The following is a 57671-nucleotide window of genomic DNA, read 5'->3' on the forward strand; positions in this document are numbered from 1 at the left end:
GTGTCATCTTCGCTTTGGCTGCAATGTTTGCAGCAGCTTCAAGAAGAGCTACCAGCAACAGAATTCAGCATGTGGGTTCGTCCGCTACAAGCGGAGCTCAATGACAATACGCTCACTCTATTCGCTCCAAACCGTTTTGTGTTGGATTGGGTGCGTGATAAGTATCTGAACAGTATTACCCGCTTACTACAGCACTATTGCGGTAACGACATCCCGAACTTACGTTTTGAAGTGGGTAGTCGTCCTGTATCTGCACCTAAGCCTGCACCGACGCGCACGCCTGCTGATGTTGCTGCTGAATCTTCAGCGCCTGCACAATTACAAGCTCGTAAACCGGTTCATAAAACCTGGGATGATGACGCACAAGCGATCGCAGACATCAATCACCGCTCTAACGTTAACCCTAAGCATAAGTTCAACAACTTTGTTGAAGGTAAATCGAACCAACTAGGTTTGGCTGCGGCACGTCAGGTATCGGATAACCCGGGTGCAGCGTACAACCCATTGTTCCTTTATGGTGGTACTGGCCTGGGTAAAACTCACTTGCTCCACGCGGTGGGTAATGCGATTGTGGATAACAACCCGAACGCGAAAGTGGTGTACATGCACTCAGAACGTTTCGTGCAAGACATGGTAAAAGCACTGCAAAATAACGCGATTGAAGAGTTCAAACGCTACTACCGCAGTGTCGACGCACTGCTTATCGATGATATCCAGTTCTTTGCCAATAAAGAGCGCTCGCAGGAAGAATTCTTCCATACCTTCAACGCGTTATTGGAAGGCAACCAACAGATCATCCTGACTTCTGATCGTTATCCAAAAGAGATCAGTGGGGTAGAAGATCGCTTGAAATCTCGTTTCGGCTGGGGTCTTACGGTTGCGATCGAGCCGCCTGAGCTGGAAACGCGCGTGGCGATTTTGATGAAGAAGGCCGAAGATCACCAAATTCACCTGGCCGACGAAGTGGCATTCTTTATTGCTAAGCGCCTGCGTTCCAACGTTCGTGAACTGGAAGGTGCGCTGAACCGTGTTATCGCCAATGCGAACTTTACTGGTCGCCCAATCACGATTGATTTTGTACGTGAAGCGCTGCGCGATCTACTGGCTCTGCAAGAAAAGCTGGTGACCATCGATAATATTCAAAAGACAGTCGCGGAATACTACAAAATTAAAGTGGCGGATCTGCTGTCTAAGCGTCGTTCTCGTTCAGTCGCGCGTCCTCGTCAGCTAGCGATGGCACTGGCAAAAGAGCTGACTAACCACAGCTTGCCAGAAATTGGCGATGCGTTTGGTGGTCGTGACCATACCACGGTACTGCATGCTTGTCGCAAGATTGAGCAGCTGCGTGAAGAGAGCCACGATATTAAAGAAGATTACTCTAACTTGATTCGCACCCTGTCCTCTTAATCGGTTAGAATAACGGTATTCTAAGCAAATCATTTATTGAGCTGACAGCGTAAAGAGCCAAGCATGAAATTTACTATTGAACGTAGTCATTTAATCAAACCGCTACAACAGGTTTCGGGTGCTTTAGGTGGCCGACCAACCCTGCCTATTCTGGGTAACTTACTACTTAAAGTAGAAGAGAACGTGCTTTCAATGACCGCGACCGATTTGGAAGTGGAATTGGTAAGCAAAGTGACTCTGGAAGGGGATTTTGAAGCGGGCAGCATTACCGTTCCTTCGCGTAAGTTTCTCGATATCTGCCGTGGTTTACCTGACGACGCGATCATCACTTTTGTTTTAGAAGGCGATCGCGTACAAGTTCGCTCTGGCCGTAGCCGTTTCTCACTGGCAACACTACCAGCGAACGACTTCCCAAATATTGAAGACTGGCAAAGTGAAGTAGAAGTCTCACTGAGCCAGGCAGATCTGCGCACACTGATCGACAAAACCCAATTCTCAATGGCGAATCAGGACGTTCGTTACTACCTCAACGGTATGTTGTTTGAAATTGATGGCACGATTTTGCGCAGTGTCGCGACCGATGGCCACCGTATGGCGGTATCACAAACAGAACTGGGCGCGGACTTTGCACAAAAGCAAATCATTGTGCCACGTAAGGGGGTCCAGGAACTCGTTAAGTTAATGGATGCACCAGAGCAACCGGTCGTATTGCAAATTGGTAACTCTAATGTACGTGCTGAAGTGAACAACTTTATCTTCACTTCTAAGCTGGTTGATGGTCGCTTCCCTGACTATCGCCGCGTGTTGCCGCAGAATACCAACAAGACTCTAATCGCAAGTTGTGACGAGTTGCGCCAGGCATTTTCACGTGCAGCGATTTTATCCAATGAAAAATTCCGTGGCGTGCGAGTGAACCTGGCAGATACGGAAATGCGCATTACTGCCAACAACCCAGAGCAAGAAGAAGCCGAAGAAATGCTGGATGTCAGCTTTGAAGGCGAACCGATCGAAATCGGATTCAACGTCAGCTACGTACTGGATGTGCTGAATACGCTACGTTGTGAAAATGTGCGTGTGTCGATGTCGGACGCGAATGCGAGTGCACTGATTGAAAATGCCGACGATGACAGTGCCATGTACGTGGTGATGCCAATCCGTCTATAAGCGAACAGAATGCCTCTTTCTCGCCTTATTATTCAGCAGTTTCGAAACATTAAAGCCTGTGATATTCAGTTATCAACAGGCTTTAACTTTCTTATCGGGCCTAATGGCAGCGGTAAAACCAGTGTCCTGGAAGCGGTCTATTTGCTTGGACATGGCCGATCATTCAAAAGCTCTCTGACTGGCCGTGTCATTCAAAATGAGTGTGCTGAACTGTTTGTTCATGGGCGTTTTTTGAACTCTGATCAATTTGAGTTACCAATCGGCATTAATAAGCAGCGCGACGGTTCAACAGAGGTTAAAATAGGCGGTCAAACCGGGCAAAAACTCGCGCAGTTGGCACAAGTATTACCACTGCAGTTGATACATACGGAAGGGTTTGATTTACTTACCGATGGCCCTAAACATCGGCGCGCATTTATCGATTGGGGTGTGTTCCATACTGAACCCGCTTTTTATGATGCGTGGGGTCGTTTTAAGCGTCTCAATAAGCAGAGAAACGCGTTATTAAAAACGGCCACGAGTTACCGAGAACTCAGTTACTGGGATCAGGAAATGGCACGTTTGGCGGAAAACATCAGCCAGTGGCGCGCGTTGTACATCGAACAAATGAAATCCGTTGCGGAGAGCATCTGCCAGACATTTTTGCCAGAATTTGAGATCCAATTAAAGTATTATCGAGGTTGGGATAAAGACACCCCGTACCAAGAGATACTGGAAAAGAATTTCGAGCGTGATCAGGCACTGGGTTACACCTTTAGTGGTCCGAATAAAGCTGATTTACGCATTAAAGTGAACGGAACGCCGGTTGAGGATGTTCTATCACGCGGTCAATTAAAACTCATGGTGTGTGCATTGCGAGTAGCGCAAGGTCAGCACCTGACAGAGATGACCGGTAAACAATGCATTTACCTAATTGACGACTTTGCGTCGGAATTAGATAGCCAACGTCGCAAGCGTCTTGCTGACTGCTTGAAAGAGACGGGCGCACAAGTATTTGTAAGCTCTATCACTGAAAATCAAATCGCCGACATGTTGGACGAACATGGTAAATTGTTTCATGTGGAACATGGCAGGATAGAGTCAAACTAGAAGAGAGAAACTCATGTCTGAAAATTACGATTCATCGAGTATTAAAGTACTGAAGGGTCTGGATGCGGTACGTAAGCGTCCAGGTATGTACATCGGCGATACGGACGACGGGACCGGCCTGCACCACATGGTTTTCGAGGTGGTGGATAACTCAATTGATGAAGCGTTGGCAGGTCACTGTAAAGACATCGTTGTGACAATTCATGAGGATAACTCTGTTTCCGTTAGCGATGATGGCCGTGGTATACCAACAGAAATCCACTCAGAAGAAAATGTCTCAGCAGCTGAAGTTATCATGACGGTTCTTCACGCTGGCGGTAAGTTCGACGATAACTCGTACAAAGTATCGGGTGGTCTGCACGGTGTAGGTGTTTCGGTAGTAAACGCGCTGTCTGAAAAAGTTGAACTGACCATTCACCGTGGTGGCCATATCCATACTCAAACCTACCGTCACGGCGAGCCTCAAGCTCCTCTGGCGATTGTTGGTGATACGGATAAAACCGGTACACAAATTCGCTTCTGGCCAAGTGGTGAGACTTTCACTAACACAGAATTCCATTACGACATTCTAGCTAAACGTCTGCGTGAACTATCGTTCCTGAACTCTGGCGTTTCTATCAAGCTGTCAGATGAACGTGAAGAAGATAAGCATGACCACTTCATGTACGAAGGTGGTATTCAGGCATTTGTTCAGCACTTAAATACCAACAAAACACCAATCATCGAGAAAATCTTCCACTTTAACTTTGAGCGTGAAGACGGCATTGCAGTCGAAGTGGCAATGCAATGGAACGATGGTTTCCAGGAAAACATCTTCTGTTTTACTAACAACATTCCACAGCGTGATGGTGGTACTCACCTCGCTGGTTTCCGTGCTGCGCTGACGCGTACGCTGAACACTTTCATGGATAAAGAAGGTTTCTCGAAGAAAGCGAAAACAGCAACCTCAGGCGATGACGCACGTGAAGGTCTGACTGCTGTGGTTTCGGTGAAAGTGCCTGATCCAAAATTCTCAAGCCAAACCAAAGACAAACTGGTTTCATCAGAAGTGAAATCAGCAGTTGAGTCGGCGATGGGTGAAAAACTTTCAGAATTCTTAGTTGAAAACCCGAGTGAAGCGAAGATGGTTTGTTCTAAAATCATCGATGCAGCCCGCGCACGTGAAGCCGCACGTAAAGCTCGTGAAATGACTCGTCGGAAAGGTGCGCTAGACCTAGCAGGCCTTCCGGGCAAACTTGCTGACTGTCAGGAAAAAGATCCGGCACTCTCTGAACTATATATTGTGGAGGGTGACTCTGCGGGCGGTAGTGCTAAGCAGGGTCGTAACCGTAAGAACCAGGCTATCCTGCCGCTGAAAGGTAAGATCCTGAACGTAGAGAAAGCACGTTTCGACAAGATGCTTTCTTCACAAGAAGTCGCGACGCTTATCACGGCACTAGGTTGTGGTATTGGTCGTGACGAATATAACCCGGACAAACTGCGTTACCACAACATCATCATCATGACCGATGCCGACGTCGATGGTTCGCACATCCGTACGCTACTGTTGACTTTCTTCTACCGCCAAATGCCAGAGCTTATTGAGCGTGGCTACGTGTACATCGCTCAGCCACCACTATACAAAGTGAAAAAAGGCAAACAAGAGCAGTACATCAAAGATGAAGAAGCGATGAACCAATACCAGGTATCACTGGCACTGGATAACGCATCACTGCACGTTAACGCAGAAGCGCCAGCTCTTGCGGGTGAATCGTTAGAGAAACTGGTTCAGCAATACAATGCGGGCATTAAGCTAGCTGAGCGTATGAGCCGTCGCTACCCAAGCGCATTGATGCACGAGCTGATTTACACGCCGCGTTTGACACCAGAACAATGTCACGATGCAGCAGCGGTTGAAGCTTGGACTAAGCAGCTTGTTGAGCAGCTGAACGCAAAAGAAGTGGGTGCGAGCCAATACAGCTTTGAGGTTGAACAACACGCAGAGCTTGGTCTGAGCTTACCTAAGATCATCGTACGTACTCATGGTGTGACACATGAACATGCACTAAGCATCGACTTCCTGAATTCGAAAGAATACAGCAAGTTGGCGGATCTGTCTGAAGCGTTGGATGGTCTGATAGAAGAAGGCGCTTACATCAAACGTGGCGAGCGTACTCTGGCAGTTTCAAGCTTTGCAGAAGCGCTAGCGTGGCTGGTTAAAGAGTCCATGCGTGGTCTAAGCCGTCAGCGCTATAAAGGTTTGGGTGAGATGAATCCAGATCAGCTTTGGGAAACCACAATGGACCCAGAGACGCGCCGTATGATGCAAGTAACCATTGAAGATGCTGTTGGTGCAGACCAGTTGTTCACAACGCTAATGGGCGACCAGGTTGAGCCGCGTCGTAACTTCATTGAAGAGAACGCACTGAAGGTTGCTAACCTAGACGTGTAGTCGATAACTCGGCTTTTAGTTATTAGTACAAGCGCCATCTCGTAAGAGGTGGCGTTTTTGTTTTTGGCAAAGGTCCTAGGTTGATAGGATCCTAGGACCTAGGTGTATCTGTGGTAAGTTCAGTTACAACTGTAAGCTCAGGTGCTTGTTGTCTTGGAATACAGAATACAGGGCGCTTCGCTTACAGAATACCGAAATGCTTGATATTCGGCTTGGGTGGTTGAAAATTAATCCGTAATCCGTAATCCGTAATCCGTAATCCGTAATCCGTAATCCGTAATCCGTAATCCGTAATCCGTAATCCGTATTTGTGTTTTTCCCCAGGACCTAGGATTCTAGAACCTAGGATCTTAATACAGGACCTCAAATCGATAAATTATTTTCGTTCCATCCCTTGAAAGCGTATTTTCAGACCTTATATCTAGAATTGAAGAGGTTAGCTGACTTGCTAGAGACTAGAAGAGCAGCCCTCTGCAACCGCTAAAGCAAGATCGCTCAAAAGAGGATGCTTTGTTTTGGCACCCAACTTAACTTAATGATCTCTGTCATGTCTTGGTGAAAAGCGTTTTCACTGGCGGAATGATTCGGATTCCTTAGCTCGGCGCTGGTTTTTGCATAAACACGCCAATTAGATGAGTGTCATCTGAGCTAAGACTATTGCTTAATTAAGAGGATAGATTTATGCGCAATGTAGATTTCTCACCACTATACCGTAATGCTATTGGCTTCGACCGTCTGCTAAATCTGATGGAAGCGGGCTCTGCGAAGAACTCTTCTGGCGGTTACCCTCCGTATAATATCGAACAAAAAGATGAGCATAACTTTCGTATTACGATGGCTGTAGCGGGTTTTGCTGAAGAGCAGCTTGATCTGACCCAAAACGAAAACATGCTGATTGTGAAGGGCGAGCGTAAAGCAGAAGAAGGTAAAAACTACGTTTACCAAGGTATTGCAGAGCGCGATTTTGAGCGTAAGTTCCAGCTTGCTGACTACGTGAAAGTGACTGGTGCCTCAATGGAAAACGGCCTGCTACACATTGATTTGGTTCGTGAAATTCCACAAGCGATGCAACCACGTAAAATTGTTATCGGCGGCAGTAACTTGCTAGAAAACAACTAATCAGCAAGTAGATTGCACATAGAGTGAGAAAGAGCGCCTTCCGTTACGGAAAAGGGCGCTCTTTTAGTTTGTTTTTCTATTTACCTTTTTGGTAAGCCTTTTCAACTTCTTCAGCGATAATTGTGATACCTTTCTGCATCATCTCGTCATCCTGAACGTAGTTCATACGCAGACATTGATGCGCATGATCCCATTCATCTTCCTGACCGATAAAGAAGTACTCACCCGGTACAATCAGCACTCCACGAGCTTTCAGACGTTGGTACAGTTCCATAGTGGTGATTGGCAGTTCGTCAAACCACAGCCACAAGAAGATTGCGCCTTCAGGTTTGTGAATACGAAAACGCTCGTCCGTAATCGCTTGCTGCAGCAGTTCTACCGCACGTAGAGATTTCTGCTGGTAGTAAGGCTTAATCACATCCGAACTCAATTTAAGCAGGTCGCCATTACCAATGATATGGTTGGCCAGTGCAGGGCCGACGCTCCCCGGCGCGAGGCTGATAATGCCATTCATATTGGTCAAAGCCTGGGTAATCGCTTCGTTGGCAATCACGATACCGCAGCGTACGCCCGGCAAACCAAGCTTGGACAGGCTCATACACAGAATCGTATTGTCATTCCAGAATGGTTCAACATCTTCAAAAATGATGTTCGGGAATGGCAAACCGTAAGCGTTATCAATGATTAGTGGGATATTATTTTCACGCGCGAGCTTGTCTAGTTTACGAACTTCTTCATCCGTTAGTACGTTACCCGTCGGGTTGGTTGGGCGAGAAGCACAGATAGCGGCGACGGAATCATCGACTTTTAGCTTTTCAAAATCAACGTGGTATTTAAACAAGCCATTATCAAGTAATTCGATTTCTGGGTGGTACGAGACGAAAATATCTTCATCAACACCTGCATCACCATAACCAATATACTCTGGCGCGATCGGCAACAGTACTTTTTTGTGTGAACCATCAGGCTGTTGGCCTGCGAGTAAATTAAATAGGTAGAAGAAACCGCTTTGGCTGCCATTGGTCAGACTGATGTTCTTCTCACTGATGTTCCAACCGTAGGTTTCACGAAACAGTTTTGCCAGCGCTTTAATAAACGCGTCTTTACCTTGGGGACCATCATAGTTGGTGAGTGCGGCGATGAGTTCTCCGCTGGCGAGCATTTCCTCACTGGCTTGGTGAAAGTAATCGAGCATGGCAGGAATGGCGGCAGGGTTACCTCCACCGAGCATGATGGCACCTGGTGTGCGAAGACCATCATTTAAATCATCCATTAACTGTGTGATACCTGAATACTGATTAAATTTTTCGCCAAACTTTGAGTACTGCATGTTTACTTATACCTAATTCATTGTGATTGCTTTGTGTAGTCTTGCTGACTGAACATCAGCTTATAGTGTAATACTTGACCTTACCCTAATGTTATTACGACGCAAAGTGTGAATTCACTCGAAGAAGAAAAAAGTGTCTGTTCAGACCAGATGAATGGATTATAAAGCGAAAAGAGAAATAAAAAGGGAAGCCTACGCTTCCCTTGCTGGTGGATAGATGGATGTGCTATTCGCCAGTGTAGACAATAAGTACTTTGTCATCCTGATACTGGCGCTCGAACGCGTAATATCCTTCCTGATTACGTGTAATGTGCTTACCTTGAGCAACGGCTGGGTGACGCTTACGGAATTCTCCCAGTTTTTGCCAGTGCTGCAGTAAGTCTTCACGCTCGCCATGAATCTTATCCCATGGCATGTCGGAGCGGGTCCCTTGGTGGGTATCTGAACCGGTATGACCAAAGTCACGGGCAATTTCGTCGCCGTAATAGATCTGAACCGCGCCAGGTGTCAGCATTAACGCATTTGCAGCGCGAGCCTGATCATCGAAGCTGCGGCTACGTGCAGACCAGAACAGCTGCGTGTCATGAGAAGAAAGGTAACTCAACACATTGAACTCGGGGTCGTTGTTGATTTGCTCTGCATAGCGTCGGTAATCGCTGTCGAGGTTGGCAAAACATTTCAGCCCTTTTGGTGCCACATCTGATTGGAATTCGAAATTGATAATTGAATCGAATCCGTTATCGAAGTAAGGGCTCTTTACCACGCTGTGTGCCCAGACTTCGCCCGTCATCCAGAATGGTAAATCGTCCAGCGCTTTATCTGGGTTGTTTTGTTTCCATTCGGTAAGCGCTTGTGTGGTACTGGCTTTCAATTCTGACCACGCGTCCATTTCTACATGTTTGGCGGTATCGACACGGAACCCATCAACGCCATAATCACGGACCCAATCGGATAGCCAAGTGATCAGATGTTCGCGCGGCGTCTTTTGTTCATCACGTGCGCCGGTATCTTTGTTGTGGAAGAAGTTTGGTAAACCGGTTTTCTGAGTTGACTCGGTTTTCAGATCCGGTAAGTAATTCAGAGACATGCTGATGTCGTTGTATCCCGGAGCATCGTAATTACCGATGTCGGTACGAATCCACGCTTTGCCCCACCATTTTTCCCACGCTTGGTTATCGCTGTATTTGACGTAGTCGTTGAAGCTATGCCAACTCTGACCCGATTTTGGCTGCCAGTCGGTCCATTTTTCACCCAGCACTTGTTTCGCTTCTTGGTCATCAAGGTAAAGCTGACCAAAACCAAACTCCTGCATGTCGGCCAGTGTGGCGTAGCCAGTATGGTTCATCACCACATCCCAAATGATGCGAATGCCTTTGTTATGCGCGGAATCGATGAAGGTTCGCAGCTCACCTTCGGTGCCCATATTGGCATCGAGTTTAGTCCAGTCTTGATGGTAGTAGCCGTGATAGCCGTAGTGTTTGAAATCGCCTTTGTCGCCACCGCCAACCCAGCCGTGAATTTGCTCCAGCGGTGAGGTTATCCAAATCGCGTTAACACCGAGAGATTCAATGTAGTCGAGCTTTTTGGTCAGGCCTGCCAAGTCACCACCGTGGAAGGTGCCGATCTCGAATTTACCGTCTTTACTGCGGCCATAGCTGTTGTCGTTGTTTGGATTACCATTGTAAAAACGGTCGGTCATGACGAAATAAACGGTGGCGTTATCCCAGCTGAATGGTTTATTCGCTTGCTGTTCAACTTCCTCTAGCAGTAGCAGCCCCTGACTCATTGGGCCTGCCTGAAGGGTGACTGCGCCATTGGTTACGGTTGTCTCTTGTCCCGTCAGTGCATCTCGAACCAAAGTCCCATCACTAAAGGTTTCCGCGACATTGATGGTTTTAGCAGTATCGGTTGCGACAGGGCAAGTGAAGCTGGTTACCTGAGACTGTTTTGGTTTGATCTTCACCGTCAGCTCATTGGTCGTTGGGTTGAGCGTAAATTGGTAGGTATTGGCTTTGAAAATGCGCAGCGGCATAGCAGCATCCGTTGCACAGTTATCCATTTTTAATGGTGTGTTGAATTTGATGCGGCTTTCTTCTGCCAGAGCGAAGCTACTACCACAGCTTTGTTTGCTGTCGGCAATCGTGAAAGTGTAATTGCCTTTGTCCAGTTTTTGTTCTGCGACGAGTAATCCTTGATCGTTTTGCTCGAACATGGCTTTGTCATCACCGACGCTTAATACGATGGCATTTTCTGGAATTTGGCTGCAAGCACTAAGCAGACCAATAGAGAGTGCGAGAATTGTTTTTTTCATTGTGTCCTTCCCCCCGAATAAACAGATCTTTTATAACAAAAAGAAGCCTCTACAATCCGAGCGGTGCAGCAACAAGTTAAACCTCTCTCACCCTACAAATTTTTGCCTTGTTCACAGAATGAGTAATAAATCCCTCTAACCTTATCTTTTAGAAAACAAAAAAGGGAAGCAGATGCTTCCCTTTTGGTTATCTTGTGACTTCTTTTTCAGTCAGTAACTCAGTTTCGGTTACTTATTTTTGCAGAAGAGAGATGTCGGCGATCTGTAGGAACAGGTTACGCAGATTGTTCAGCAGGGTCAGACGGTTCTTCTTAAGTGCTTCGTCGTCTGCCATTACCATTACGTTGTCGAAAAACGCATCCACTGGCTCACGTAGGTCAGCAAGTTTGCTTAAGGCCTCTTGGTAGTTACCTGTCGCAAAGGCTGGCTCAAGTGCTTCAGTCATCACTTCAACGCTTTCTGCTAGTGCTTTTTCTGCATCTTCTTGTAGAAGAGACAAGTCGATCTCTTCTGTTAGTTCGCCATCGAATTTCGCCAGGATGTTACCTACACGTTTGTTCGCAGCTGCTAAAGATTCTGCTGCTTCTAGCTCACGGAAGTGAGATACCGCTTTCACACGTTGGTCGAAATCAGCTGGTTTAGTCGGGCGACGCGCCAGTACAGCTTGAATGATATCGACACTGAAACCTTCATCTTTATACCATGCATTGAAACGACCAAGCATGAACTCGATGACATCTTGCTCAACATTGTCGTTAGTCAGTTTAGAACCAAACTGTACTTTTGCTTCACGGATAAGGTCTAGAAGGTCTAGGTTGTAGCCGTTTTCAACGATGATACGTAGTACGCCCAGAGAGGCACGACGAAGTGCAAATGGGTCGCTGCCTTTCGGTGCTTGGCCAATACCGAAGATACCAACGATAGTGTCCAGCTTGTCAGCCATTGCCACTGCAGAAGAAATCGCGCTACTTGGCAGAACATCACCAGCGAAACGCGGCATGTACTGCTCGTACAGTGCGAGTGCTACTTGCTCATCTTCACCATCATGAGTTGCGTAATGCATACCCATAACACCTTGAGTATCCGTAAACTCGAATACCATTGAAGTCATTAGGTCACACTTCGCCAACAAACCTGCACGAGTCGATTTCTCAACATCGGCACCAATTTGCTTGGCGATGTAGCCAGAAAGCGCTGTGATACGATCGGTTTTGTCTTTGATTGTGCCCAGTTGCTTCTGGAAAATCGCGTTTTCCAGCTCAGGAAGACGGTCAATCAGTGGACGCTTGCGGTCAGTGTTGAAGAAGAACTCGGCATCAGCTAGACGTGGACGTACAACTTTCTCGTTACCTTCGATAACGTGGCGAGGTTCTTTCGACTCAATGTTTGATACGAAGATGAAGTTAGGCAGTAGCTTCTTGTCTTCAGAGTAAACAGGGAAGTACTTCTGGTCACCTTTCATGGTGTAAACCAAGGCTTCAGAAGGCACTTTGAGGAATTCTTCTTCGAATTTCGCTGTAAGTACCACTGGCCATTCAACCAGAGAGGTCACTTCTTCTACTAAGTCATCTTCTAGATCAGCGATACCGCCAACCGCTGCTGCCGCTTTTTGTGCGTCAGCCAGGATGATTGCTTTACGAGCTTCGTAATCCGCCATAACTTTACCGCGTTCTTCAAGAATCGCAGGGTATTGCTCAGCAGAGTCGATAGTGAATTCTTGCTCGCCCATGAAGCGGTGGCCACGGATCGTGCGAGCAGATGCTACGCCTAAGATTTCACCTTCGATCAGATCGCTGCCCATTAACATGGTCAGAGTTTTTACTGGACGAATAAATTGAGTGGTTTTGTTACCCCAACGCATTGGTTTTGCGATAGGTAGGTTTGCCAGTGCTTTTGCTGCTAGCTCAACCACGATCTCAGATGTCGGCTGACCTTTCACTTCTTGTTTGAATAGTAGCCATTCACCTTTGTCTGTTACCATGCGATCCGCTTGGTCAACCGTAATGCCACAACCACGAGCCCAGCCTTGAGCTGCTTTGGTTGGGTTACCGTCAGCGTCAAATGCTGCAGATACCGCAGGGCCGCGTTTTTCAACGACTTTGTCAGATTGGCTTTCTGCCAGTGCGGCTACTTTAAGTGCCAGACGGCGAGGTGCTGCAAACCACTTGATGCCTTCATGAGCAAGCTCTGCGCTTTTTAGTTCAGCTTCAAAGTTTGCTGCGAATGCTTCAGCCAGAGTACGAAGTTGCGTTGGTGGTAGCTCTTCTGTACCTAGCTCGATTAGAAATTCTTTTGCCATGTTAGATCGACCCCTTACGCGTTATCTTCTTTTTTACACATTGGGAAGCCAAGTGCTTCGCGAGATGCGTAGTATGCTTCTGCTACTGACTTAGTCAGGTTACGGATACGTAGGATGTAGCGTTGACGCTCAGTTACTGAGATCGCCTTGCGTGCATCTAGCAGGTTGAACGCGTGGCCTGCTTTCAGGATGCGTTCGTAAGCAGGCAGTGGAAGTGGTTTTTCAAGCGCAACAAGCTCTTTACACTCTTTCTCACACTGTTCAAAGAAGCCGAATAGGAAATCAACGTCAGCGTGTTCGAAGTTGTAAGTTGATTGCTCCACTTCGTTTTGGTGATAGATATCGCCGTAAGTCACGACGCTACCATCTGGTGCGATATTCCATACCAGGTCGTAAACGGAATCTACTTCCTGGATATACATAGCAAGACGCTCGATACCGTAAGTGATCTCACCAGTGACTGGTTTACACTCAAGACCGCCAACTTGCTGGAAGTAAGTAAACTGAGTCACTTCCATGCCGTTTAGCCAAACTTCCCAGCCGAGGCCCCATGCGCCTAGCGTTGGGTTTTCCCAGTTGTCTTCTACGAAACGGATGTCGTGTACAAGTGGGTCAATACCAAGAACTTCAAGGGAACCAAGGTACAACTCTTGGATATTGTCTGGCGATGGTTTTAGCGCTACTTGGAATTGGTAGTAGTGCTGAAGACGGTTAGGGTTTTCACCATAACGGCCATCAGTAGGACGACGTGAAGGTTGTACATAAGCTGTCGACATTGGCTCTGGGCCAAGCGCTCGTAGACAGGTCATTGGGTGAGAGGTACCCGCACCCACTTCCATATCTAGCGGTTGAACAATGGTACAACCATTTTGAGCCCAATAATCCTGCAGCGCGAGGATCATTCCCTGGAAGGTTTTGATATCGTATTTTTGCATAAGTCAGGTTCGCGCGATTCTCTTGTTACTCGCTAGTTCGCTGTCAGTGCTGGGTTTTACAACGCTAACAAGGGCGATAAGGAGTAATTACGGTTGAATAAATTAACAATCTAGTATACCCAGATATTGAGCATGGGAGTAGAGCTAATCTTGATTAATTCGTGGGCGGTTTTCTCCTTTAAGGAATTTTTACCGCGTTATCTGCTGTATTTTTCTTAAAAGGGAGTTTTCTGCTGCTTTGATGCTTGAGATGCATAACAAGGTTGGCTAGAATTGCGCCAGTCTTTGGGGAGTAGCTTACCCGATGGAGTTTCCTATCCATCTGGTTCGTTCGTCAACATAATTGGTGCAAAATCACCATGGCGCTCGAGACTCGAAGCCTTTCGAGTTTAGCAAGACCTTAGATAAATCATCACGAACCGGGGTGGGGCGTGAGGTTTGTCTACGGTTAAATATAATAATCCCTGCCCCAAAGAGCATGTCGTGAGCGTTTTAGCTATTTCAATTACTACTGTCGCGTTAGCAGAAATTGGCGATAAGACCCAATTGCTTTCGTTGTTACTTGCCAGTCGATACCGTAAACCGGTTCCTATTATTGCAGCCATCTTTTTAGCCACTATTGCTAACCACGCTTTAGCTGCATGGTTAGGTGTCGTTGTCGCCGACTATTTGTCTCCTGAAGTTTTAAAGTGGGTGCTGGTGGTCAGTTTTGTTGCCATGGCGGCTTGGATTCTGGTTCCAGATAAACTTGATGACGATGAAGAAATCTCCAACCGCGGCCCGTTTATTGCCAGTTTTATTGCCTTTTTTGTCGCTGAGATTGGAGACAAAACTCAGATCGCCACCTCTATTCTGGGCGCGCAGTACGCTGATGCCTTGAGTTGGGTAATTTTAGGCACGACGATAGGTATGTTACTGGCGAATGTGCCTGTGGTTCTGATCGGTAAACTATCTGCGGATAGAATACCTTTGGATTTTATACGTAAAGTAACCGCCTTTTTGTTCGTCTTGTTGGCGATTGGTGCAGCATTTTTCTAATTTGAACAATGTGGGTTAAGCGAACTATATAGGGTTATTTTGCCCCGAAACGTCGTTGAAAATGTGGTTAACTCTCAATAAGTAGCGAATTCGTGGCTTAGCTCAAACTCTGGCTTAAAATCGTTCAGTAGCGTGACGAGAGGCATATTCGTGTCATACTTGTCATGGTAATTTAATAGCGGTAATGATGGCGAGAGGGCAAGTTTATGCTTACACGTTACATGGGGATGACCCCAAAGAGTCAGAGTTATTTATTCACTTTTGGTTTAGCACTGTGTTTGTTGGCTTTGGTGTTGACCGACATGTGGTTACCGATTGTCGCAGGAACTTTCATACTCACCGGGTTAACGGTAGAGGCGTGGATTCGGGTTGAGCATATTATTCCGATGCATGAAGAAATGCGGGCGATGAAAAAACAGATCAATAAGTTACAGTCAGAACTTCGCACCTTGGAATATGACGAATAGACAAACGGCAGCCTAATTGGCTGCCGTTTTTAATTATTCCAAACCTTTCTTGATCAGGTACTGGTAGGGTAAGTGCTCTGTTTGTGCCGCTATCAATTCATGATCCATAAATCGGCAGAAGCTCGGAATATCTCGAGTTGTGGATGGGTCGTCCGCTTTGACCAGCAAAATTTCACCATCTTGCATGTTGCGAATTGTCTTCCTGACCATCATCACTGGCTCTGGACAGCGCAGTCCCTCTGCTTCTAACGTCTTGGTTGCCAGTTCAGGATTAAAGCTCATAGTGTGACTCTCGTAGCTAACTTAGCGATGAATTTTACGTTCGTGGAAAAAATATTCAATAACCACTTGGCAAACTGTTATTTTTGTTTTACCTTAAATTAACAAATTGGTAACAAGTGGTAAGGGGGAAGGCTATGCTAACAGCTTTAGACAGACTAACGATTTATTCTGTTCTGTGCTTAATCTCGTTTTGTGCCTTAGTGCTCAGAACTCCAGCTGAAACCTCACTCATGCCTTTGGTGGGTGTGATTGCAACGATTTTGGGTATTTTAATTGAGATGAACAAATGGTCTGATGTATCAGAGCGAGAACATTAGTATCACTTTACTCAACCAGAATATTTTGATTTCAACATCTTGTTTTTACCAACACTTCATTCCGACACTATCCCCATTTTTTCTTGGGCTTCCCCGCTGAAAGGCGGGATTTTTTTTGCCTGAAGAGTACAATTTAACGAAATCCCTGCATAGTACGTGGTCATTGTGGAATTAGAAGACATTTATCGTCGAGATCTGAATTTATTGGTCGCATTACGCGTGCTGATTGAAGAAAGCAGTGTTAGTAAGGCAGCTACTCGGCTGAATTTAAGCCAGTCGGCGATGAGTCGAGTGCTTGGACGATTACGTGACTTATTAGGCGATCCTCTTTTCACTCGTCAGGGGCAGCACTTGATTCCGACGCAAAAGGCGCTGGAAATTGATCGCTCACTGGGAGAGCCGTTAGAGTCGCTGCGCCAATTGCTTTCACCTATTGAGTTTGATCCGTTGCATTGCGACCAGACTTTTACTATCGCCACGACAGATTACGCCATGCAGACCATCTTGCCTTTTGCCTTGCCGCGTATTTATCAGGAAGCGCCTAATGTGTCGTTTAACTTCCTGCCATTGCAGCACGACAGGCTGTCTGATCAACTGACCTATGAAGGCGCTGATCTCGCCATCTGCCGACCGACCGGCCCCATAGCGCCACTGCGCAGTGAAATACTAGGCCGGGTTGGTGTGCTGTGTTTATTGTCGAAGCAGCACCCGCTGGCAGATAAAGAGATGAATCTCGAAGATTATTTGCGGCATCCACATGCAATGATTGCGATCAGTGATGGGGTAAATGCGCTGATCGAGCAAGCTCTGACTGATAAGCCACAGCGCAAAATGGTGCTGCGTGCTTACCATCTTGAAGCTGCACTGGCGATTGTCGATACGCTGCCGATTATTATCACGGTTCCGGCTGATTTAGCGTATTTGGTAGCGGATCGCTACGACCTGATGGTGAAACCTTTACCGTTTGAATTTACCCCGTTTGACTACTCGATGATCTGGCATGCGCGTTGTGAGCATTCACCGGCACAAGAATGGCTGAGAGGGATAGTGAAAGAAGAGTGCGGACGTTTGATTGCCAAGCGCATCGAAGATATGGGGTTAGGCTGATCAAAAAGAGCCAGCAATGCCGGCTCTTAATCTGTCTAATTTGTGATTGTAGAGCTTAAAGCTTAATAACCACACGACCAGTGACTTGGCCATTCGTGATGTCTTCGGCGTACTTCGGCGCTTCTGCCAGTTCGACTTCGGTACAAGCTTGATCAAAGTAGCTATCAGGCAGTATCTCAACCAGCTTTTCCCATGCGGCGATACGTTTTTCAGTTGGACACATAACAGAGTCCACGCCTTGGAGTCTTACATTACGCAGGATAAATGGCATCACAGTGGTTGGCAGGTCAAAGCCACCTGCTAAGCCACATGCTGCGACTGCGCCGTTGTAATCCATTTGTGCCAGCACTTTAGCCAGCACTTTGCTGCCGACAGTATCAACGGCACCTGCCCAGATTTGTTTCTCAAGTGGTCGAGCCGGTTCTTCAAACTCAACGCGGTCGATGATGCGACTTGCGCCCAGTTTTTCTAACAGTGGGCCGTTTTGTTCTACGCGACCAGTGACGGCCGCGACTTTGTAACCCAGTTGCGCTAACAAGGCCACAGCGACTGAGCCTACGCCACCACTGGCGCCAGTAACAAGGATTTCGCCTGCTTCTGGTTTGATATCAGCATCAAGCAGCGCCTGAACACACAGCATTGCGGTAAAGCCAGCAGTACCAACCATCATTGCCTTTTTGCTGTCTAGCCCTTCTGGCAGAGGTACTAACCAATCGGCTTTCAAACGAGCACGCTGTGCCATACCACCCCAGTGATTTTCACCCACGCCCCAGCCTGTCAGTACCACTTTGTCACCAGCCTGGTAGCGTCCATCTTCAGAGCTCACCACGGTACCAGCGAGGTCAATGCCCGGAACCATTGGGAAGTTACGGATGATTTTACCTTTGCCCGTAATCGCCAAACCGTCTTTGTAGTTTAACGATGAGTAGTCAACGTCAATCAGGACGTCACCTTCAGGAAGTTGGGTTTCATCAATTTGTTCGATGTTGGCGATAGTACGTTTGTCTTCTTGGTTTAGAACTAGAGCATTAAACATGAGGTTCTCCGAGTGTGCGGTAGTGTGACTGAGATGCCACAGCAGCAAGATATTAACTGCCTCTAAGTGTATGTCTTGTTTAGTTATGAATAAAATGAAAGATCATCATTTAATCTATTCGTTTAGTGCATAGATCTCTGATAAAAACTTAAAAATAAAGGGCGACACAGGATGTCGCCCTTAAGTCTAATACTAAATGACTTTAGCATCGGTGCATTTCATCAGGATGCCGAGTGGATCACTGTGTTGTTCAAAGACCTAAGGTCTCTCAAAAACAGTCGCGATACCCTGACCAAGACCGATACACATGGTCGCAAGGCCGTATTTCGCGTCTTTTGCTTCCATTAGGTTGATCAGCGTCGTAGAGATACGAGAGCCAGAACAGCCGAGTGGGTGACCCAAAGCGATTGCGCCGCCATTCAGGTTCACTTTTTCGTCCATCACATCAAGCAGACCCAGGTCTTTAGCACATGGTAGTGATTGTGCTGCGAACGCTTCATTTAGCTCGACTACGTCCATATCTTCGATAGACAGACCTGCACGTTTTAGCGCTTTTTGTGTTGCTGGTACCGGACCGTAACCCATGATTGACGGATCGCAGCCTGCAACCGCCATACCTTTAATACGCGCACGAATCTTCAGGCCAAGCTCGTTGGCTTTTTCTTCACTCATGATCAGCATTGCTGATGCGCCATCTGACAGAGCAGAAGACGTACCTGCCGTCACAGTACCATTTGCCGGGTCGAATACCGGACGAAGTTGAGACAGGCCTTCGACTGACGTTTCTGGACGGATAACTTCATCGTAATCCAGAGTAAATAGTGTGCCGTCTGCAGCATGACCTTCGATAGGTAAGATTTCGTTCTTAAAGCGACCTTCTAGTGTTGCTGCATGAGCACGAGCATGGGAGCGCGCGGCAAATTCATCTTGTTGCTCACGGCTAATACCGTGCAGTTTACCCAGCATTTCGGCTGTTAAGCCCATCATACCCGCCGCTTTTGCTACGTTCTTTGCCATACCCGGGTGGAAATCTACACCGTGGTTCATTGGTACGTGACCCATGTGTTCAACACCACCAATTAGGCAGATCTCGGCATCGCCAGTCATAATGGCACGTGTACCGTCATGCAGTGCCTGCATGGATGAACCACACAAACGGTTTACGGTAACCGCACTAATTTCAATTGGCAAGCCAGCCAACAGCGCTGCGTTACGTGCCACATTAAAGCCTTGTTCCAGCGTTTGTTGTACACAGCCCCAGTAGATGTCTTCGATCTCACTTGGGTTAACTTGCGGGTTACGCGCCAGAATGCCTTTCATCAGTTGTGCAGAAAGATCTTCTGCTCGAGTATTACGGAAAGCGCCACCTTTAGAGCGACCCATTGGGGTACGTAGACAATCTACTACGACAACATTTCTTGTTTGATTAGTCATTTTGGGAATCCCTCCTTAGATAGAACCTTGCTGTTGTGCGCCGTAGAAGGTCTCGCCTTTGGCTGCCATATCAATCAGCATTTGCGGTACGTGGTACATCGCGCCTAGTTCAGCGTGTTGTTTTGCTGTTTCGATGTATTCAGCAATACCAACGCTGTCTAGGTAGCGGAACACACCGCCGCGGAATGGAGGGAAGCCCAGACCGTAAACCAGAGCCATATCCGCTTCTTGTGGAGTGGCGATAATGCCTTCCTGTAGACACAGCACCACTTCGTTGATCATCGGAATCATCATACGTTGGATGATGGTTTGCTCGTCGAAGTCTTGTTTGTCTGCACACACGTCAGCCAGTAGCGGTAAGATCTCTTCAGAGAAGGTCTTCTTCGGCTTACCTTTCTTATCAACAGAGTAGCTGTAGAAGCCGCTGCCGTTTTTCTGACCAAATTTATTAGCCTCGAACAAGGTATCAATGGCATCGCGGCCTTGCTTGCCCATACGCTCTGGGAAGCCTTCAGCCATGACGGATTGTGCGTGGTGAGCGGTATCGATACCTACCACGTCAAGCAAGTATGCCGGACCCATTGGCCAACCAAACTTGCGTTCCATGATTTTGTCGATTTGCGTGAAGTCAGCGCCGTCACGAAGTAGCATGCTGAAACCACCAAAGTACGGGAACAGTACGCGGTTTACGAAGAATCCAGGGCAATCATTAACGACGATTGGTGATTTACCCATTTTCGCTGCGTAAGCCACAACACGGTTGATGGTTTCATCTGACGTTTTTTCACCACGGATGATCTCAACTAACGGCATACGATGCACAGGGTTAAAGAAGTGCATACCACAGAAGTTTTCTGGGCGTTGTAGTGACTGAGCCAAGACATTGATTGGAATGGTCGATGTGTTCGACGTGATAACCGTATCTTCGCCAACGTTTTGCTCGACTTCGCTAAGTACCGCAGATTTTACTTTCGGGTTCTCAACCACGGCTTCGACAATCACATCTGAGTTTTCGATGCCAGCGTAGTGCAAGCTTGGAGTAATAGACGCGAGGATACCCGCCATCTTGAAACCGTCAAGACGACCCGTTGCAAGACGCTTATTCAGCAGTTTTGACGCTTCGTTCATGCCCAAATCTAATGAGGCTTGAGCGATGTCTTTCATCAGTACAGGCACACCTTTCAGTGCAGATTGGTAAGCGATACCGCCACCCATGATACCTGCGCCAAGGACTGCTGCACGTTTAGTGTCTTTGTTTGCTGATTTTGCCGCTTTTTTAGCGATGCCTTTAATGTACTGATCGCTAAGGAACAGACCAACCAGTGATTTCGCTTCTTCTGATTTTGCCAGTTTAACGAAGTGCTTACGTTCAACATCCAGCGCTTCATTACGTGCAAATCGAGCGCCTTCTTCAATAGTAAGGACTGATGTTATTGGTGCTGGGTAGTGTGGGCCCGCTTTTTGTGCCACCAGGCCTTTTGCCATCGTGAAGCTCATCATCGACTCTAGCTTGCTTAGCGTTAGTGGTGATGTCTTTTGTTTGCGGCGAGCTTGCCAATCAAGTTTTTCGTTGATTGCAGATGTCAGTGTTTGCAGAGCGGATGCATGTAGAGAGTCTGAATCGACAACCGCATCTAACAGGCCAAGTTTTAGTGCTTCATCAGCACGGAGCGCTTTACCTTGTGTAATGATTTCCATCGCGTTATCAGCGCCGATAACACGAGGCAGGCGTACACAGCCACCAAAGCCTGGCATGATACCAAGTTTGGTTTCTGGCAGACCAATGCTGGTGGTTTTGTCACCGATACGCATGTCTGTTGCCAATACACACTCACAGCCACCACCAAGAGCATGGCCTTTGATGACAGAGATGGTTGGTACTGGTAGATCTTCAAGTTTATTGAAGATGCTGTTGGCGAATTGTAGCCACTGATCCAGCTCGGCATCAGTCTTAGCAAACAGGCCTAAGAATTCAGTAATGTCTGCACCTACAATGAACGCATCTTTATCTGAAGTCAGCATTACGCCTTTCAGACCTTGGTGTGCGATAAGTGCATCAAGGGCTTTGTCTAGTGACTCAAGCGTCGCTAAATCAAGTTTATTTACGGATTTTGGCGAGCAGAAACTCAGCTCTGCAATACCATCCTGTATTTCCTTTACCTGTAGGGTTTCGGCTTGGTAAATCATTGTCTATCTCCATGACATACAATCTGGGATTGTCTGTATACCTATTTAAATGGTGCTCTTCCTCGTATAAATAGCCTTGAATAAATAGGTATCGAGGAAGTGTTTTATTCTAATTCTGGCTTGACCATTGATGTTAGTTTTGATCGGTGGATGTTTAATTTCAATGCATTTTTCAAACAAGTGTTTAACATTGTGCGCTGGGACAGATCTTATGCGACTTGTAAATCCCACTCGTGGTAGACTTCAGGCAAAGAGACAAGCGACCTAATGCTATGAATGACCTGCCTTATTTGATTCCTGCACAACCGACTCAATTTGAAGACGAGATCAAAAAGAGTGTGTTTATTACTTATCTTGCCCATACGCCAAGTGTCGAAGCGGCTAAAGCGTTTGTGGAGCAAGTAAAAACAAAACACGCGGATGCGAGACACAATTGCTGGGGATTTGTCGCCGGAAGACCAGAAGACTCGATGAAGTGGGGCTTTAGTGACGATGGCGAACCGTCTGGAACGGCAGGTAAACCTATTCTCGCGCAGCTCTCTGGCTCAGGGGTTGGAGAAATTACGGCGGTTGTCACCCGTTACTCAGGCGGTATCAAATTAGGCACGGGTGGTTTAGTGAAGGCCTATGGTGGTGGTGTACAACAAGCACTCAGGCAGCTTCAAACTATTGAGAAAAAAATAACCACAAAGCTCAGACTAGCGTTAGACTATGGGTTTATGCCTATCGCACAGTCTATTATGCCTCAGTTTGGGGCGGTTGAAGTTGATGCTGAATACAGCGATCAGGTCGTGCTGGTGGTAGAAATTGAGCTTCGTGAAGTGAGCGGATTTACCCAAGCTATCATTAATAAAAGTGGGGCGAAGGCAATTATTACCCCACTAGACGGAAAATAATGAAAAACAGTAAGCGACAGGGACAGCTTCGCTAGTCAATCAATCCATGCAATTTCGTTCAATTATTCGTATCGTCGGGCTATTGCTCGCGCTTTTTAGTGTCACAATGCTCGCACCTGCGCTTGTCGCGCTGACTTACCGAGATGGCGCTGGTGTGCCTTTTGTCACGACCTTTTTTGTTCTGCTGTTTTGCGGGGCAGTGTGCTGGTTTCCGAACCGCAGGCATAAGCATGAGCTAAAAGCGCGTGACGGTTTCCTTATCGTAGTCTTATTCTGGACAGTATTGGGTAGTGCGGGCTCTATTCCTTTTTTGATCGCTGATAATCCCAATATATCGGTAACGGACGCTTTCTTTGAGTCATTTTCCGCTTTGACGACCACCGGTGCTACGGTGATTGTTGGTCTGGATGAGCTACCTAAAGCGATCTTGTTTTATCGCCAGCTACTTCAGTGGTTTGGCGGGATGGGGATCATCGTATTAGCGGTGGCCATTTTACCTGTGTTGGGTATCGGTGGTATGCAGCTTTATCGAGCCGAAATCCCGGGTCCGGTAAAAGACACTAAAATGACACCGCGTATTGCCGAGACAGCCAAAGCCCTCTGGTATATCTACTTAAGCTTAACCATTGCGTGTGCGACAGCTTTTTGGTTGGCGGGTATGACACCATTTGATGCGATTAGCCACAGCTTCTCGACCATCGCAATTGGTGGATTTTCAACTCACGACGCGAGTATGGGGTATTTCGATAGTTATGCGATTAACCTTATTACCGTGGTTTTCTTGCTTATATCAGCATGTAACTATACTTTGCACTTTGCGGCATTCTCATCCGGTGGAGTGCATCCTAAATACTACTGGAAAGATCCCGAGTTTCGAGCGTTCATCTTAATACAGGTGATACTGTTTGTTGTTTGTTTCTTATTATTACTTCAGCACAACTCATATACATCAACTTATGATGCGTTTGACCAAGCGCTGTTCCAAACAGTCTCTATCTCAACCACGGCTGGTTTTACCACAACAGGCTTTGCGGATTGGCCATTGTTCTTACCCGTCTTGCTGCTGTTCTCATCTTTTATTGGTGGGTGTGCCGGTTCGACTGGTGGCGGCATGAAAGTAATTCGTATTTTGCTACTTACCTTACAAGGTGCTCGTGAACTAAAGCGTCTGGTTCACCCTCGTGCGGTCTACACCATTAAAGTCGGTGGTAGCGCGCTCCCACAACGAGTCGTTGATGCCGTTTGGGGATTCTTCTCTGCGTATGCGTTGGTGTTTGTTGTGTGTATGTTGGGACTGATAGCGACCGGAATGGATGAACTGAGTGCATTTTCTGCCGTTGCCGCCACCTTGAATAACCTTGGTCCAGGCCTTGGAGAAGTGGCTCTGCATTTTGGTGATGTAAATGACAAAGCAAAATGGGTTCTGATCGTGTCCATGTTGTTTGGTCGTCTAGAAATCTTTACCTTACTCATTCTACTCACGCCAACGTTTTGGCGTAGCTAAGGGGATATCGTGGCAAAAGCATTGTTCTTATACTCTTCTCGTGAAGGGCAAACAAAAAAAATCTTCCACTATATAGATGAGAAGCTAACGGACTTCGATTGTGATTTAGTCGATCTACATAATGTAGACACTATTGATTTCGAACCCTATGACAAAGTGCTGGTTGGTGCGTCTATTCGTTATGGGCATTTGAATAAGAAGTTGTACCAATTTATTGAACGTCATCTTACGCAACTGGAAAAGCATAAAGTCGCTTTCTTCTGTGTGAACCTAACGGCACGTAAAGAAGACCAAGGTAAAGATACGCCAGAAGGCAGTGCGTATATTCGTAAGTTCTTGATGAAATCACCTTGGAAACCAGAACTAATAGGCGTGTTTGCTGGCGCTCTTTATTATCCTCGCTACGGGTGGTTCGACAAAATGATGATTAAGTTCATCATGTCGATGACGGGTGGAGAAACCGATACAACGAAAGAAGTGGAATACACCAACTGGGAAAAAGTGACTCTTTTCACGGATAAATTCAAAAAACTGTAGAAATAACGTGCTCTTTTACGTGTTTTTGATGCTATTTCATTCGAATGATAGAAAATTCAAAAAAAACGTCAAAAAGGGCTTGCCAATGTGATCGCAATCTCTATAATGCCACCTCGCTGACACGGCAACGCTCCGAAAGGAACGAAGCGAAGTTAGCAAGCCAAATTAGCCAAGCGGAAACGCTTGAAAAAAGTTTGAAAAAAGTGATTGACACTAAACTTTAACTCGCTAAAATGGCCGTCCGATTTGAGCGAGGCTCAGTCGGAAAGCTCTTTAACAATATAGACCTATCAATCTGTGTGGGCACTCGTTGATGATAATCCAATTAGATACCTCGGTATCAAATTAGGTTTCAATGAACTGAGTGACCAATCGAGATTAAGTTTACTTAGTCTTGGCACAGTCAATTCATTATCGTTCTCCTTTTTTATAAAGGAATAACGATAATAGCTTTAAAATTACATTAGTAGTTTTGAAGTCAGTATTCATTGAGCCAAACAAAATCTTAAATTGAAGAGTTTGATCATGGCTCAGATTGAACGCTGGCGGCAGGCCTAACACATGCAAGTCGAGCGGAAACGAGTTAACTGAACCTTCGGGGAACGTTAACGGCGTCGAGCGGCGGACGGGTGAGTAATGCCTAGGAAATTGCCCTGATGTGGGGGATAACCATTGGAAACGATGGCTAATACCGCATGATGCCTACGGGCCAAAGAGGGGGACCTTCGGGCCTCTCGCGTCAGGATATGCCTAGGTGGGATTAGCTAGTTGGTGAGGTAAGGGCTCACCAAGGCGACGATCCCTAGCTGGTCTGAGAGGATGATCAGCCACACTGGAACTGAGACACGGTCCAGACTCCTACGGGAGGCAGCAGTGGGGAATATTGCACAATGGGCGCAAGCCTGATGCAGCCATGCCGCGTGTGTGAAGAAGGCCTTCGGGTTGTAAAGCACTTTCAGTCGTGAGGAAGGTAGTGTGTTTAATAGATGCATTATTTGACGTTAGCGACAGAAGAAGCACCGGCTAACTCCGTGCCAGCAGCCGCGGTAATACGGAGGGTGCGAGCGTTAATCGGAATTACTGGGCGTAAAGCGCATGCAGGTGGTTTGTTAAGTCAGATGTGAAAGCCCGGGGCTCAACCTCGGAATAGCATTTGAAACTGGCAGACTAGAGTACTGTAGAGGGGGGTAGAATTTCAGGTGTAGCGGTGAAATGCGTAGAGATCTGAAGGAATACCGGTGGCGAAGGCGGCCCCCTGGACAGATACTGACACTCAGATGCGAAAGCGTGGGGAGCAAACAGGATTAGATACCCTGGTAGTCCACGCCGTAAACGATGTCTACTTGGAGGTTGTGGCCTTGAGCCGTGGCTTTCGGAGCTAACGCGTTAAGTAGACCGCCTGGGGAGTACGGTCGCAAGATTAAAACTCAAATGAATTGACGGGGGCCCGCACAAGCGGTGGAGCATGTGGTTTAATTCGATGCAACGCGAAGAACCTTACCTACTCTTGACATCCAGAGAACTTTCCAGAGATGGATTGGTGCCTTCGGGAACTCTGAGACAGGTGCTGCATGGCTGTCGTCAGCTCGTGTTGTGAAATGTTGGGTTAAGTCCCGCAACGAGCGCAACCCTTATCCTTGTTTGCCAGCGAGTAATGTCGGGAACTCCAGGGAGACTGCCGGTGATAAACCGGAGGAAGGTGGGGACGACGTCAAGTCATCATGGCCCTTACGAGTAGGGCTACACACGTGCTACAATGGCGCATACAGAGGGCGGCCAACTTGCGAAAGTGAGCGAATCCCAAAAAGTGCGTCGTAGTCCGGATTGGAGTCTGCAACTCGACTCCATGAAGTCGGAATCGCTAGTAATCGTGGATCAGAATGCCACGGTGAATACGTTCCCGGGCCTTGTACACACCGCCCGTCACACCATGGGAGTGGGCTGCAAAAGAAGTAGGTAGTTTAACCTTCGGGGGGACGCTTACCACTTTGTGGTTCATGACTGGGGTGAAGTCGTAACAAGGTAGCGCTAGGGGAACCTGGCGCTGGATCACCTCCTTATACGATGATTATCGTGATGAGTGTCCACACAGATTGATACGGTTTATGAAGTTTAAGAGATAGAACATCCCCCAAGATGTTCACTTAGTGTCCCGTTCGTCTAGAGGCCTAGGACACCGCCCTTTCACGGCGGTAACAGGGGTTCGACTCCCCTACGGGATACCATTGGGTCGTTAGCTCAGTTGGTAGAGCAGTTGACTTTTAATCAATTGGTCGCAGGTTCGAATCCTGCACGACCCACCATTCTTTCCACGAAGGATGGCTTTTGTTTTACTTTTTATAAAAGTGAAAACAAGAGAAAACTTATGTGGGCGATTAGCTCAGTTGGGAGAGCACCTGCCTTACAAGCAGGGGGTCACTGGTTCGAGCCCGGTATCGCCCACCATCTTTAAGCGCATTAGCGATAGTGCTTTTAAAAATGGTTACTTCTTTGAAGTGATTAGCTCTTTAACAATTTGGAAAGCTGACAAAACAAACTTTGTTTCTTAGAAATAAAGATTTGTTTGTAAAGTTCTCAAAGTATTCCTAATGGAATACAACTAAAAACACATTCAAGTGTTCTTGGCTTTTTGTTTTAACTTTTTATAAAAAAGTAAAATAAAAAGATATTTGAGTCCGGCAAAATCGAAATGTCTCTCGCTCATTCAAATAATGAGAGACAACTTTGGTTGTTTGACCGTTTGATTTCACTTTTTAAAGTGAAGACAAAATGCAATTCGAAACTCCTTCGGGTTGTATGGTTAAGTGACTAAGCGTACACGGTGGATGCCTTGGCAGTCAGAGGCGATGAAGGACGTATTAACTTGCGATAAGCCCAGATTAGGCAGTAAAAGCCACTTGAGTCTGGGATTTCCGAATGGGGAAACCCACTTACATAAGTAAGTATCGTTATGTGAATACATAGCATAACGAGGCGAACCGGGGGAACTGAAACATCTAAGTACCCCGAGGAAAAGAAATCAACCGAGATTCCGAAAGTAGCGGCGAGCGAAATTGGACTAGCCCTTAAGCTTTATAGGCGTTAGGTGAACAAGCTGGAAAGCTTGGCGATACAGGGTGATAGCCCCGTAACTGACGACGCATATTCAGTGAAATCGAGTAGGGCGGGACACGTGATATCCTGTCTGAATATGGGGGGACCATCCTCCAAGGCTAAATACTACTGACTGACCGATAGTGAACCAGTACCGTGAGGGAAAGGCGAAAAGAACCCCTGTGAGGGGAGTGAAATAGAACCTGAAACCGTGTACGTACAAGCAGTAGGAGCACCTTCGTGGTGTGACTGCGTACCTTTTGTATAATGGGTCAGCGACTTATATTCAGTGGCAAGGTTAACCATCTAGGGGAGCCGTAGGGAAACCGAGTCTTAACTGGGCGTTCAGTCTCTGGATATAGACCCGAAACCAGGTGATCTAGCCATGGGCAGGTTGAAGATTGAGTAACATCAATTGGAGGACCGAACCGACTAATGTTGAAAAATTAGCGGATGACTTGTGGCTAGGGGTGAAAGGCCAATCAAACCTGGAGATAGCTGGTTCTCCCCGAAAGCTATTTAGGTAGCGCCTCGGACGAATACTACTGGGGGTAGAGCACTGTTAAGGCTAGGGGGTCATCCCGACTTACCAACCCTTTGCAAACTCCGAATACCAGTAAGTACTATCCGGGAGACACACGGCGGGTGCTAACGTCCGTCGTGGAGAGGGAAACAACCCAGACCGCCAGCTAAGGTCCCAAATTACTACTAAGTGGGAAACGATGTGGGAAGGCTCAGACAGCCAGGATGTTGGCTTAGAAGCAGCCATCATTTAAAGAAAGCGTAATAGCTCACTGGTCGAGTCGGCCTGCGCGGAAGATGTAACGGGGCTAAGTAGTAAACCGAAGCTGCGGCAATATACTTTTGTATATTGGGTAGGGGAGCGTTCTGTAAGCGGTTGAAGGTGTGTGGTAACGCATGCTGGACGTATCAGAAGTGCGAATGCTGACATGAGTAACGATAAAGGGGGTGAAAAACCTCCTCGCCGGAAGACCAAGGGTTCCTGTCCAACGTTAATCGGGGCAGGGTAAGTCGACCCCTAAGGCGAGGCCGAAAGGCGTAGTCGATGGGAAACGGGTTAATATTCCCGTACTTCTTACAATTGCGATGGGGGGACGGAGAAGGCTAGGTGGGCCTGGCGACGGTTGTCCAGGTTCAAGTGCGTAGGCTTGAGAGTTAGGTAAATCCGGCTCTCTTTAAGGCTGAGACACGACGTCGAGCATCTACGGATGTGAAGTCATTGATGCCATGCTTCCAGGAAAAGCCTCTAAGCTTCAGATTGTAAGGAATCGTACCCCAAACCGACACAGGTGGTCGGGTAGAGAATACCAAGGCGCTTGAGAGAACTCGGGTGAAGGAACTAGGCAAAATGGTACCGTAACTTCGGGAGAAGGTACGCTCTCGACGGTGAAGTCCCTTGCGGATGGAGCTATTGAGAGTCGCAGATACCAGGTGGCTGCAACTGTTTATTAAAAACACAGCACTGTGCAAAATCGTAAGATGACGTATACGGTGTGACGCCTGCCCGGTGCCGGAAGGTTAATTGATGGGGTTAGACTTCGGTCGAAGCTCTTGATCGAAGCCCCGGTAAACGGCGGCCGTAACTATAACGGTCCTAAGGTAGCGAAATTCCTTGTCGGGTAAGTTCCGACCTGCACGAATGGCGTAATGATGGCCACGCTGTCTCCACCCGAGACTCAGTGAAATTGAAATCGCTGTGAAGATGCAGTGTACCCGCGGCTAGACGGAAAGACCCCGTGAACCTTTACTACAGCTTGGCACTGAACATTGACCCTACATGTGTAGGATAGGTGGGAGGCTTTGAAACCAGCACGCCAGTGTTGGTGGAGCCGACCTTGAAATACCACCCTTGTAGTGTTGATGTTCTAACTTGGTCCCCTCATCGGGGATGAGGACAGTGCCTGGTGGGTAGTTTGACTGGGGCGGTCTCCTCCCAAAGCGTAACGGAGGAGCACGAAGGTGGGCTAATCACGGTTGGACATCGTGAGGTTAGTGCAATGGCATAAGCCCGCTTGACTGCGAGAATGACAATTCGAGCAGGTGCGAAAGCAGGTCATAGTGATCCGGTGGTTCTGAATGGAAGGGCCATCGCTCAACGGATAAAAGGTACTCCGGGGATAACAGGCTGATACCGCCCAAGAGTTCATATCGACGGCGGTGTTTGGCACCTCGATGTCGGCTCATCACATCCTGGGGCTGAAGTCGGTCCCAAGGGTATGGCTGTTCGCCATTTAAAGTGGTACGCGAGCTGGGTTTAGAACGTCGTGAGACAGTTCGGTCCCTATCTGCCGTGGGCGTTGGAGAATTGAAAGGGGCTGCTCCTAGTACGAGAGGACCGGAGTGGACGAACCTCTGGTGTTCGGGTTGTGTCGCCAGACGCATTGCCCGGTAGCTAAGTTCGGGATCGATAACCGCTGAAAGCATCTAAGCGGGAAGCGAGCCTTGAGATGAGTTCTCCCTGATACTTTAAGTATCCTAAAGGGTTGTCGTAGACTACGACGTTGATAGGCAGGGTGTGTAAGCGTTGTGAGGCGTTGAGCTAACCTGTACTAATTGCCCGTGAGGCTTAACCATACAACACCCAAGGGGTTTTGATGGACTCAATGAAAGAACATTGAATGTGTAAAAACGAGAATTAACAACAGCTTTCCAAGTTTTCTCTAGAAATAGAGAGTAAGAATTTGCTTGGCGACCATAGCGATTTGGACCCACCTGATTTCCATTCCGAACTCAGAAGTGAAACGAATTAGCGCCGATGGTAGTGTGGGGCTTCCCCATGTGAGAGTAGGACATCGCCAGGCTTTAGTTTTATTTTCACTTTTTTGAAAAGTGAAGACAAAAGCGGACATCTGCTTATGCGGATGATGCCACTGCGGAGTGGTAGTTCAGTTGGTTAGAATACCGGCCTGTCACGCCGGGGGTCGCGGGTTCGAGTCCCGTCCACTCCGCCACTTAATTTGAAGGTTTCGACCTTCGGTCGAATGAGTCCCGCTTGAACGCAAGCCCGGCCATTCCGCCACTTATATAGAGCCTCGCTTATGCGAGGTTTTGTCGAATTTAGAATATAATAAATTCTTCAGGGGTGTAGCTCCAATTGGCAGAGCAGCGGATTCCCCAAAGTTTGCGAGATGGCGCGTGTTGGGAGTTTGAATCTCTTAATCCATCGACAATTTGATTACCTATTTCTAGGGGTGTAGCTCCAATTGGCAGAGCAGCGGATTCCAAATCCGCGTGTTGGGAGTTCGAATCTCTCCACCCCTGCCATGTTTAAAGCCTCAGTCGAAAGACTGGGGCTTTTTTCATTTTCATCTCATAAAATATCCAAAAAGTGACACCTGTAACATTTAAAATGTTTTTATGTCGGCTAGGACTTATTAGTTGAATTCTAAGATTGTATTAACGATCTTAAGGCGATTTTGATTACAATGTCGCCATAAAAATTTGGGGGGATTATGGGACAACTTTATATTTTAGGTTTTATCGCCGTGGGTGGGGCATTTGGGGCGTGTTCTCGTTACCTTATTTCTGAGTTGTGTGTAACTCTTTTAGGCCGTGGTTTCCCTTATGGTACGCTAACCGTTAACGTCGTCGGTTCTTTTATTATGGGATTATTGATTGCCGCTTTTGAGAACGAGATGTTGGCAACCGACCCTTGGCGACAAATCGTTGGCTTAGGCTTTTTAGGGGCTTTGACCACGTTTTCCACATTCTCGATGGATAATGTGCTCCTTATGCAGCAAGGTGCTTTTTTTAAAATGGGTTTGAATATCCTGTTGAATGTGACGCTGAGTATTTCTGCTGCGTGGATTGGCTTCCAATTAATGATGCGCAACTAGAAAAAGCTATAAAATCTGATTTGTTCGGCTTGGTTTAATCAAGCCGTTTTTATATACTGACTTCACTTGTCGGAGTGCCATAAGGCTGAGACCGTTAATTCGGGATCCGTTGAACCTGATCTGGTTAGTACCAGCGAAGGGAACAGGAGAAGATACCTACACCAGATCTAATCTGGCTAACCTATCAAAACGTCGAATGTTGTTTTAGAGCTCTGTCAGTTCTTTATTCGACCCCTCTTGTCGCATCTATCCGCCAAGCATTTTTATCCCAATACTTTTTATTTAAAATAACAAGCAAGGAAAAATGCTATGTCGAATCGCAAACAAGCGAGACTGGAAGCAAAACAGTTTATTGAAACTCTCTCAGTACAGCCGTACCCAAATTCAAACAAAGTCTATGTAGAAGGCTCACGCCCAGATATCCGTGTCCCGATGCGTGAGATCTCTTTAGCTGACAGCCTTATCGGTGGTACCAAAGAGGCTCCTGTTTTCGAGCCAAACGAGTCGGTACGTGTTTATGATACCTCTGGTGTATACACTGATCCATATCACTCTATCGACCTTTACAATGGCTTACCGAAGCTTAGAGAGGGCTGGATTGAAGAACGAAACGACACTGAAATTCTTCAAGATGTCAGCTCTGTTTACGCAAAAGAGCGTTTGGAAGATGAAACGTTGGACGAGCTGCGTTACGGAAATCTGCCTCATATTCGACGTGCTAAAGAAGGGCACTGTGTCACTCAGCTTCACTACGCACGTAAAGGGATTATTACGCCTGAAATGGAGTTCATCGCTCTACGTGAAAACATGGGGCGCGCTAAGTATCGTGATGAAGTGCTAAACCAGCAGCACCCAGGCCAAAACTTTGGAGCTAATCTACCAAAAGACATTACTGCTGAGTTTGTCCGCAAAGAAGTGGCAGAAGGTCGTGCCATCATTCCATCAAATATCAACCATCCAGAATCAGAACCAATGATTATCGGGCGTAACTTCTTAGTCAAAGTGAACGCGAACATTGGTAACTCGTCGGTGACATCTTCAATCGAAGAAGAAGTAGAAAAACTCGTATGGGCCACGCGTTGGGGTGGGGATACCGTTATGGATCTCTCTACCGGGCGCAACATCCACGAAACCCGTGAATGGATTTTACGTAATAGCCCGGTGCCAATTGGTACAGTTCCAATGTATCAGGCGCTAGAAAAAGTAAATGGTATTGCGGAAAACTTAAACTGGGAAGTGATGCGTGACACCTTAATCGAGCAGGCAGAGCAAGGCGTGGATTACTTTACCATTCACGCAGGTTTGTTACTCCGTTATGTTCCGATGACGGCAAAACGTGTTACTGGCATCGTTTCTCGAGGTGGCTCCATCATTGCTAAATGGTGTTTAGCGCATCATCAGGAAAGCTTCCTTTACACTCACTTCCGCGAAATCTGTGAAATCTGTGCTAAGTATGACGTTGCACTTTCATTGGGTGATGGCCTACGTCCTGGTTCAGTCGCAGACGCTAATGACGAAGCACAGTTTGCTGAATTAAGAACCCTTGGTGAGTTGACTAAGGTTGCCTGGGAGTATGACGTACAGGTGATCATCGAAGGCCCAGGACATATCCCAATGCACATGATCAAAGAGAACATGGATCAGCAACTGGAACATTGTCATGAAGCACCGTTCTACACCTTAGGTCCACTAACTACTGATATTGCACCGGGCTACGACCATATTACTTCCGGTATTGGTGCGGCGATGATTGGTTGGTATGGCTGTGCAATGTTGTGTTATGTCACACCTAAGGAACACTTAGGTCTGCCAAACAAGGAAGATGTGAAGACCGGCATGATCACCTACAAGCTGGCTGCACATGCTGCTGACTTGGCAAAAGGGCATCCAGGTGCACAGGTCCGTGATAATGCGCTATCTAAAGCACGTTTTGAATTCCGTTGGGAAGACCAATTCAACTTGTCATTGGACCCTGATACTGCGCGTTCTTTCCATGACGAAACACTGCCGCAAGAGTCTGGGAAAGTGGCTCACTTCTGTTCAATGTGTGGCCCTAAATTCTGCTCGATGAAGATTTCTCAGGAAGTCAGAGAATACGCGAAAGACACCGAGCAAGTTGCGGCTGATCAGGCGATTTCTATCAAAATGCTGGATGATCCGTTAGAAGGCATGCGTCAAAAGTCAGAAGAGTTTCGTGCCACAGGGTCAGAACTTTATCACCCAGCTGTACACGCTGAGGTGGATGAGTAATGACTAAAATCCTTATTCCGTCATCATTAATAGAGCTAACGGGTGTCGTTCAGCAATGTTTATTATTGGCGAAAGAACAGGGTTTTAGTACTGAAGAACTTGAGTTGGGCGTTAGCCCAACTCATTTGATTCAACTTGTTCTCGACCCAAATAAAACAGTGTGTGTGGGCACTGATCTAGTTGATGGTTCCGATGAAGCTTTAACTGGTGATTTTACGCTTTATTACCAATCGAATTTACCTTTGAAGGAAACGAGTCAGCAAAGTTCCTCGGCTATTTTTATTGGTATCGCGGATACTTCTCCAAAGCCAAGCAGCGATGACAACACTGCTCTATTAGATATCTGGCGTCATCCAATTACTGATGAAGTAAGAGCGTTGTCAGCGAACTTGTCAGCTTCAAATACCTTTCAAGCAGAGCATCACTTAGCTTGGACGGTGACGCTGTTGGCTTTCGAATTTCCAATTGAAGACGCTTTGACATTAGCTCGTGCAATGACGAATGTTTCACGTGAAACACTGTTTAACGGTGAAACATGTACGCTTCACGAGTGGGCATCTCACTTTGCTGATTTTCCAACCCCTGTTCTAGAAGATGCTCGCTTGGGTATTCAAGTTGGTTGGTCATCGCAAAGCGAAGCGGTTAGTTTTCCCTGCCTTGATAAAGACAGCTTAGGGCTTTATCCCGTTGTTGATGATGTCAGTTGGATAGAGCGGCTTCTACCGTTGGGTATTAAGACCATCCAGCTACGTATCAAAAATCCTGACCAGTCTGATCTCGAAGAACAGATTGTTCGCGCTATTGAACTGGGACGTCAATATGATGCGCAGGTCTTCATTAATGACTATTGGCAGCTTGCTATTAAGCACGCCGCGTTTGGTGTGCACCTTGGTCAGGAAGATATCGAAGAATCTAACTTGATTCAGTTGAGTGAAGCGGGGATTCATTTAGGACTGTCAACGCATGGTTACTATGAGCTGCTGCGAATTGTCCAAATCAATCCAAGCTATATCGCGCTAGGTCATATCTTTCCGACCACGACTAAGCAAATGCCATCAAAGCCACAAGGTTTGATTCGTTTAGCTTTGTATCAAAAGCTGATAGACAGCATTCCATATGGAAAGCAAGTTGGCTATCCAACTGTCGCTATTGGCGGTATTGATCAATTTAATGCAGCGCTTGTTTGGCGATGCGGTGTATCCAGTTTAGCTGTGGTTAGAGCCATAACGTTGTCTGAGTCGCCAAAATCGGTGATTGAGTTTTTCAATCAATTGATGGGTAGCGCTCAGCCATTGCAGGTAGTGGAGAGTGAAAGTGCTTACTGATAAAGAGTTCATTCGCTATCAGCGTCAAATTGCGCTACCTGAAATCGGTGAATCAGGACAAGCTAAACTTAGACAGTCTCATGTTCTAGTTATTGGGTGTGGCGGACTAGGCAGTGCGGCAAGCCTGTATTTAGCAGCCTCTGGGGTGGGTAAGTTGGTGGTTGTTGATGATGACTATGTTGATAGCAGCAACTTACAACGACAGGTTGTTTATCGAGAGCATGATATCAACCGGATGAAAACTGAAGCTACTGCTCAACAGTTAGGCGCCCTTAATTCACTGGTTCAAGTTAGAACTATTCCGAAACGTCTCGATAAATCTCAGCTGCAATTGGAAGTGATGCTTGCCGATGTTGTACTCGACTGTAGTGACAACATGCCAACTCGGCAGCTGATTAATCAAGTCTGTTTTCAGCAAAGTACGCCTTTGATATCTGCGGCGGCCATTGGTTGGCAGGGACAGTTTGCTGTATTTGATTACTCAGAACAACAACAGAGTTCGGGGTGTTACCGTTGCCTGTATCCATTTGATGAGTTGAAGCAAGGCATGAAGTGCAGCGAAATGGGGGTTGTCGGTCCTGTGGTTGGAACATTAGGAAACTATCAGGCCTTAGCGGCTATTCAAAAGCTGGCGACAGGTAAGTTTCATGTGGCCAGTGGTCATTTGCACCTATTTGATGGCTTTCGTATGGCTTGGCAAACCATGGTGATCAACAAGGACCAAGAATGCCAGGTTTGTAGAAACGCGAACGAGCCACAGCACAGAGTTAAGAGAGGAGTCACAAATGACACCACCAAATCATTCGATAACTGAATTGAACGACGCTACAAGTGGAAAAGATAAGTTGGTCATCATCACTATTAATGACCAACCTCAGCAGGTCGCATTAAACGCTAACTTACTGCAAATCATCACACAGTTTTCTCTACCAGAGGTAGGCTGTGTTTTTGCCATAAATAATCAGGTTGTACCGCGTAGCGAATGGGCAAGCACGGTACTGTCAGAGGGAGATAGTATCTCTCTGTTTCAAGCCATCGCAGGGGGATAATGTCGATGCTGAAAATTGGTGATAGAGAATTTCAATCTCGCTTGTTCACAGGAACGGGCAAGTTTTCCAATAGCGCTCTTATGGCTGAAGCAATTCAGGTTTCAGGCTCTCAACTGGTAACGATGGCACTTAAGCGTGTAGACGTAAATGATCAGCAAGATGATATTTTGCAGCCTTTAATTCATGCTAGCGTGAATTTGTTACCGAACACTTCGGGGGCTAAAAATGCTAAAGATGCAGTTTTCGCCGCTCAACTCGCGCGTGAAGCGTTGGGAACCAATTGGGTCAAACTCGAGATTCATCCTGACCCGAAATATTTAATGCCAGATCCGATTGAAACTTTAGCTGCAGCAGAACAACTGGTTCGAGAAGGCTTTATTGTTTTGCCATATTGCCATGCCGACCCTGTGTTGTGTAAGCGACTAGAAGAAGTTGGCTGTGCAGCTGTTATGCCGTTAGGTGCACCGATCGGTTCTAACAAGGGCATTGTTTCTCATGACTTTCTAGAAATCATCATCGATCAGGCAAACGTGCCTGTCGTGGTTGATGCTGGAATTGGTGCACCTTCACATGCTGCACGTGCGATGGAAATGGGTGCGGATGCAGTACTGGTCAATACGGCAATCGCTGCAGCAAATGATCCAGTTGCTATGGCAAAAGCATTCAAGATGGCAGTAGAGTCCGGTCGTATGGCGTATGAAGCAGGTCTTGCAGGGCAGGTTTCTCATGCCGTTGCTTCAAGCCCGCTAACGGCTTTTCTTGATGAGCTGTAAAAGAGAGGTCTTAACATGAGCTTTTATGACCACTTTAAGCAGTTTAACTGGGATGATATTTCCATGTCGATATACGCCAAAACGGCGAAGGATGTGGAAAGGGCGCTGGCAAAACCCAAACGCGATTTAGAAGATTTCAAAGCGCTCATTTCTCCCGCTGCAGAACCTTATCTTGAGCAGATGGCGGCGCTTTCTTATTCGCTGACGCGTAAGCGATTTGGCAATACCATGTCGCTCTATATTCCATTGTATCTTTCTAACCTTTGTGCCAATGCTTGCACTTATTGTGGTTTTTCTATGGAAAATCGCATTAAGCGCAGAACGCTAAACAAAGAAGAAGTGGCTGCGGAAATTGAAGCTATCAAGCGAATGAAATTCGACAGTGTCTTGCTGGTAACGGGCGAGCATGAAACCAAAGTGGGTATGAAGTACTTTCGCGAAATGGTGCCGATGATAAAGCAGCGCTTTAACTATCTGGCGATGGAAGTACAGCCGCTGGATCAGGATGAATATGCCGAGCTGAAATCGCTGGGTTTGGATGCCGTGATGGTTTATCAAGAAACGTATCATCCATCGACCTACGCAGAGCATCACCTGCGCGGAAACAAAATGGACTTCCGATACCGTCTTGAGACACCAGATCGGTTAGCTAGGGCGGGAATCGACAAGATAGGTATTGGCGCGCTTATCGGGTTAGAAGAGTGGCGAACGGATTGCTTTTTTGCCGCGGCTCATCTTGATTACCTTGAGCGTACTTACTGGCAATCACGTTACTCGATATCGTTCCCTCGACTCCGTCCGTGTGCAGGCAATGCGCCGACCAATGGCTTGCAACCAAAATCAGTGATGACAGATAAACAGTTAGTCCAACTGATTTGTGCATACCGACTGTTTAACCCCGAAGTAGAGCTTTCGCTGTCGACACGCGAATCACCAAACTTCCGTGATAATGTTTTGCCTCTTGGGATTACTAGTATGTCCGCGGCATCTAAAACTCAGCCTGGTGGTTATGCGACAGAAGAAGTAGAACTCGAACAGTTCGAAATCAGCGATGAAAGAAGTGCAGCTTCAGTAGAAGATATGATCAGAGCAAAAGGTTTCGATCCAGTATGGCGAGATTGGCACTCTGTTTATTCAGGATAATTTAGGTGTTCCAGGTAGTGAGTGTTTCACGTGAAACATCGTGAGTGGATAGATGATAATAAAACGAAGCATTGAACGTTATCTGACGACCTTTAAAAAAGGCTCTCCATTTGGAGAGCCTTTTGATTTTGCATCATAGATAAGTTTGAGCGTGTTTATTACGAATGTGTCAAAGGCAGAGTAGCTTCGCGTAGCCAGTCTTTTACCTTACCTTCGACAAGAGGGCTGATTTGCTCCCAGACTTTTTGGTGGTAATCATTCAACCATGCCAGTTCTGGACGAGTCAGCATATCCACGTTGATGTTACGTTTGTCGATTGGGCAACGAGTCAGTGACTCAAATGACAGAACTGGGAAGTCTCCGTTAGTTGGTGTTTCAACCACTAGCTCTAAGTTTTCGATACGGATACCGAATGCGTCAGCGCGGTAATAACCCGGCTCATTGGATAGCACCATACCTTCTGTTAGCGGTACATTGATTTGTCTTTTAGAAATGCTTGCAGGACCTTCATGTACACTCAGGAAGTGACCGACACCATGACCAGTACCGTGGTCGTAATCGTAACCTTCTGCCCATAGGTGTTGGCGAGCCAATGTATCAATCTGGTAGCCACAAGTACCTTTCGGGAAACGTGCACGAGCAACACCAATATGGCCTTTTAACGCCAGAGTGAATTGCTTGATCATTTCCGCTGATGGTTGGCCAATCGCAATGGTACGCGTGATGTCGGTTGTGCCATCTAAGTACTGACCGCCAGAGTCAACCAGATAAAGCGTGTTCAATTCTAGCTTACCTGGCTCTGGCTGGTTCTCATGGTTGTAGTGACACATTGCGGCGTTACCACCGGCTGCAGAGATCGTATCAAAGCTTAGGTCCATCAATGTTGGATCTTCTTTACGGAATGCTTCTAATGTGTCGGCGAGTGTGGCTTCATCATGAAGATTACCAGCCGCTACTTCTGCCTCTAACCAACATAGGAACTTACTCATCGCAACGCCGTCGCGTACGTGACACGCTTTCATACCCGCAATTTCAACCGCGTTCTTCGCTGCTTTTGGCATTAGACATGGATCTGCCGCCGCGATAACCGATGCGCCAGAATTCTGCAGAACCAGCTTAAACCATGCATTGCTGATCGCTGGATCGACTAATACCTTTTTGCCCGTCATCGCTTCAAGACGAGACTGAAGTGCTTCAGGATGATGCACGGTGACACCTGTACCTACGTGTGCTTCAAATTCCCCTGGCAGTCGAGCTGGGTCAAGGAAGTATTCCACGGTGGAATCTACATGAATAATCGCATGAGACAGAAGTACGGGTAGACGAGATACATCCAAACCACGAACGTTCAATAGCCAACAAATAGAATCAAGCGCGGTGATCACTGCACTGTCAGCACCAGCATTTTTAATTAGCTGAGCGATCTCCTGACGTTTACTTTCGCTAGATTGACCGACCGCTTCCGTTGGCATCAGGCGAACATCAGAAACCACTGGAGCAGGGCGATCATGCCATAACTCATCAATCGGGTTACTGGTTAGCATATTAAGTTCAAACTTACCGGCCAGTTTCGACTGCGCCGTATCTAGCCATGCTGAGCTATGCATACGTGGGTCAATCGCTACTGCTGCTCCCGCTGTAAGGTTCTCTTTGATCCAATCAAGTGCTGGTTCTTCAATCAGGTGACGGTATTCAAATAGATCAGCTGGAACTTGTTTGGTGACTTGAACGGTATAGCGGCCATCAACAAACATAGCCGCTTTATCTTTGGTAATGACGGCTGAACCGGCTGAACCAGTAAATCCGGTTAGCCAATGTAGGCGTTCGTTATGAGCCGGTACGTATTCGCCCAGGTACTCATCTTCGTGTGGGATGAGCAGGGCATCAATATTGTGTTGAGCAAGCCATTCGCGAATCGCGTTCACGCGGCTTTGAGTATCGTTATGCATCTGTGTTATTCCTTCAATTACGGCTCCTTCATGCTCAATTTGGGAGCTGCTTCCTTCTGCTTAGCGCAGTATCGAATAAAACATTCTCATGTTTAATCCTGGGTACAACAGGCCTAGATGAGCCAAAAAGGACTATCGACTGTTAAGCTACTCATTTTAACCGTTAAGCGCAAATTGAGTCCGAGTTTTTATCTAAGGTGATCGGTTTTTTGCGTGATCATCGTGCGTAACCAGTTCAGTGCCGGGTCGTTTTCTCTGTCTCTATGCCAGAACAAAGTATATGCCATTGGCGGAAATTCGAGTGGCAATGGCAGAACGGCTAAGTCAAGTTGCTTAGCTGCTAGCTGAACAAAATGACTTGGTGCTGTGAAGATAAAATCGGTATAAGAACACAAACTTGCGGCACTATTGAAATCTGGAACTGTGACCGCGATGTCCCGTTCTGCGCCAATGTCGGCGAGACGATAATCCAATAGCCAACGATCATTACCATCGCAACGCACTTGAACATGGCGCAGAGACAAGTAGGCCTCAAGGTTCCAATTTTTGTTTAGTGCGGGATGGCTCTTACGGATAATGCACATTTGATGGTCGCGATAGATCTCTTGCTCACAAATATCATCCGGTGGCAGCAGAGTAAGTTTGGCATCGTTAATGTCGATGTCTTTACCGGTTAACCCCAAATCCAATTCTCCGCGTTGCAGCATTTTAAATGTGTTATCCGACCAAGGATGAGTGCTGATGGTCACGCCGGGTGCCTGCTGAAAAATAGCAGGTAAAAAGTGAGGCAAAATTAAAGGGTAGACGCTTTCCACCGCCGCGATTTGAAAGCGGTACTCACTGCTTTGTGGAGAAAACTCTTCGGGTTGTGTCAGTACTTCCAGCTGATTTATCAACAGATCGAGTTTCGGCTTTAGAAATAGGGAACGAGGCGTGGGTGTCAGTCCATGCGAATTACGAGTAAACAACGGGTCGTCAAACTGAGTACGCAATTTAGCGAGTGATTTACTCACCGCTGACTGGCTAAGACAAAGTCGGTGTGCGGCTCGGGTTACGTTGAGCTCTTCCATCAGAACTTTAAAACAAACCAGCAGATTCAGATCAATACGTGCCAATTTCTCTATATTCATTGTGATTTTCCCTAAAGGAATAATGGTCATGATTATACATCATTTCCATTCATATCATCAGATGATTAAGCTTCACAAATAGTTCTTGTTCAATTTGGAGTGTAGTGTGTCTAGCCATAGTTCTAACAGTAAAATGCAGATGGCGTTATTGACCCTTTTGGTACTTTTTAGTCCACTTGCGATAGATATTTATCTTCCTGCCTTACCTCTTATCGCTTCCACGTTTCAGGTAGATAATGCGCTAGCACAAGACACGATCACTTGGTTTTTGTTTGCTATGGGTGTCGGTCAGCTTTTTGCCGGCCCGCTAGCAGACAAACTCGGACGTCGAACTGTTGCATTGGGTGGTATCACCATTTACGCAATGAGTGCTTTATTGGCGTGGAGTGCTCAAAATATTGAGTGGATGTTGATGTCCCGATTGCTACAAGGCTTAGGCGCATGTGCGACATCAGTGGCAGCCTTTGCAACAGTTCGCGATATCTTTGGCCCAGAAAAAAGCGGCAAGATGATTAGCTACCTTAATGGTGCGATCTGCTTTATCCCGGCTTTGGCTCCTATTCTGGGTAGCTGGCTGACGCAGCAATTTGACTGGCGTGCGAATTTCAGTTTTATGGCTGGTTTCGCGGTGGTTTCTGGTGCGTTGATGTTTCTGATGATGAAGGAAACCAACCCTGCGACAGAAAAACAAGCGGTATTCAAACTCAGTCGTTACTGGGCTGTGCTCAGTACGCCGTCTTTCATTTTCCACGCATCGCTGTGTTTGATGGCAATGGCGGTAATCCTTGCCTATGTGACTTCTGCGCCGTCAGTACTGATGACCGGAATGGGCCTATCGATGAATGAGTTTACCTTCTGGTTTGGCGTGAACGCAGTAATAAACATCGCTGCATGTATGCTCGCACCTAAGTTTATGGATCGTTTTGGTACGCACAACACACTGGTTGTGGGTATTTCGACCTTAGGTCTGGCTGGTGTGGTTATGATGTTGATGAATGGTCAGAACACCGCGTTCTCTTTTATGCTGCCAATCTTTATGTCTTCTATCGGTTTCGCTCTCATTCTTGGCGGAGCGGCGGGTAAGGCACTAGAACCGTTCGGTGATAAAGCGGGTACGGCGGCAGCGTTACTTGGATTGTTCCAAATGAGTGGCTCTGGTTTGTTGGTTGGTACGCTGCAGCGTTTATCACTAGATCCGCAAACACTAATTGCACTTCAAATGTGGCTCATGCTGCCTGCACTTGCGATATTGTTTACCAAAGCAGGTAAGAATTGGCATTCAAGCTTTGTTAAAGCGTAATTCTGCGTAAATTAGTATTTTCCAATATGAGGATCGAGTGTATATTTGTCGTTCACACTTTTTCAGACACCATAATGGAATTCAAAAAGTAATGTCGTTAACCACGTATGAAATGGCTCGTATATTAGAGCAAATGGAAGAATCACCAGAAAAGGTGATGTTTGGTAAGTTGCTTAATGAGCTGGGTAATCAAAGCTCCGAGCGCATTCGTAGTGCGGCAAAACAAGTACCACTGCCAATCTTGCGTGATATTGTGTACCAATTTCAACAAGTGATTGAATCACGTAAAGGTGAGCAAGTTGAGTTGCTGGCGAAAGATATCGCTCAGCAAGGCATCTCTGCAGATGATTTGATCGCTTACCTGAACAAGCAATAAAAAAATTCCCACCGTTGTGGGGATTTTTTTATGTATACCAACCTAAGTAAGAAAGTGGTCATACTTAATTATAGAGAACCAGAAAACAGGCATCGAACACAAACACGCACCGTATGTTTATAAGAACGCATCCATGGAGCTTCGATTTGCCATCCATGGCAAATAGAGTTTGTTTATCGAACCCTGTCCCTGAACAGTTAATTTTCCAGATTGGTATTAGCCCAGCTTGTTTCGCAGAAACTGGTCGCAGGAATACGGGCCAGGGCCCCATACGAGTACAAGTAGTATCATGAGTCCCCACAGCTGGTGATCATGAAAGCCTTTCTCCCACAGCAAGGGGTAGGAAAGGACGGCGACGATATTCAATACAAATAGTAGCAAGGCCATCGGTCGAGTAAACAAGCCCGATGCTATAAAGATCGGCACAATTAACTCTGTTGCTGTCCCAAGGTAAGCCGCTATTTCCCAAGATAACAACGGTACCTGGTACTCAAACTCAAATAGATATAGCGTACTTTGCCACGAAGCTATTTTTACCAGACCTGAGTTCAAGAACACCCATGCAACCCAAAAACGACAAGTTAGCAACAGGAATGGGGTAATAAGACTCTGAAAGGTGTTGGTGTATCCATCGTAATGAGTGATTAAGCGTTTCATCGTTTCTGCCATGAATTCCTCCTTAACGCGGTTGCAACGTAAAACCGTCAATCAAGTTCAGCAGCATAAGCGTATTTAGATGGGTAAGTAGGGGCTGCGCTATGTCTCCCAGACTTAACTTACTCTCTAAACAACGCAGTAATTGGTAAGCCTCAATCTCCAGTGCATAGCACAGCGCGTCACCACTCTTCTTGAGTGAGATGACGCCACATTGCGATACGGTAATGTCGATCTGTTCGAAGTGCTGACTCTGAATCGCCGTAAAGAGATCAAAAACCGCATAGCGGGACTCAAAACTGCGGACTCCGTTGGGCAAATGAAAAATCAGCCTAGGTTGCTGGTCTGGCTTTACTTGATCAAGTTGGTTTAAGGGGATTAATTCTGCATTGGCTAATCGCTCACGTTGAGCTTGGCGGGCGAGATCCATTTCCCACTCAAACCGAGCGACCTCCATGCTATAAGGTACTTGTGACGTGACATTCTCGAATAACTTTATTGTGTTGAAAAAGCCTTCACCGTAGTGGGCAACCTGTCCTTCCTGCAATGGATGATGCAGAACATGTTGCCGAGCCATTTGTGCAAAGCACTCTTTGCCGAGTAATGCTTCAAGAATCGGGTAGGTGGTCGACAGTACCTCACTGAGACTGATGACAAAGTTGTTGCGATAAATCTGTATGCGTTCATCTGCGCTGAATTGATCAGCAGTGATATTGCACTCTTCGCCTGATGTCTGATAGTGCAGTGCTTTGGCAAACTGGCTCTGCAATGTAGCAAGATTCATGATGCTTTCCTCGCAGATACTAAAGTAGAGTCAGTTTGGTATTCTGAAAGCACACACGTAGCTTTGTCGGCTTCTGCCAATAATATTTCTGGCGCAGGAATATCGAGATCCCATTCAATTAAAGTATGTCGAGGACCATGCTGCTGGGTCCATTGGCGATACAGTTGCCATACCTCATCACAGACCGGGCGACTGTGGGTATCAATCCAAACCTCACCTTTATCAAGTTGTTTGATGGTAAATCCGGCGAGGTGAATTTCATCGACTTTGTCAGCAGGGATCGCATCTAGGTACGTGTCGCAATCAAAGCCATGATTGAATGCCGAAACGTAGACATTGTTTAGATCGAGTAATAATCGGCAGTCTGTGCGTTGTTGAACTTCAACTAAAAATTCCCATTCATTGATGGTGGAATGCTGAAATTTCACATAGCTCGAAGGGTTCTCGATTAAGATTTCACGTTGCAGATAGTCCTGTACTTCTTGTACGTTTCGCGTGAATACGTTCAGAGCTTCTTCGGTATATGGCAAGGGTAGCAGGTCGTTAAAATAGTGACCTCCATGCTCACTCCAACTTAGATGGTCAGAAACAAACAGAGGGTCAATGACATCGATAAGCGCTTTAAGCTGCGCCAAATGTTTGCGACTGACTCGGTTTACCGAACCAAGGGATAAACCAATACCGTGACAGCTGATTTGGTATATTTCACGCAGGGACTGAAGCTGAAGTCGCTCGGCTGAGTGCGGCTGAAAGTAGTTCTCGCTGTGAACCTCAAGCCAGGGCAAATCTGGCTGGCTGTGACTAAAGAATTCCAGGTGCGGAGTTCGTAATCCGACACCAACGAGATCATGAAAGGTTTGATGTTTCACGTGAAACTCCTTTTCCAAACGAGGCTAAGCAAAAGAGAAGGGTGTGTGGTTTGAGCATGTACACACCCTAACAATGGCCACTGGGGCAATTAAGAAGAGGTAGTGCTACCGCCCGCCAATTTGTCACACAAACCTTTTGGCACAACCACGAAGGCATCTTTTTGACTGTCTTGTTTAGCGGTGCCGGCACAAGAGCTGTTTTTGGTTGCACAGTCATTTTTGCCCGCTTTCGCTACGCCGTAGCATTTTTCTTGTTCGGCTGCGACGGCAGAAGTCGCAGTCAGCATTGTGCCTCCAAGTGCGACAAGACCTGTAACTGCAGCAGCAATAGCAAGATTTGAATTTTTCATAATAGTTTCCTCTGAGTGATTTCCTTTACTTCCAGTGAGCAAGAAGATGCGACACTATGTTGTTCAGTATTTGTCCACTTGCTTAACTTATGAGATAGGAAAGTGAGAGAAAAACTTTCAGTGACTTTTACTGTTAGCTGCTGTTTGAGATGCTATTTTTAGATAACCGACTGAAGAGGTGGGTAAAAAAACAACGAATTTTTTATCGAGTTTTGTCTAAACAGCGCCCAGCTGTTTAGGTTATAATCGGTTTTTATGTATAAATAACCAGTAGCTCATCATGATGGATCCATCTCTATTACTCGACGGTTTGAACGATAAACAGCGTGAAGCCGTTGCAGCACCTCTAGAAAACTTACTCGTCCTTGCTGGTGCAGGGAGTGGTAAGACTCGCGTTCTTGTTCACCGAATTGCCTGGCTGATGTCTGTAGAACAAGCTTCTCCATTCTCAATCATGTCAGTAACCTTTACTAACAAAGCTGCAGCGGAGATGCGTGGCCGTATTGAAGAGTTGATGATGGGCAGTGCGTCTGGCATGTGGAATGGTACTTTCCATGGTATTTGTCATCGTATTCTGCGCGCGCATTATCTTGATGCCAAGCTACCGGAAGATTTTCAGATCATCGACAGTGATGACCAGCAGCGTCTGATTAAGCGCTTGGTTAAAGCACAAAACCTGGATGAAAAGCAGTGGCCTGCGCGTCAGGTGGGTTGGTGGATCAATGGCAAGAAGGATGAAGGTTTACGTCCGATGCATATCGATGCGTACCACGATCCGGTAACCAAAACTTACCTGCAGTTGTATACCGCTTATCAGGAAGCCTGTGATCGTGCTGGACTGGTCGATTTTGCTGAGATCTTGCTTCGCGCACATGAGCTACTGCGCGATAACAAGTTTGTCCGCGAGCATTACCAGGCACGCTTTAAACACATTCTGGTCGACGAATTTCAGGATACCAACAACATCCAGTACGCTTGGTTGCGTATGATGGCCGGACCGGATTGCCATGTGATGATAGTCGGTGACGATGACCAGTCAATTTATGGCTGGCGTGGTGCGAAAGTGGAAAACATAGAGAAGTTTACTCGTGAGTTCCCTAGCGTTAGTACCATTCGTCTGGAACAAAATTACCGTTCAACGAAGACAATTCTGGAAGCGTCGAATGCCCTGATTACTAACAATACCGAGCGTATGGGTAAAGAACTTTGGACCGATGGTGTGGTTGGCGAGCCAATCTCGATCTACAGTGCTTACAACGAGCTTGACGAAGCCCGTTTTGCCGTCACCAAAATCAAAGAGTGGCAAGATAAGGGCGGTGTCCTCAATGATGCCGCAATGCTTTACCGTAATAACGCCCAGTCTCGTGTTCTGGAGGAGGCGTTAATTCAAGCTGGCCTTCCTTACCGTATTTATGGTGGTATGCGATTCTTCGAACGTCAGGAAATCAGAGATGCATTGAGCTACCTGCGTTTGATGGCTAACCGCAATGATGATGCTGCATTTGAGCGAGTCGTGAACACACCGACGCGTGGCCTAGGTGATAAAACACTTGAGACGATTCGTCGTGCCGCTCGTGATCGCGGCTGTACTATGTGGGAAGCCAGTATCGCGATGCTGGATGAGAAAGTGCTATCTGGTCGAGCTGCAGGCGCATTGAGTCGTTTTATCGAACTCATCACGGCATTGGAAGATGATACGCTGGAGATGCCTCTGCACGAGCAAACAGACCATGTGATCAAATACTCAGGTTTGTTTGCCATGTATGAGCAAGAAAAAGGTGAAAAGTCCAAAGCGCGTATTGAGAACTTGGAAGAATTGGTGACAGCGACCCGCCAGTTTGAGAAGCCGGAGGAAGCGGAAGAGATGTCTCTGCTGACGGCATTCCTGACTCATGCTGCGCTTGAAGCTGGCGAGGGGCAGGCGGATGAATTTGAAGATGCGGTGCAATTGATGACTTTGCACAGTGCAAAAGGTCTGGAGTTCCCATTAGTGTTCATGGTGGGGGTTGAAGAAGGCATGTTCCCAAGTCAGATGTCCGCCGAAGAAGCCGGGCGTCTAGAAGAAGAACGTCGCCTGTGCTATGTCGGTATGACGCGCGCAATGCAGAAGCTCTACATCACTTATGCCGAAATGCGTCGTTTGTATGGTCAGGACAAGTACCACAAGCCATCGCGTTTTATTCGTGAGCTGCCTGAAACTTGTCTGGATGAAGTGCGCATGAAAGCGCAAGTGAGTCGCCCGTCGACTAGCGGCCGTTTTAGTCAGACTGCAGTCAAAGAGAACTTTAACGAGACTGGCTTTTCGTTAGGTACTCGCGTGATGCATCCTAAGTTTGGTGAGGGTACCATCATTAACTTTGAAGGCAGTGGCCCACAGAGCCGAGTGCAAATTGCTTTCAATGGCGAAGGGATTAAGTGGTTAGTGACCGCTTATGCCAAACTTGAGAAGCTGTAAGGTCTCTCAATAAAAAGGAAAAGTAATACCAATCCGGAAAATTAACTGGGCAGGGAACCAGGGGTCGATAAGCAAACTCTGTTTGCCATGGATGGGGTCATGTGTGTTTGTGTTCGATGCCTGTTTTCTGGTTCTCTATATTAGGTTGGAATAAGAGCTGCTTCGGCGGCTCTTGTTCTATCTGGACCTTTTAAAAAGAAAAACCCCGAGGGCTTGCGCCCGTCGGGGTTATAGTCTTACTCGCAGCAATCCAGCTACTAAAAGTGCTCCATGCATCGAATCCATGATAGTGTGCTGATTCCTTCAGCTTATTCCTTTCGTCGCCTTCCTAGCGGTGTCCTTGACCTGATCCTGGTCTGCTAACAATCCTCGTTAGCTCTCATCACTTGTTCCCTGAGCGGTGTCCCTGACATCATCCTGATGTTCAATCCTTGCCTCGTCCAGAGGTGTCCATTTCCCGTCCTTAGTAGCAACCATCCTAGTCACTATTGATTCCGTTCAATGTCCAGTTTTGCATTCCATGCCCGACTATTCATCCTGAATAACCGTTTCTTCTTCCTGAAGTCTACCAAATCCTTGGTAATTCCTGTTCCGTGTCAGTATCCTTCCGACAGGGTTCATATTACGGCTTTCACGCCTGACGGCAATGGTGAAAATTCACATTTTTATGGTTTTAATGCACCCTAAAATATAGGATTCCTTATTATTCAAATAGTTATATCTTTTGTGGCGTGCTTTTGCCACTAAAAAAGCGTGTTTTACCCAACCCTTTGTGCGAGATCTCGCACAAAGGGCTGGGCGAAAGGCTACTAGTTACCGATCGCGACACCTTCTCGGCGTGGATCTGCAGCACCTTCTAAGCCATCTGCGGTAATACGAATGGCGTGCAAACCAGAGTTCAGATCACGGATTTCTGTGCTAAAGCCAATCTTTTCTAACTCTGGTTGTAAGCGGATTGCTGCAGTGCCTTGCTCGATATCTAACGTGCCAAATCGATTTAACAACCTTGGCTGGCTAATCGCTTGCTGTATATCCATCCCCCACTGTGTATGCGCAATGATGGTTTGAGCCACGTAACCAATAATACGGCTGCCCCCTGGCGAGCCAATCGCCATGTATGGCTTGCCATCTTTGAGCATGATCGTCGGAGCCATAGAGGAACGTGGACGTTTACCTGGCTCTAAGCGGTTAGCTATCGGAGTTCCATCTTGATGGGTACGGAACGAGAAGTCGGTCAATTCGTTGTTGAGTAAAAAGCCACGAACCATTAACCTCGAGCCAAAAGCGTTTTCAATCGTTGTGGTCATGGATACCACATTGCCTTGTTTGTCGACGATATTGAAATGGCTGGTGGAAGGAAGTTCAATGGCCTCATCTATACTCAGGTTTATCGCATGAGACCAGGGCGGATTCCCGGCACTGACTTCAGCCAAGGCGTTACCCACTTCTATCAAATCAGCTCGCTGCTTAAGATAGTCGGCATCCAGCAAACCTGCGGTTGGCATGGGTACATAGTCCTGATCTGCCATGTATTTGCCGCGATCAGCGAAGGCGAGGCGAGAGGCATCCGCAATCACTTGCCATGATTTTTCACTGTCTGCCCCCCAGCCCTTAAGATCATAATTCGCGCTTATCGCCAGAATTTGTCCCACCGTTAATGCGCCTGAACTTGGCGGTCCCATGCCGCAGACATCATAACTCTGATAGGCCGCGCACACGGGCTCACGTTGTTTGATTTGGTAGGTATCAAAGTCGAATTGTGCGAGTACACCCGGATTACCCGGCGCGTTTTGTACGGTATTAATGATGTCTTGGGCAATATCACCCTGGTAGAAGGCCATGGCGCCTTTCTCTGCAATCGCCGTTAAGGTTTGCGCGTATTGTGGGTTTTTGAGGACCGTTCCGGCGGTTTTTGGTGAGCCATCTTGATTGAAGAAATAGGCTTTGGTCGCAGGGAAGCGTGATAAACGCTCAGAGTCGTCGGCTATCAAACTGGCAAGTCGGGGACTGACGGTAAAGCCTTGTTCAGCGAGCTTGATGACGGGCTGAATGATTTTTTTCCATTCCAACTGGCCATACTGTTGGTGAGTATCCCACAAGAGTTTTACTGTGCCCGGTGTGCCTACGGAGCGACCACCGACAACCGCATCATAAAATTGCAGGGGCTGGCCTTTATCATCCTGAAACAATTGTGGTGTGGCAGCGAGCGGTGCGGTTTCCCGGCCATCAAAGGTGGTGAGCTTTTGCTTGTCGTTATCCCAATACACCAAGAATGCACCGCCTCCGATACCTGAAGATTGAGGCTCTACTAAACCAAGCATCAATTGAACGGCCACCATGGCATCTATCGCATTGCCACCTTGTTCAATCACGTCGGCGCCTGCTTGAGTCGCAATCGGGTTTGCGGCCGTCACCATGTAGTTTTTGGCTTTTACCAGCTGCTTTTGTTCTACCCCAGAGCTTTGCTCTGGGGCGACTGCGTCCGTGGCTTGGTTGGCAAAGGCTTGGCTCGTCAGGGTTAAAGGGGAAGTAAGAAAAAGACCCGTAGTGACGAGCCGGTTGAACGTCCATTGCATGATGACTCTCCATGTTACCAGTTGAATATCCAGCTTGGCAGCCATGGAGAGGATCGTCGAGTAAGCGGTCTTAGAAATGTCGGTTGTGCGACGCTTTTAAATCAGCCAGTTACACCGCAAAGGTACGGATGGTTTGCAGTAAGATGCTGCCACCGACTAGCGTGAACACCACACCGCATAAACCATCGATGTAAATACCGGCTTGTTGTAATCGGCGCTGCAATCTTTGTGTAGAGAGCATCCAGGCCAGGCTGGAAAACCAAAGCAGTGATAAACCAAATAGAATTACCAGAGCGATGCCTTTTCCAGTAACAGACATGCCAGCAGGAACCAAACTCGACATTAAGCTGACGAAAAATACTAAGGCTTTTGGATTCAGAATGTTGGTCGCAAAACCTTTAGTGAATGCCTGACGTTTATTACTGATGACGAGATTATTCGCTTGATTCGGTTGATCCGATGATGGCTGTTTGATCATGGCGATCACCGCTCGCAATGCTCCGATACCTAAATAGAGTAAGTAACTGCCACCGAGTAGTTGCAGAACGGAGTAAAGCATAGGGTGTTGATGAACGATGTAACTCACGCCTGTCAGGCTAAACAGTGAATGGAGCAAAATGCCAACTGACAAACCTAACGCAATATACAGACCAGTCTGACGCCCATGACGCGTGGCGTTTTGCACCACTAAGGCGAAGTCGGGACCAGGACTCATTAAAGCAATAAAGTGAATGCTGGCCAGAGTTAGCAGGATGGTGGATTCGTTCATAAACACATCTCAAAACAGAATGAATAGCGCTATTGTCGCTGTGGGTGACGTGGAGCGCTTGTAAAAAACTGACAGTGGTACGCCGAAAGGGCTTCAGCGTGTCACTTGCGACGGCGAAATGCCGTAAGTATGTTTAAACGCTTTACTAAAATGCGCCTGATCGTAAAAGCCAATTTGATGTGCGACTTCGGTTCCGCAGTGTCCTGACTGAAGCAGCTTCATTCCTTGTTCGAGACGAAGCCGTGCAAACCAGGCGTAGGGCGTCATCCCTGTTTGGGCTTTAAAGTGGCGTTGAAACTGGGTAGGGCTTAGCTGGCAGAGTTCAGATAACGACTCTAAACGAACGGACTGATCGAGATTGGCCATTAAGTAATCTTTTAAGGTGTTGAGAGACTGTATTCCGAGGGGGATTATCTTTTTCCTGGCAAGTGATCCATAGCGATCAAAAAGCAGGTTAAACCCCTCAAATGGAAGACAATCTTTGGTCAACCGACTGAGATTATTGCGCCGAAGATGACGGTGTAAGTTACTTAGTTGTGAAAATATCTCTGGATCGGAGATGATCAGTTCATTAAAGCTGATTATTTGACCATTTTGCTTAAGATCGGCCAGATCACTAAATAGGTGTGGTTCGATCGAAAAGACATTCACTTCATAACCTTCAGCAAGTCTCGATTGGCCATCGTGCAACTCATCGGGCGGCATAATGACGATTTGTCCGTGCCCGACTTGGTGGTGACTGCCCTGATAATGGAACTTCTGCTCGCCATGCGTGATCAGACCAAGGTGAAAATCCAGGTGATAGTGCTTTTGAAAAGCAAATTTCTGGTATTTCGCCTCAATCAGACTCAGTTGGTCATGGTCGGTTGCGTAGTATTGAATCTGTTCCATTACATACAAAAAAGCTTGGTCATATAATGACCAAGCTTATCTATCAATTGGTGACTTGTCTTGTAAAAAACGATCACTGAGCTTGAATTGCCCTGCGGGAGCGGCGACTGCTGCGCAGTCCATCAAAGCTAAACACTACTAATGCTCCCCAGATAAAGGCAAATGTGATCGCTTTATCCATGGTAAAGGCTTCACCGTAAATCAATACCGCGAGCAAGAACATCAGACTTGGTCCAATATACTGGAAGAAGCCTAGTGTAGACAGCTTCAGGCGTGTGGCTGCACCAGTAAAACAGAGTAGGGGTAATGTTGTTATCACGCCCGCGGCAACAAGCAACCCATTCAGGTGCATTGTATTATTAAGCATGTTTGAGGTTGCAGAGTCTGCAATGAACAGCAGATAGATTGCCGCTGCCGGTAACAGAATTAGGGTTTCGACAAACAGACCGGTTTGCGCGTCAACAGCGACTTTCTTACGCAGCAGGCCATAGAGTCCAAAGCTCATGGCAAGTGCCATGGCGACTACAGGTACAGAACCAAACACAAACAGCTGTACTAAGACACCACAAACGGCAAGAGTGACAGCAAACCACTGCAATTTACGCAGCCTTTCACCGAGGAAAATCATCCCGAGCAGCACGTTGATTAACGGGTTGATATAGTAACCCAGGCTAGCATCGAGCATATGATTGGCGTTAACCGCCCAAATAAAGATCAGCCAGTTGCCACCGATGAGTACCGAGCTTGCGAGCAGGTAAGTGGCTTTAGTTTTGTTTTTTGCTATTTCGTAAACCAAGCGCCAGGCTTGGCTAAAATGGAGCAGCGCCGCGAGCAAAAAGAATGACCAAACGACCCGGTGGCTTAAGATCTCTAAAGGAGAGACCTGCATAATGGATTTGAAATACATTGGAGCGATGCCCCACATCGTGTAAGCACCGACTGCAAGCAGGACGCCTTGCCGGGCACGCTGTTGTTCTTCTAGTGTCATGACGTGTCACCTAATTGTATTTTTAGAGCGGAGGAGCAGTATACGAGCCGTGTTGGTAAACACCTAGCAATTTGCGGTTTTATTCACCATCAAACCCCATTACAATGTGGCCTCATTTTGTGTGCTGGTGGCATACAGAAGCATTCCTATGTTCACCCAATCTGAGACTATTCATGACCTCGACCTTGTTAGCCGAACCTTCAGACTCTCCTGTTACGCCTCAACGTGTGTTGGAGGATGTCTTCGGTTATCAGACATTCCGCGATGGTCAGCAACAAGTTATCGATGCGGCGATTGATGGACGAGACAGCTTAGTCATCATGCCAACTGGCGGTGGTAAGTCTCTCTGTTATCAAATTCCTGCACTGGTACGCAGTGGGATTACCCTGGTCATTTCTCCGCTGATTTCACTGATGAAAGATCAGGTAGACCAGCTAAAAGCCAATGGCGTCGCGGCGGAGTGTGTTAACTCAACCATGAGTCGGGAAGAGCTGTTGAGTGTGTATAACCGCATGCACAACGGGCAGCTGAAGTTGATTTATGTCTCGCCAGAGCGTGTTTTGATGCGCGATTTTATCGAGCGCCTGGAGAGCCTGCCTCTGAGCATGATTGCAGTTGATGAGGCGCACTGTATCTCACAGTGGGGGCATGATTTCCGTCCTGAGTACGCGTCACTGGGCCAACTGAAGCAACACTTTTCTCATGTACCTTTTATGGCGCTAACCGCGACGGCCGATGATGCCACGCGTCGAGACATCTTAGAGCGTTTGAGTCTCAACGAGCCTCAGGTTTATCTTGGCAGCTTTGACCGACCAAACATTCGCTATAATCTGGTGGAAAAACACAAGCCGGTTTCTCAGATCATTCGCTATTTAGATACCCAGAAAGGGAACTGCGGCATTATCTATTGTGGTAGCCGCAAGAAAGTGGAAATGGTGACGGAGAAGCTGTGCAACAATCATATTCGAGCGGCAGGTTATCATGCTGGCATGGATACAGATGAACGGGCTTATGTTCAGGAAGCTTTTCAGCGAGATGATATCCAGATCGTCGTGGCGACAGTCGCCTTTGGTATGGGCATCAATAAACCCAATGTACGCTTTGTGGTGCATTTTGATATTCCGCGTAATATCGAGTCCTACTATCAGGAAACCGGTCGTGCAGGACGAGACGGTTTACCCGCGGAAGCGATGATGCTTTACGATCCGGCCGATATCAGTTGGTTACGCCGCATGCTGGATGAAAAAGACGAAGGTCCGCAGAAGCAGGTTGAAAGCCATAAGCTGAATGCGATGAGTGCATTTGCTGAAGCTCAGACTTGTCGTCGTCAGGTTCTGCTCAACTATTTTGGCGAATATCGTGAGAAACCATGTGGTAATTGCGATATCTGCCTCGATCCGCCCAAACACTTCGACGCAACTGAAGAGGCACGTAAAGCGCTGTCTTGTGTGTATCGTGTGAACCAAAGCTTTGGCATGGGTTATATCGTGGAGGTGCTGCGCGGTATGCAAAATATCCGCGTGCGTGAAAATGGCCACGATAAAATCTCTACCTACGGGTTAGGGCGCGACCACAGCCATGATTATTGGGTGAGTATTTTCCGCCAGTTGATCCACAAAGGCTTGTTGTTTCAGAATATTACCCGTAACTCAACCTTGCAGCTCACTGAAGAAGCCCGGCCATTACTGCGTGGTGATGTCGCTCTCGAATTAGCAGTGCCACGTCTGGACACCACGGCACGTGCAGCTAAGTCCGATAAACTGACCAGCAAAAATTACGATAAGAAGCTGTTTGCCAAACTGCGTAAGTTGCGTAAGTCGATTGCCGACGAAGATGGCTTACCACCATATGTGGTTTTCAGTGATGCGACACTGATTGATATGGCGGAGATTCTGCCAACGTCTTACGGTGAAATGCTGGCGGTTAGCGGGGTGGGTCAGCGCAAGCTAGAGAAATATGCCGATCCATTCTTAGACCTCATTCAAGAACACATTACCCAACACGGTTAAGGAAATTACATGCACAAGGAATTTGGCCTTGCTGAATACATTGCTGAAGAAGGTCGCTTACTGATAACCGCGCCACGCTTCGACTTAGATACGTTTCCACTGTTGGGCGAGCGTTTGGTTGGGCTGTTATCGGCGACAGTGGTAGAAAAACAGTGGGATGCGGATATTCATTCCTGGTTGATTGACTTTGAAGGTTGTCGACTGTTTATGAAGGCGGAACACTATAGCGAAGCAATATGGTTTGAAGCGCTAGTGGTTGAAGGGAGCAGGGAAGAGCTCGATTATCTTGCTGGGTTATTCCAACGCGGATTCTGATCAAAGTATTGTAATCTTGTTAAGGGTGTTTCACATGAAACACCTTTATAAACGTTTGCGTAAAAAGCACTACTTGCGAGCGAAATTGGTTAATGTATAATCGCCCACCGCTTAGCTCTTAAGGGCCAAGTCAGTTTATTTTTTCATTTTACATTGTTGGTAAGAGACGTTTTTATTTTAGAAGCGCTCGATTTGGGTTCCCTCGCCCCCAAACCAAACTAAAAAGGTATCGCATGAGTAACTTTACCCCTGCGCAGCAGCGCAACGCCCTTATTTATCTGGTTTTATTCCATCTGATCATCATTGCATCCAGCAACTACCTGGTTCAGCTACCCTTTACGATTTTTGGTCTGCATACCACCTGGGGCGCATTTACCTTTCCATTTATCTTTTTGGCAACTGACCTTACAGTACGCATCTTTGGTGCGGCATTAGCGCGTAAGATCATCTTCTTAGTCATGTTGCCCGCTCTGGCCGTGTCTTACTTGCTGTCAGTGGTGTTCTTTGAAGGCCAGTTTCAAGGGCTTGCTCACCTGAGCGAATTTAACCTGTTCGTCGCACGTATCGCGGTGGCGAGTTTTATGGCTTACTTGCTGGGGCAAATTCTGGATGTACATGTATTTAACCGCCTGCGCCAGATGAAGCAATGGTGGGTTGCGCCTACCTGTTCCACGTTGTTTGGTAATGCACTCGATACCATCGCATTCTTTGCCATTGCATTCTACCAAAGCCCTGATCCATTTATGGCAGAGCATTGGACTGAGATTGCGCTGGTGGACTACGGCTTTAAGCTAGTGATCAGCCTTGGCTTGTTCGTCCCAATGTACGGTGTACTACTGAATTATCTGATCAAAAAGCTGACTGCAGTGAACCCGAACTTCAAAGTGACGACGACTGCTTAGTCAGAAGACTTGCCGAGAATTCCAATGAAAGCCGCTTGTTTAACAGCGGCTTTTTTGTGTCTTTAGGCGGGATGTACAGCATAGGGAGCATTTGGATCATGGGTGTCCAAAAGCTCTATGAGCTGTACAGAAGCATCATTAAGTAAATAAAAAAGGCTCCAAAGGAGCCTTTTATCTATCGCTAAGTGATTGTTATAACGATGAAATTGTTAATGGCCAGCCGATATCAGTCTGGCGGTTGGATTCAATTTCCAGCTCAGCAGCGGTCAGCGGGTTGGCTTTTAACCACTTTGCATCAATGCTTAGTGTCAGGTTGTCACCTTCGGCAGAAAGTACGACTTGAGGCTCTAAGCTTTGATTACGTCGATGAGTTAGCAAGACCGCAAGTCGCAGTAGACGCAATAGACGTTTTGCGCTGTTACCAGATAGGGCATGTTGCTCAGGTAAAGAGGTGAGCTGCTCACGGTAACGACGGGCGATTTCACCAATAAAGAATTTTTGCGCGCGAGTGAACCCCGGAAGATCTAAGTTCTGCAGTAAGTAGGCACTATGCTCACCACCTTTTTTAAAGTCGATAGTCAAGCCAATTTCATGTAACTTGGCTGTGGTTTCCAGTAGAACTTCACCCTGAGGCTCTGCAATCCACTCTTCACCACCGACTTGTTGCAATAGCTTGCTGGCCAGATTTGCCACTTGTTCACCGTACTCACAATCCAGTTGATAACGACTCTGAACGCTACAGATAGTGCGTGAACGGATGTCGCTCTGGCGTAACTCTTCGACCATTTCGTACACCAGACCTTCACGCAGTGCGCCGCCAGCCAGTGTCATCGCATCGATTTCGAGTAACTCAAACACCGCAATCAGAATAGACAGGCCACTAGGGAAGACCAGTGCACGTTCAAGCGTTAACCCTTCTATGTCGAGCTCTTCTAAATGATCGGCCAACATGGCTTGCTTTTGCAGGCGTTTGA

44 protein-coding genes, 5 tRNA genes, 3 rRNA genes and 1 riboswitch (1 of these 53 running past the window's edge) are annotated in these 57671 nt (G+C 47.0%); of the genes, 33 read left to right on the forward strand and 19 right to left on the reverse strand.

All coding sequences use genetic code 11. From position 1 onward, the window contains the following. The 5 genes from dnaA (at position 1) to OO774_RS00025 (ending at position 7210) form a co-directional block, all read left to right on the forward strand. The gene (gene dnaA / locus OO774_RS00005; RefSeq protein WP_264903625.1) at positions 1-1407 is read left to right on the forward strand and encodes a chromosomal replication initiator protein DnaA; all 1407 of its coding nucleotides are present in this window, start codon (positions 1-3) and stop codon (positions 1405-1407) included. Positions 1408-1470: 63 nt separating this feature from the next. Further along, entirely contained in the window at positions 1471-2571 is a 1101-nt protein-coding gene (gene dnaN / locus OO774_RS00010) for a DNA polymerase III subunit beta (protein WP_264903627.1), read from the forward strand. A 9-nt stretch (positions 2572-2580) separates the two neighbouring features. Further along, positions 2581-3660, forward strand: a complete 1080-nt coding sequence (recF, locus tag OO774_RS00015; protein ID WP_264903629.1) for a DNA replication/repair protein RecF — start codon at positions 2581-2583, stop codon at positions 3658-3660. A 13-nt stretch (positions 3661-3673) separates the two neighbouring features. Further along, positions 3674-6091, forward strand: coding sequence for a DNA topoisomerase (ATP-hydrolyzing) subunit B (gene gyrB / locus OO774_RS00020; protein WP_264903630.1), 2418 nt, complete (start codon positions 3674-3676; stop codon positions 6089-6091). A gap of 681 nt (positions 6092-6772) precedes the next feature. Further along, the gene (locus OO774_RS00025) at positions 6773-7210 is read left to right on the forward strand and encodes an Hsp20 family protein (protein WP_264903632.1); all 438 of its coding nucleotides are present in this window, start codon (positions 6773-6775) and stop codon (positions 7208-7210) included. Between the two features lie 76 nt (positions 7211-7286). Here OO774_RS00025 and OO774_RS00030 read toward each other — a convergent pair whose 3' ends face one another. From OO774_RS00030 to glyQ, 4 genes are all read right to left on the reverse strand, one after another. Next, positions 7287-8540 (reverse strand): valine--pyruvate transaminase, encoded by a 1254-nt coding sequence (locus OO774_RS00030; protein WP_264903634.1) that lies wholly within the window; start codon positions 8538-8540, stop codon positions 7287-7289. A 226-nt stretch (positions 8541-8766) separates the two neighbouring features. Further along, entirely contained in the window at positions 8767-10851 is a 2085-nt protein-coding gene (locus tag OO774_RS00035; protein WP_264903635.1) for an alpha-amylase, read from the reverse strand. A gap of 232 nt (positions 10852-11083) precedes the next feature. Further along, positions 11084-13150: a glycine--tRNA ligase subunit beta gene (glyS, locus tag OO774_RS00040; protein WP_264903637.1), complete on the reverse strand. Its 2067-nt coding sequence runs from the start codon at positions 13148-13150 to the stop codon at positions 11084-11086. Positions 13151-13164: 14 nt separating this feature from the next. Next, on the reverse strand, positions 13165-14085 hold the full coding sequence (gene glyQ / locus OO774_RS00045) for a glycine--tRNA ligase subunit alpha (protein WP_264903639.1): 921 nt from the start codon (positions 14083-14085) through the stop codon (positions 13165-13167). Between the two features lie 483 nt (positions 14086-14568). Between glyQ and OO774_RS00050 the strand changes: the two genes are divergently transcribed. Together OO774_RS00050 and OO774_RS00055 are read left to right on the forward strand one after the other, a co-directional pair. Further along, a complete protein-coding gene (locus tag OO774_RS00050; RefSeq protein WP_264903641.1) occupies positions 14569-15123 on the forward strand; it encodes a TMEM165/GDT1 family protein in 555 nt (184 codons plus the stop codon). A 206-nt stretch (positions 15124-15329) separates the two neighbouring features. After that, complete coding sequence (locus OO774_RS00055; RefSeq protein ID WP_264903642.1) at positions 15330-15590, forward strand: hypothetical protein; 261 nt, start codon at positions 15330-15332, stop codon at positions 15588-15590. A 33-nt stretch (positions 15591-15623) separates the two neighbouring features. Here OO774_RS00055 and tusA read toward each other — a convergent pair whose 3' ends face one another. Continuing rightward, positions 15624-15872 carry a sulfurtransferase TusA gene (gene tusA / locus OO774_RS00060; protein ID WP_264903643.1) on the reverse strand — a complete coding sequence of 83 codons (249 nt, stop codon included), beginning with the start codon at positions 15870-15872 and terminating at the stop codon, positions 15624-15626. Between the two features lie 134 nt (positions 15873-16006). On the opposite strand from tusA, the gene OO774_RS00065 reads away from it, so the two are divergent. Together OO774_RS00065 and OO774_RS00070 are read left to right on the forward strand one after the other, a co-directional pair. Then, complete coding sequence (locus tag OO774_RS00065) at positions 16007-16189, forward strand: hypothetical protein (RefSeq protein ID WP_264903644.1); 183 nt, start codon at positions 16007-16009, stop codon at positions 16187-16189. A gap of 165 nt (positions 16190-16354) precedes the next feature. After that, complete coding sequence (locus tag OO774_RS00070; protein ID WP_264903645.1) at positions 16355-17296, forward strand: LysR family transcriptional regulator; 942 nt, start codon at positions 16355-16357, stop codon at positions 17294-17296. A gap of 55 nt (positions 17297-17351) precedes the next feature. Here OO774_RS00070 and OO774_RS00075 read toward each other — a convergent pair whose 3' ends face one another. The 3 genes from OO774_RS00075 to fadB all read right to left on the reverse strand — a co-directional run bounded on the left by OO774_RS00075 (position 17352) and on the right by fadB (position 21953). Further along, a complete protein-coding gene (locus tag OO774_RS00075) occupies positions 17352-18332 on the reverse strand; it encodes an MDR family oxidoreductase (RefSeq protein WP_264903646.1) in 981 nt (326 codons plus the stop codon). Positions 18333-18590: 258 nt separating this feature from the next. After that, positions 18591-19766, reverse strand: a complete 1176-nt coding sequence (gene fadA, locus OO774_RS00080) for an acetyl-CoA C-acyltransferase FadA (protein ID WP_263837754.1) — start codon at positions 19764-19766, stop codon at positions 18591-18593. A 15-nt stretch (positions 19767-19781) separates the two neighbouring features. Then, positions 19782-21953, reverse strand: coding sequence for a fatty acid oxidation complex subunit alpha FadB (gene fadB, locus OO774_RS00085; RefSeq protein ID WP_264903647.1), 2172 nt, complete (start codon positions 21951-21953; stop codon positions 19782-19784). A gap of 272 nt (positions 21954-22225) precedes the next feature. Between fadB and OO774_RS00090 the strand changes: the two genes are divergently transcribed. The 18 genes from OO774_RS00090 (at position 22226) to thiH (ending at position 38380) form a co-directional block, all read left to right on the forward strand. Continuing rightward, positions 22226-22849, forward strand: coding sequence for a YigZ family protein (locus OO774_RS00090; RefSeq protein WP_264903648.1), 624 nt, complete (start codon positions 22226-22228; stop codon positions 22847-22849). A 46-nt stretch (positions 22850-22895) separates the two neighbouring features. Further along, positions 22896-24353, forward strand: coding sequence for a TrkH family potassium uptake protein (locus OO774_RS00095; RefSeq protein ID WP_264903649.1), 1458 nt, complete (start codon positions 22896-22898; stop codon positions 24351-24353). 9 nt (positions 24354-24362) lie between these two features. Then, positions 24363-24890: a menaquinone-dependent protoporphyrinogen IX dehydrogenase gene (gene hemG, locus OO774_RS00100; protein ID WP_264903650.1), complete on the forward strand. Its 528-nt coding sequence runs from the start codon at positions 24363-24365 to the stop codon at positions 24888-24890. Positions 24891-25397: 507 nt separating this feature from the next. Further along, a 16S ribosomal RNA gene (locus tag OO774_RS00105) occupies positions 25398-26950 on the forward strand. A gap of 89 nt (positions 26951-27039) precedes the next feature. Further along, positions 27040-27115, forward strand: a tRNA-Glu gene (locus OO774_RS00110). Between the two features lie 2 nt (positions 27116-27117). Further along, positions 27118-27193, forward strand: a tRNA-Lys gene (locus OO774_RS00115). Positions 27194-27259: 66 nt separating this feature from the next. After that, positions 27260-27335: transfer RNA gene (locus OO774_RS00120), tRNA-Val, on the forward strand. A 353-nt stretch (positions 27336-27688) separates the two neighbouring features. Further along, positions 27689-30578, forward strand: a 23S ribosomal RNA gene (locus tag OO774_RS00125). A 110-nt stretch (positions 30579-30688) separates the two neighbouring features. Beyond that, positions 30689-30805 (forward strand): 5S ribosomal RNA (gene rrf, locus OO774_RS00130). Together the 16S, 23S and 5S rRNA genes with 5 tRNA genes alongside form the textbook arrangement of a ribosomal RNA operon. Before the next feature lie 73 nt (positions 30806-30878). Continuing rightward, positions 30879-30955, forward strand: a tRNA-Asp gene (locus tag OO774_RS00135). 236 nt (positions 30956-31191) lie between these two features. Next, positions 31192-31268 (forward strand) — tRNA-Trp (locus OO774_RS00140). Positions 31269-31456: 188 nt separating this feature from the next. Continuing rightward, complete coding sequence (gene crcB, locus OO774_RS00145) at positions 31457-31840, forward strand: fluoride efflux transporter CrcB (protein ID WP_264903651.1); 384 nt, start codon at positions 31457-31459, stop codon at positions 31838-31840. A gap of 60 nt (positions 31841-31900) precedes the next feature. Then, positions 31901-31999: riboswitch (TPP riboswitch) on the forward strand. A 150-nt stretch (positions 32000-32149) separates the two neighbouring features. After that, the gene (thiC, locus tag OO774_RS00150; protein ID WP_264903652.1) at positions 32150-34090 is read left to right on the forward strand and encodes a phosphomethylpyrimidine synthase ThiC; all 1941 of its coding nucleotides are present in this window, start codon (positions 32150-32152) and stop codon (positions 34088-34090) included. Next, positions 34090-35415 (forward strand): thiamine phosphate synthase, encoded by a 1326-nt coding sequence (locus tag OO774_RS00155; protein WP_264903653.1) that lies wholly within the window; start codon positions 34090-34092, stop codon positions 35413-35415. The genes thiC and OO774_RS00155 overlap by 1 nt, the downstream gene beginning before the upstream one ends. Further along, positions 35405-36229, forward strand: a complete 825-nt coding sequence (gene thiF, locus OO774_RS00160) for a thiazole biosynthesis adenylyltransferase ThiF (protein ID WP_264903655.1) — start codon at positions 35405-35407, stop codon at positions 36227-36229. The genes OO774_RS00155 and thiF overlap by 11 nt, the downstream gene beginning before the upstream one ends. Beyond that, positions 36201-36464: a sulfur carrier protein ThiS gene (gene thiS, locus OO774_RS00165; RefSeq protein ID WP_264903656.1), complete on the forward strand. Its 264-nt coding sequence runs from the start codon at positions 36201-36203 to the stop codon at positions 36462-36464. Before thiF ends, thiS begins: the two co-directional genes overlap by 29 nt. A gap of 5 nt (positions 36465-36469) precedes the next feature. Next, complete coding sequence (locus tag OO774_RS00170) at positions 36470-37237, forward strand: thiazole synthase (RefSeq protein ID WP_264906030.1); 768 nt, start codon at positions 36470-36472, stop codon at positions 37235-37237. Positions 37238-37252: 15 nt separating this feature from the next. Further along, entirely contained in the window at positions 37253-38380 is a 1128-nt protein-coding gene (thiH, locus tag OO774_RS00175) for a 2-iminoacetate synthase ThiH (RefSeq protein WP_264903657.1), read from the forward strand. A gap of 158 nt (positions 38381-38538) precedes the next feature. Here the strand turns inward: thiH and OO774_RS00180 are convergent, their stop codons facing one another. After that, the gene (locus OO774_RS00180; protein ID WP_264903658.1) at positions 38539-40329 is read right to left on the reverse strand and encodes an aminopeptidase P family protein; all 1791 of its coding nucleotides are present in this window, start codon (positions 40327-40329) and stop codon (positions 38539-38541) included. A gap of 188 nt (positions 40330-40517) precedes the next feature. Beyond that, positions 40518-41459: a LysR family transcriptional regulator gene (locus OO774_RS00185; protein WP_264903659.1), complete on the reverse strand. Its 942-nt coding sequence runs from the start codon at positions 41457-41459 to the stop codon at positions 40518-40520. Positions 41460-41565: 106 nt separating this feature from the next. On the opposite strand from OO774_RS00185, the gene OO774_RS00190 reads away from it, so the two are divergent. Both OO774_RS00190 and OO774_RS00195 read left to right on the forward strand, forming a co-directional pair. Continuing rightward, positions 41566-42759 carry a multidrug effflux MFS transporter gene (locus OO774_RS00190; protein ID WP_264903660.1) on the forward strand — a complete coding sequence of 398 codons (1194 nt, stop codon included), beginning with the start codon at positions 41566-41568 and terminating at the stop codon, positions 42757-42759. Between the two features lie 91 nt (positions 42760-42850). After that, a complete protein-coding gene (locus tag OO774_RS00195; protein ID WP_264903661.1) occupies positions 42851-43135 on the forward strand; it encodes a hypothetical protein in 285 nt (94 codons plus the stop codon). Positions 43136-43351: 216 nt separating this feature from the next. On the opposite strand, the gene OO774_RS00200 is transcribed toward OO774_RS00195, so the two are convergent. From OO774_RS00200 to OO774_RS00215, 4 genes are all read right to left on the reverse strand, one after another. Continuing rightward, a complete protein-coding gene (locus OO774_RS00200) occupies positions 43352-43804 on the reverse strand; it encodes a DoxX family protein (protein WP_264903662.1) in 453 nt (150 codons plus the stop codon). Positions 43805-43814: 10 nt separating this feature from the next. Further along, positions 43815-44573 carry a DNA-binding domain-containing protein gene (locus OO774_RS00205; RefSeq protein ID WP_264903663.1) on the reverse strand — a complete coding sequence of 253 codons (759 nt, stop codon included), beginning with the start codon at positions 44571-44573 and terminating at the stop codon, positions 43815-43817. Further along, positions 44570-45442, reverse strand: coding sequence for a DUF692 domain-containing protein (locus OO774_RS00210; RefSeq protein ID WP_264903664.1), 873 nt, complete (start codon positions 45440-45442; stop codon positions 44570-44572). Before OO774_RS00210 ends, OO774_RS00205 begins: the two co-directional genes overlap by 4 nt. 89 nt (positions 45443-45531) lie before the next feature. After that, positions 45532-45792, reverse strand: coding sequence for a DUF2282 domain-containing protein (locus OO774_RS00215; RefSeq protein WP_264903666.1), 261 nt, complete (start codon positions 45790-45792; stop codon positions 45532-45534). 280 nt (positions 45793-46072) lie between these two features. Here OO774_RS00215 and uvrD point away from each other — a divergent pair, with 280 nt between their 5' ends. Continuing rightward, positions 46073-48247, forward strand: coding sequence for a DNA helicase II (uvrD, locus tag OO774_RS00220; RefSeq protein ID WP_264903667.1), 2175 nt, complete (start codon positions 46073-46075; stop codon positions 48245-48247). A gap of 809 nt (positions 48248-49056) precedes the next feature. On the opposite strand, the gene ggt is transcribed toward uvrD, so the two are convergent. The 4 genes from ggt to rarD form a co-directional block, all read right to left on the reverse strand. After that, positions 49057-50823 carry a gamma-glutamyltransferase gene (gene ggt, locus OO774_RS00225; RefSeq protein ID WP_264903668.1) on the reverse strand — a complete coding sequence of 589 codons (1767 nt, stop codon included), beginning with the start codon at positions 50821-50823 and terminating at the stop codon, positions 49057-49059. A 109-nt stretch (positions 50824-50932) separates the two neighbouring features. Beyond that, entirely contained in the window at positions 50933-51592 is a 660-nt protein-coding gene (locus OO774_RS00230; RefSeq protein WP_264903669.1) for a LysE family translocator, read from the reverse strand. 93 nt (positions 51593-51685) lie between these two features. Further along, positions 51686-52483, reverse strand: a complete 798-nt coding sequence (locus OO774_RS00235) for an AraC family transcriptional regulator (RefSeq protein ID WP_264903670.1) — start codon at positions 52481-52483, stop codon at positions 51686-51688. Between the two features lie 73 nt (positions 52484-52556). Then, positions 52557-53471 carry an EamA family transporter RarD gene (gene rarD / locus OO774_RS00240; protein WP_264903672.1) on the reverse strand — a complete coding sequence of 305 codons (915 nt, stop codon included), beginning with the start codon at positions 53469-53471 and terminating at the stop codon, positions 52557-52559. Positions 53472-53644: 173 nt separating this feature from the next. Here rarD and recQ point away from each other — a divergent pair, with 173 nt between their 5' ends. The 3 genes from recQ (at position 53645) to OO774_RS00255 (ending at position 56697) form a co-directional block, all read left to right on the forward strand. After that, positions 53645-55480, forward strand: coding sequence for an ATP-dependent DNA helicase RecQ (gene recQ, locus OO774_RS00245; RefSeq protein ID WP_264903674.1), 1836 nt, complete (start codon positions 53645-53647; stop codon positions 55478-55480). A gap of 9 nt (positions 55481-55489) precedes the next feature. Continuing rightward, positions 55490-55795: a DUF3630 family protein gene (locus OO774_RS00250; protein WP_264903675.1), complete on the forward strand. Its 306-nt coding sequence runs from the start codon at positions 55490-55492 to the stop codon at positions 55793-55795. Between the two features lie 233 nt (positions 55796-56028). Continuing rightward, complete coding sequence (locus OO774_RS00255) at positions 56029-56697, forward strand: 7-cyano-7-deazaguanine/7-aminomethyl-7-deazaguanine transporter (RefSeq protein ID WP_264903677.1); 669 nt, start codon at positions 56029-56031, stop codon at positions 56695-56697. A 192-nt stretch (positions 56698-56889) separates the two neighbouring features. Here OO774_RS00255 and gppA read toward each other — a convergent pair whose 3' ends face one another. Then, positions 56890-57671 carry the 3' portion of a guanosine-5'-triphosphate,3'-diphosphate diphosphatase gene (gene gppA / locus OO774_RS00260; RefSeq protein WP_264903678.1) on the reverse strand. It continues 712 nt past the right edge of the window, so only the last 782 of its 1494 coding nucleotides appear in the window; the start codon falls outside the window, past its right edge; its stop codon occupies positions 56890-56892.

The sequence above is a fragment of the Vibrio sp. STUT-A11 genome (genome assembly GCF_026000435.1).
Lineage (GTDB): Bacteria > Pseudomonadota > Gammaproteobacteria > Enterobacterales > Vibrionaceae > Vibrio.

What these genes read in the sequence shown, in the direction of transcription:
- crcB (WP_264903651.1), top strand. Translation starts at nt 31,457, where the DNA reads ATGGGACAACTTTATATTTTAGGTTTTATCGCCGTGGGTGGGGCATTT.
- fadB (WP_264903647.1), bottom strand. Translation starts at nt 21,953, where the DNA reads ATGATTTACCAAGCCGAAACCCTACAGGTAAAGGAAATACAGGATGGT.
- thiC (WP_264903652.1), top strand. Translation starts at nt 32,150, where the DNA reads ATGTCGAATCGCAAACAAGCGAGACTGGAAGCAAAACAGTTTATTGAA.
- rarD (WP_264903672.1), bottom strand. Translation starts at nt 53,471, where the DNA reads ATGACACTAGAAGAACAACAGCGTGCCCGGCAAGGCGTCCTGCTTGCA.
- ggt (WP_264903668.1), bottom strand. Translation starts at nt 50,823, where the DNA reads ATGCAATGGACGTTCAACCGGCTCGTCACTACGGGTCTTTTTCTTACT.
- OO774_RS00025 (WP_264903632.1), top strand. Translation starts at nt 6,773, where the DNA reads ATGCGCAATGTAGATTTCTCACCACTATACCGTAATGCTATTGGCTTC.
- OO774_RS00180 (WP_264903658.1), bottom strand. Translation starts at nt 40,329, where the DNA reads ATGCATAACGATACTCAAAGCCGCGTGAACGCGATTCGCGAATGGCTT.
- OO774_RS00250 (WP_264903675.1), top strand. Translation starts at nt 55,490, where the DNA reads ATGCACAAGGAATTTGGCCTTGCTGAATACATTGCTGAAGAAGGTCGC.
- OO774_RS00065 (WP_264903644.1), top strand. Translation starts at nt 16,007, where the DNA reads ATGCTAACAGCTTTAGACAGACTAACGATTTATTCTGTTCTGTGCTTA.
- OO774_RS00055 (WP_264903642.1), top strand. Translation starts at nt 15,330, where the DNA reads ATGCTTACACGTTACATGGGGATGACCCCAAAGAGTCAGAGTTATTTA.
- OO774_RS00075 (WP_264903646.1), bottom strand. Translation starts at nt 18,332, where the DNA reads ATGTTTAATGCTCTAGTTCTAAACCAAGAAGACAAACGTACTATCGCC.
- OO774_RS00095 (WP_264903649.1), top strand. Translation starts at nt 22,896, where the DNA reads ATGCAATTTCGTTCAATTATTCGTATCGTCGGGCTATTGCTCGCGCTT.
- OO774_RS00030 (WP_264903634.1), bottom strand. Translation starts at nt 8,540, where the DNA reads ATGCAGTACTCAAAGTTTGGCGAAAAATTTAATCAGTATTCAGGTATC.
- fadA (WP_263837754.1), bottom strand. Translation starts at nt 19,766, where the DNA reads ATGACTAATCAAACAAGAAATGTTGTCGTAGTAGATTGTCTACGTACC.
- dnaN (WP_264903627.1), top strand. Translation starts at nt 1,471, where the DNA reads ATGAAATTTACTATTGAACGTAGTCATTTAATCAAACCGCTACAACAG.
- OO774_RS00255 (WP_264903677.1), top strand. Translation starts at nt 56,029, where the DNA reads ATGAGTAACTTTACCCCTGCGCAGCAGCGCAACGCCCTTATTTATCTG.
- OO774_RS00195 (WP_264903661.1), top strand. Translation starts at nt 42,851, where the DNA reads ATGTCGTTAACCACGTATGAAATGGCTCGTATATTAGAGCAAATGGAA.
- uvrD (WP_264903667.1), top strand. Translation starts at nt 46,073, where the DNA reads ATGATGGATCCATCTCTATTACTCGACGGTTTGAACGATAAACAGCGT.
- tusA (WP_264903643.1), bottom strand. Translation starts at nt 15,872, where the DNA reads ATGAGCTTTAATCCTGAACTGGCAACCAAGACGTTAGAAGCAGAGGGA.
- OO774_RS00230 (WP_264903669.1), bottom strand. Translation starts at nt 51,592, where the DNA reads ATGAACGAATCCACCATCCTGCTAACTCTGGCCAGCATTCACTTTATT.
- OO774_RS00205 (WP_264903663.1), bottom strand. Translation starts at nt 44,573, where the DNA reads ATGAATCTTGCTACATTGCAGAGCCAGTTTGCCAAAGCACTGCACTAT.
- OO774_RS00200 (WP_264903662.1), bottom strand. Translation starts at nt 43,804, where the DNA reads ATGGCAGAAACGATGAAACGCTTAATCACTCATTACGATGGATACACC.
- glyS (WP_264903637.1), bottom strand. Translation starts at nt 13,150, where the DNA reads ATGGCAAAAGAATTTCTAATCGAGCTAGGTACAGAAGAGCTACCACCA.
- thiH (WP_264903657.1), top strand. Translation starts at nt 37,253, where the DNA reads ATGAGCTTTTATGACCACTTTAAGCAGTTTAACTGGGATGATATTTCC.
- OO774_RS00170 (WP_264906030.1), top strand. Translation starts at nt 36,470, where the DNA reads ATGCTGAAAATTGGTGATAGAGAATTTCAATCTCGCTTGTTCACAGGA.
- recQ (WP_264903674.1), top strand. Translation starts at nt 53,645, where the DNA reads ATGACCTCGACCTTGTTAGCCGAACCTTCAGACTCTCCTGTTACGCCT.
- OO774_RS00090 (WP_264903648.1), top strand. Translation starts at nt 22,226, where the DNA reads ATGAATGACCTGCCTTATTTGATTCCTGCACAACCGACTCAATTTGAA.
- thiS (WP_264903656.1), top strand. Translation starts at nt 36,201, where the DNA reads ATGACACCACCAAATCATTCGATAACTGAATTGAACGACGCTACAAGT.
- OO774_RS00185 (WP_264903659.1), bottom strand. Translation starts at nt 41,459, where the DNA reads ATGAATATAGAGAAATTGGCACGTATTGATCTGAATCTGCTGGTTTGT.
- OO774_RS00035 (WP_264903635.1), bottom strand. Translation starts at nt 10,851, where the DNA reads ATGAAAAAAACAATTCTCGCACTCTCTATTGGTCTGCTTAGTGCTTGC.
- gyrB (WP_264903630.1), top strand. Translation starts at nt 3,674, where the DNA reads ATGTCTGAAAATTACGATTCATCGAGTATTAAAGTACTGAAGGGTCTG.
- recF (WP_264903629.1), top strand. Translation starts at nt 2,581, where the DNA reads ATGCCTCTTTCTCGCCTTATTATTCAGCAGTTTCGAAACATTAAAGCC.
- glyQ (WP_264903639.1), bottom strand. Translation starts at nt 14,085, where the DNA reads ATGCAAAAATACGATATCAAAACCTTCCAGGGAATGATCCTCGCGCTG.
- OO774_RS00235 (WP_264903670.1), bottom strand. Translation starts at nt 52,483, where the DNA reads ATGGAACAGATTCAATACTACGCAACCGACCATGACCAACTGAGTCTG.
- OO774_RS00155 (WP_264903653.1), top strand. Translation starts at nt 34,090, where the DNA reads ATGACTAAAATCCTTATTCCGTCATCATTAATAGAGCTAACGGGTGTC.
- OO774_RS00215 (WP_264903666.1), bottom strand. Translation starts at nt 45,792, where the DNA reads ATGAAAAATTCAAATCTTGCTATTGCTGCTGCAGTTACAGGTCTTGTC.